Origin of the sequence: Paraburkholderia sp. RL17-380-BIE-A (assembly GCF_046028085.1) — a bacterium.
GTDB lineage: Bacteria > Pseudomonadota > Gammaproteobacteria > Burkholderiales > Burkholderiaceae > Paraburkholderia.
Genome location: NZ_JARESQ010000023.1, coordinates 57,672 through 115,342, shown reverse-complemented (window position 1 = coordinate 115,342; position 57,671 = coordinate 57,672). Strand labels below are relative to the sequence as shown.

Genomic DNA, 57,671 nt, shown 5'->3' with positions numbered 1-57,671 from the left:
CCAATCGTGCGGACGGAATTCGTACTTCGACGGTTTCGGATTGTCGAACAGGCCGAAGTTGCCTTTATGCACAAAGCTGAAATGCGAGTTGTCGAACGAGTTTTCCATCATGCGCAGCGGACTCGTTTCCCAACGCTCGTAAAACTGCAGGATGCGGCGATAGCCGGGCGCACCGTCTTCGGGAAACTCGGGGATGGGCTGCAACGGGTCCTCTAGCGCGACCCACGCGTAGCCGTAGCGTTCTTCGCAGCGATATGACGGCACCACGGCGCGCGACGGAATCGCGCCGCCGCCGTTCTGCGGAATTTTCACGCATTGGCCCGAGCAGTCGTAGGTCCAGCCGTGATAGCCGCAGGCGATATTGCCATCGCTATCGACGAATCCCTTCGACAGTTTCGCCGTGCGATGGCAGCAACGATCGCGCAACGCGTGCGGCTTGCCGCCCACGCCTTTCCATAACACGATCGGCTCGCCGAGCAAGGTGAAGGGCTGCGGTCCGGCGTCGAGTTGCGCCATCGGCATGATGGCGTACCAGAAGCGGCGCAGGACGTTTTGACGGGTGACCAGCATGTGATGCTCCTTCTTTCAGGCGTTCAGGCGTTGGGGCGAGCTTCGATGTCTGCGTGGAGGGCCGGCCTCAAGGCATCACCTTCGCGTTCTGAATGAATTGCAGCGTGTAGGCCGCGTGATAGTCGGTAGCGGGCTTGAGCAGTTTCGCGTCGACCATGTAATCGAAGGTCTTTTTCCAGCGCGCGTCGGTCATCGTGCCGATGCCTTGCGTGGCCGCATCGCCGCCGGTTACGAGCTTGAGTTTCTTCAGTTGCGCCACGCCGTAGGCGAGTTGGGCGTCGCTCATCTGCGGGTTGTCTTTCTTGATCAACGCATTGCCCGGTGCGGGATCGTTCAGATAGCTCTTCCACCCTTCCATCGACGCCTTCACGAAACGCGCCACGACGTCCGGCTTGTTTTTCATCGTGTCGCGCATCGTGACGATGGTCGAGTTGTACGGCGGATAGCCGTCATCGGCGAACAGGAAGAAGTGCGCGTTCGCATGAGCCTGCTCCGCCTGGAACGTTTCCGACGACGGATATGCCTGCATCGCCACGTTCGGATCGGCAAAGAACGGTTGCAGGTTGAAGGTGTACGGACGCGCTTGAGCCTCGGTGTAGCCGTACTTCGCCTTCAGCCACGGCCACCACGTCGTGCGGCCCGAACCGGCGACGAGGATCGTCTTGTTCTTCAGGCCGGCGAGACTGGTCACGTCGGCGTGGGTCATCATGCCTTGCGGGTCGTACTGGAACGCGGCGGCCACGGTGGTGACGGGAATGCCGGCTTCCACGCTGGAGAGCACCTGGAAGTCGTAGCCGAGCAGAAAGTCCGCCTGCCCGCCGGCCAGCAATTGCATGCCGTTGACCTGCGGACCGCCCATTTTGATCGTGACGTCGAGCCCGTATTTCTTGTAGATGCCGGTCGCGACGGCCTGATAGAAACCGCCGTGCTCGGCCTGCGCATACCAACTCGTCAACAGGCTGACGTGGTCGTCGGCGTGAGCCGGCGGCGCAACGAATACGCCGAGCGCAGCGCCGGCCAGGACGCCCGCGCCGGCAGCACGGGCCGCGATCGAACGAGCGGACACTGCAATGCGGGAGAGAAGATGCAACACGCGCATGACTGAACTCCGTGTGAATGTGGGAAGAGTTGGGATCGTGAGAAGGCAAGGCCGGATGCCGGACAAGGAACGGGCGATGTGACTGCCGCGCTGCGCGCATGCTCGATCGATACGAAGCATGGATGAACGCACGAGCGAACGCACAAGCGAACGCAGCTCGCCGCGTGTGATTGCGGTAATGCACAACAGTCGGGTGAACATTTGGGGCAACTGCATCGCACGCTCCTTGTTGGCGGAACCGGACAGTTCCGTTCAAACGCCGAATTGCTTCGACGTGGGCGCACGATGCGCCCCAAGAGCAATGCCCCACGGTGACCGGCATGGACATGCCGGCTCGCTAGCCGCTTCTACTCTGATTTCCCTCTAAGCGAATGTTGTGCCAGCTGCTGCGAAGCAGCATGCGATGCGTGCAGTCGGGCGTTCAGGCGCAATGCGTCGTCGGCGGCCGCGTCGCACTGGCGTACGGCTGCACTCGGGCGATGCGCGCCGGCACTGCGCAGGTGCAGATAAAGCGCGAATGCTTCGCTCGTGGCGCGCCGGATCGTGAGCCGGGCCTGCCGCTTGCTGCATGGAACATGTCATCCAATCAGGAGAGAAACATGAGCGAAACCAAAGTGCGTGGCGATCAGAAACCGGCTGACATGGAACATCCGCAGCCGGTCGTGCACAGCGACAACGAGAAAAGCAAGCTGCCGGAACGCGACGACGAGGGCCGCAATCAGTCGCCCGCAGACCGTCCGGGCAAAAAACCCGGCGAGGGAGAACCCTCGGTTAGTTGAAATCGTGCGTGTTGGAGGGCGAGCGGCTTTGCTGCTTTTTTTTCAGCGAAGCCGCATAAATATTCCCCTTCAGCGCGCTTTCATACGGCAAACATTTCTTCCTTATTTTTACCGATTATTTTTTTGGTGTGATGGACTATTTTTCTGCTTGCAGCGACGTGTGCGTCAAGCGGACCAGCTGCCGCCCCTCAACAGATAACAAAGGCGACGCTTATGTCCATCACTTCGACTCCCTCCACCCACCCCAAGGTTTCCATCTGTCTGCCCACTTGCGACCGCCCTGATCTGCTCGTGACGTGCATCGACTCGTGCCTGACGCAAAGCTACGGCAATCTGGAAATCCTGATCGGCGACGACTCGGCGGACAGGCGCACGGAGCGGTTGATCACAACGCGTTATGCACGCGAGCCACGCGTGCGCTATATGAGGAATCAGCCTTCACTCGGCCAGGCGCGCAATGTCGCGAACCTGTTCAGGCGCGCGAGTGGCGACAAGATTCTGCTGATCCACGACGACGACCTGCTCACCACGGACGGCGTCGAAAAACTCGTGTCGTTATGGACGCTGCATCCGCGACTCGAGGTGGCATTCGGCGACCAGTACGAAGCCGATCATGGCGGCGCCATCGATTTCGCGGCGAGCGCGAAGCTGAACGCCGCGTTTCGACGCTCGAAGGCTTCCGAGGGCCTGCAATCCCTGCCGGGTAGAACCGGGCTCATTCAGATGTTCCCGAACAACGGCTGGATGGCCAACGCCGAACTCGTGAAACGGATCGGCTACAAAGACACGTACGGCGTGTGCTGCGACTTCGTGTTTGGCACCGAGCTGTGTCTCGCGGCGCGCGAGGTCTTCTACCTGCACGACTACGTGTCCGTGTATCGCAAGACGGCAAGCTCGATCTCGCACAGCACGCGCGGCACGACGGCCGCGGCGACGCTCTGCGCGTATGCGTACGTCAAGGCATTGAAGCTGCCGGCGCAACTCGAGCCGTCGCGCAGATTGGCGTTGCGCCGTCTCGCGCCGATCGTGGTGTCGGCTCACGCGAAGAACCGTCAGGCGCTCGCCGGATTCAAGGTCGCCTTCGCCCATCTGTTCGCGTACCGCTATGGGCTGAACGCGCGGCTTTACTACCATCTTCTGATGCTTGCGCGTGGCGCGTTGAGCGCGCGCCAGCAGGCCGTGGCGGCGGCCGCGGTCGCTGCTGCGGCTACGGCGCCCGCGGTGGGCGTGGATCCGGCCGCCGTCGTGAAGGAGTTGGTCGCGGAGTTCGCGAGCGATCGATCGGAACCCGTGTGACGCGGCGCCGGTGCTGGACGCCGGTCAGCGCGGGGGCGATAAGCGGGTTTTCTGCTAAGCATCCGCTGCTAAGCAAACGCGTATTTGTTGCTTGGTCTCACGCAACACGCTGACTAGGATAGGTGTGATCCATCACCAGACCTGAGGCGATACGCCATGTCCGACAGTGCCTGTTTCAAGCCGCGTGTGATCGAACCGGTCGTCGTCAACCAGCCTGAAGGATTGGGGCTCGCAGTGGAGTTGTGGCTCGCGCAACCCGTCGACGGAATCACCGGGCGGGCGCTGCAGATTCACTTGCGCAGCGGCGCGAAAATGGCGCAGGCCGAAGCGCTGCGCGATCTGCTGCACGCGTTGGGGACCGAGATCATCGTGGCGTGAGCGTGCGCCGCGCGGTCGATACGCCTTCCGCTCAAAGCGTCGAGGCCGCTAAAACGGCGCTCCGGATCTCCCTGGAACGCCGCTCTCGACCCGCTTCGGTCGCGCCTAATGGTGCCTAACGGTGCGTTATGGTGCTTTGCAGATTCAAGGCTCGTGACGCAAATACCCTTCTTTCGACGGATCGCGCATACGCAGCGAGACGATGCCGGCAATCGCGCAGAGCGCAGTGACGTACCAGTAGAACGTGGACTCGCTGCCCGCCTGCTTCAACCACAGCGCGACATACTCCGCCGAGCCGCCGAAGATCGCATTGGCCACCGCATACGACAACCCCACGCCCAGCGCGCGCACTTCCGGCGGGAACATTTCCGCCTTGATCAGACCGCTGATCGACGTGTAGAAGCTCACAATGGCAAGCGCCAGCACCACCAGACCAAATGCCGCGTACGGGCTCGTCACGTCTTTCAGCGCATGCAGCAACGGCACCGTGCCGATGGTCGCGAAAAACCCGAAGAACAGCATGGAACGGCGGCGGCCGATGCGGTCGGACAACGCACCGAACGCCGGCTGCATCACCATATACACGAACAGCGCCGCGGTCATCACGTTGCTGGCCGTCTTGGCATGCATGCCTGCCGTGTTGACCAGGTACTTCTGCATGTACGTCGTGAACGTGTAGAAAATCAGCGAGCCGCCGGCCGTGAAGCCGAGCACGGTCATGAACGCGCCCTTGTGCACCCACAGACCGCGCAACGTGCCCGCTTCCTTGCGATGACGCGACTCGGCCGTGGTGGTTTCGTCGAGCGATTTACGCAGATACAGCGCGATCAAGGCCGCCAGCGCGCCGATCACGAACGGCACGCGCCAGCCCCACGCCTTCAGCTCTTCGGTGGAGAGCGTTTGTTGCAGCACCACCAGCACGAGCAGCGCGCACAACTGCCCGCCGATCAGCGTGACGTACTGGAACGACGCAAAAAAGCCGCGCCGCCCCTTGAGCGCGACTTCACTCATATAGGTCGCGCTGGTCCCATATTCGCCACCCACCGACAACCCCTGGAACAGCCGCGCAACCAGCAGCAGCGCCGGCGCGAGCGCGCCGATCTGTGCGTAGGTGGGCAAGAGCGCGATCACGAGCGACCCGCCGCACATCATGAACACCGACACCATCATGGCCATGCGGCGGCCGTGCTTGTCGGCGAGACGGCCGAAGAACCAGCCGCCGATCGGACGCATCAGGAAGCCTGCCGCGAACACGCCGGCGGTGTTGAGCAACTGCGTGGTCGGATTGCCACTCGGGAAGAACGCCGGCGCGAAGTACAGCGCGCAGAACGAATACACGTAAAAGTCGAACCACTCGACGAGATTGCCCGATGAAGCGCCAACGATCGCGAAGATGCGGCGCCGTGTGTCGTGAGCCGAAGCCACGGTTTGGTCGGTTAGGTCGGTCATGCTTGTTCTCTTTCCTTGTCTTTGAACGGAGGTAACGGTCGTGGCGCCGCCTTCACAACGCGCGAGCCGAGATGCCGTGGCGGCATGCTTCGCACGTGCGCGAATTTTACAGAAGTGCAAGGGAAAGATGGTGATTTGTCAGGCCGCGATAAAAAAGCCCCCGCCAGTCGCACGATTGGCAGGGGCTTCTCACAGATTCACGTTGATGTCCAAACGACCGCGGCTTCAGGAGGGCGTCACACCCTTACCGCCGGCGGTACATAGCGGCACTCGTAACGCTTGCGGACCGTGCCGTTCTCGTCGACGCTTTCCAGATAGACGTCGAACTGCCACAGGCGCGCCATATGCTTGAGCACTTCGTCACTGTCACCGGAAAGATGCCGGTTGTCGCTCATGAAATGCCGTAGCGTCAAACTCCGGTCGCCGCGCGTATTCACCGCCCACACCTGAATGTTCGGCTCGCGATGATGCATGTCGTACTGCCGCGACAACGCCTGGCGCACGTACTGATAACCGCTGTCGTCGTGAATCGCCGAGACTTCGAGCGCGTCGCGCATATCGTCGTCGAGCACCGAGAAGAGGCGCATTTCACGAATCAGATGCGGCGACAGATACTGCGCGACAAAACTCTCGTCCTTGAAGTTGCGCATTGCATAGTGCATGGCCGGTAGCCACGGGCTGCCCGCGAGTTCCGGGAACCACTTACGGTCCTCTTCCGTGGGCGCTTCGCAAATCCGGCGAATGTCGCTCATCATCGAAAAACCGAGCGCGTACGGATTGATGCCGCTGTAATACGGTTTGGTGACGGGCGGCTGGTAGACCACATTGCTGTGCGAATGGAGAAACTCCATCATGAAGCCGTCTTCCAGCTTGCCCTGGTTGTACATCGTGTTGAGCAACGTGTAGTGCCAGAACGTGGCCCAGCCTTCGTTCATTACCTGAGTTTGCCGTTGCGGATAAAAATACTGGCCGACCTTGCGCACGATGCGGATCACTTCCCGCTCCCACGGCTCCAGCAACGGCGCGTTCTTCTCCGCGAAATACAGCAGATTTTCCTGCGGCTCCGGCGGATAGCGCTCCTCGATTTCCTCCGGCAGCGGCGTATGCCGGGTCGGCAAGGTGCGCCACAGTTCATTGACCTGGGACTGCAAATAAGCCTCGCGTTCGCGGCGCGCCGCAAACTCCTTTTCGAGCGAGAGCTTTTGCGGACGCTTGTAACGGTCCACGCCGTAGTTCATCAACGCGTGGCACGAGTCGAGCAATTCTTCGACCCGGTCGAGCCCGAAGCGCTCCTCGCACTCGGCGATGTAATTCTTCGCGTAGACGAGGTAATCGATAATGGCATGCGCATCCGTCCACAACCGGAACAGATAGTTGCCCTTGAAAAACGAGTTGTGCCCGTAAGCCGCGTGGGCGATGACGAGCGCCTGCATCGTCATCGTGTTCTCTTCCATCAGATACGCGATGCAGGGATTGGAATTGATGACGATCTCGTACGCCAGCCCCATCTGCCCGCGACGGTAGCTCTTTTCGGTAGAGAGAAAGTGTTTGCCGAACGACCAGTGACGGTAGTTCACCGGCATACCGACGGACGCGTACGCATCCATCATCTGTTCGGCGCTGATGAGTTCGAGCTGGATCGGATACACGTCGAGTTCATATTGCTCTGCAACACGGGCAATATGCGAGTCGTACTCTTCGATCAATTCGAATGTCCAGTCGGACGGGCACGGCAGAGGCCGTCTATCGGCTACGTTCATACGGACTTCCCTTTGCCCCACGTTGGGCGTTCCGGTGTGTCCCCGTGCTGCAGCGGTGTCGACTGCTCCGGCCGTGGCGGCTCCCGTATCGTCCGCCTTTGCCTCGGCATGCCCCGACTGTTGCTGCTGCGGCACGCCTTTCCCGCGCTCCGGCGCGCCGTTCTCTGGCTCGCCGCGCGCTTCGTTGTGCGGGGGCTTGTTCGTCATGAATTAGCCGCCTGCTTTTCAAACAATTCACGAAACACCGGATAAATGTCAGCCGCGGTCTCGACCTTCTTCATCGCCATGTGCGGCTGGCTCAGGGCTAACTGCGCATATTCCAGCCACAAGTTCTGCTCTTCCGGCGTCACCTGAATATACGCAAAATAGCGCACCTTCTCCAGGATGTCATCAGAGAGAATCTTGCGGCACTTTGGCGAGTCGTCGGTCCAGTTGTCGCCGTCCGACGCCTGAGCGCCGTAAATATTCCATTCAGTCGGCGAATAGCGCTCGTCCATTACCTTCTGCATCAGCTCCAGCGCGCTCGACACGACCGTGCCGCCGCTTTCGGTCGAGTGGAAGAACGTGTCTTCGTCGACTTCCTCGGCGCGCGTATGGTGGCGAATGAACACCACTTCAATCTTCTCGTAGTTACGCTTGAGAAACAGATACAGCAGAATGAAGAAGCGCTTGGCGAGATCCTTGCGCTGCTCGTCCATGGAACCGGACACATCCATCAGACAGAACATCACCGCCTGACTGGAAGGCGTGGGCTGCTTCACGCGGTTCACATAGCGCAGATCGAACGGATCGATAAACGGAATCCGCCAGATGCGCCCACGCAAATGGTGAATTTCCTCTTCGAGCAGTTTGATCTCGTCACGACGATCGTCGGGATCGGCTTTCATCACCTCCAGTTGCCGTTCCATTTCGTGCAACTGGTTGACGAGCGGCGCACCGAGCGCAATGCGGCGGCCGAGCGCGCTGCGCAGCGAACGGACCACGTCGATATTGTTCGGCGTGCCTTCGGCGGCCCAGCCCGCGCGGATGCTTTTCCACGTGGGCACGGCCATCAGATGGGTTTTGACGAGACGCGGCAGTTCGAGGTCGTCGAAGAAATACTGCATGAATTCTTCGCGGCTCAGTTCGAACACGAAGTCGTCCTGACCCTCGCCTTCGTTGCTGGCCTGGTTGCCCCCGCCTCCACCGCCGCCGCCTTGCGGGCGCTGGATCTTGTCGCCGCGGATATAGTCGGCATTGCCCGGATGCACCATTTCCCGCTTGCCGCCGGGGCCATGCCGGAACGACGGTTCCGCAATGTCCTTGCGCGGGATCGTGATGCTCTGGGTGTTCTGAATATCCTTGATGCTGCGGTCGCGCACCGCTTCCGAAACGGCGCGACGAATATAGTTCTTTACGCGACGCAAAAAACGCTCGCGATTCGCAATGCTCTTGTTTTTGCCTGCCAACCTGCGGTCGATGATTTGATGAAGCACGCCCGGTCTCCGATCCCATGCAGCTGCACTAATTTCGGGTGCGCGAGACGCACGTTGCCTGAAGCAACGCTATGTCCATGCAATTTGCGCCTCGCAGGGTGCCCGCGCGGATGGACCGCGCGGGCGGCACGCAATGCGCATCATGACGACTTGCGCACGCGCAGATACCAGTCACACAGCAAGCGCACCTGCTTCGGCGTATAGCCCTTCGTCACCATGCGATTGACGAAGTCTTCGTGCTTGCGTTGCTCTTCCGCCGAACCCTTGGCGTTGAACGAGATCACCGGCAGCAACTCTTCCGTGTTCGAGAACATCTTCTTTTCGATCACGACGCGCAGCTTTTCGTAGCTGACCCATGCCGGATTCTTCCCGCCATTGGCCGCACGCGCACGCAGCACGAAATTCACGATCTCGTTGCGGAAGTCCTTCGGGTTGCTGATGCCCGCGGGTTTCTCGATCTTCTCCAGTTCGGCGTTCAGCGCCGCGCGGTCGAAACTCTCGCCGGTGTCGTGGTCGCGGAACTCCTGATCCTGGATCCAGAAGTCCGCGTACGTCACGTAACGATCGAAAATGTTCTGACCGTACTCGGAATACGACTCCAGATACGCGGTCTGAATCTCCTTGCCGATAAACTCCGCATAGCGCGAGGCGAGCACGTCCTTGATGAACGACAGATACTTCTGCTCGGTTTCCGGCGGGAACTGTTCGCGTTCGATCTGCTGTTCGAGCACGTACATGAGGTGCACCGGATTAGCCGCGACCTCGGTCGAATCGAAGTTGAACACGCGCGAAAGAATCTTGAACGCGAAACGGGTCGACACGCCGGTCATCCCTTCATCCACGCCCGCGAAATCGCGGTACTCCTGATAAGACTTGGCCTTCGGATCGGTGTCCTTCAGATTCTCGCCGTCGTACACCTGCATCTTCGAGAAGAGGCTTGAATTCTCCGGCTCCTGCAAACGCGTGAGCACGGACATCTGCGCCATCATCTTCAACGTGCCAGGTGCGCACACCGCGTTCGCCAGCGACGAATTGCGCAGCAGCTTCTCGTAGATCTTGATCTCTTCACCGTAGCGCAGGCAGTACGGCACCTTCACCACGAAGATCCGGTCGAGCAGTGCTTCGTTGTTGCGGTTGTTGCGGAACGCCTTCCATTCGGACTCGTTCGAGTGAGCCAGAATCACACCGTCGAACGGGATCGCGCCGAACCCTTCCGTGCCCTTGAAGTTACCTTCCTGGGTCGCCGTGAGCAGCGGGTGCAGCACCTTGATCGGCGCCTTGAACATTTCGACGAACTCGAGCAGGCCCTGATTCGCGAGACACAGGCCACCGGAGTAGCTGTACGCGTCCGCGTCGTCCTGAGCGTACTGTTCGAGTTTGCGGATGTCGACCTTACCGACCAGTGACGAAATGTCCTGATTGTTTTCGTCGCCCGGCTCGGTCTTGGCTATACCGATCTGGCGAAGGATCGACGGGTAGCGGCGCACCACGCGGAACTTGCGGATGTCGCCGTTGTATTCGTGCAGGCGTTTGACCGCCCACGGGCTGAGGATGCTTTTGAGGTAGCGGCGTGGAATGCCGTATTGTTCTTCGAGAATCGGGCCGTCTTCCTCGTAGTCGAACAGACCGAGCGGCGACTCGTTCACGGGCGAGCCCTTGATCGCGTAAAACGGCACACGCTCCATGAGCTGCTTGAGACGTTCCGCGATCGACGATTTACCGCCGCCGACCGGGCCCAACAGATACAGAATCTGCTTCTTTTCTTCGAGCCCCTGGGCAGAGTGCCGGAAGTAGGCGACCACCTGCTCGATCACCTCTTCCATTCCGTAGAACTCACGGAATGCGGGGTATACCTTGATGACCTTGTTCGCGAAGATGCGCGACATGCGCGGATCGTTACGAGTGTCGATCTGTTCCGGCTCCCCGATCGCCGTCAACATGCGTTCGCCAGCCGTGGCGTACGCGGCGGGATTGTCTTTGCAGAGCGCGAGATACTCCTCGAGCGAGAGCTCATCTTCTCGCGTTTTCTCGAAGCGGGTCGCGAAACTGCTGTAGATATCCATGCTACCTCCTCGCCGAAGTCTAGACCGATGTCGTGCGCGGCGCGCTATTCGGAAACGACATCGCTCGAATTCATCCTAAACCCTTTTAAATTTTTTTTCACGAACTACGTTGCGAAAATCGCGCCGCATTCGCCTCCCGACAATCCTCACTTGGAAACAAAGTTTCGACGACCTACAATCTTGCACTCGTATCTTGCACTCGTAACGCAGCGATTATGGTCACACGTCGCTGCCTTTGCACTCATGCCTTGCGGCCATATCAGCACTCTGCCTCAGTGCTGCTCAGTGATCCTGCAAACACGTCCCGCGCCAGCCGCTACGTTCATCGAACGATCCCACTGCTGTATCAGACGGCGTGTCTGCACACACACACTTTGTTGCTGAAAGCGCAGACGTGAGCCCGTTTTCTGTATCCGCCTCTTTTTTCATCAACGCGCGACACAAGCGTTCGGTCTACGCAAACAGTTGCCTGTTACATCTTCATGCATTGGTCATGCGTCATGCCAATCTCGATCATTTCACCTTGCAGCGTCAATCGCTTCGTCAACGCGCGAGCAATTTTGTTCCGCGCGTTTTCATCCGTTGTACCAGTCATGTCGTTTCGCCTTACCCGCGTCGGCGGCGTGGTTAGCCACCTGTATAACTGGATGACGGCGAGACCCTGCGTCGTTCCAATAGGTGTATACGGCACGGCGGCCATCACAGATGCGAAAAATGTAAAACGGCCGCCCATAGGCAGCCGTTTGAGTGGAGTTTGGTAATGCGCTGTTACAAGCGCGCAGCCTCTCAGGTCAGTTCAATTTCCACTTCTCCAAGTCCGTCGATGTGCCCACGCACGATGCCCGCTTTGTCCAGCCTGTGTGCGCCGACGTACGAACCGGTGGTGAGCGTCCATTCCGGCTCGATGGTGATGCCCATGGCGGCGCAGTGGTTGACGAACCACACCAGCAGTTCGCGCGGGTCGCCAGCCGGATTGCCCGTGGCCTCCGGTATCAGCGAGTCACCGTCGAAGCTCAGCTCCAGCTCCGGTGAAACGAAGTCGAAGCCACGCGCGAGCCCCGAATAAGCGACAGGATGACCGGTGATCAACGCGCCGTTGTTCTGGGCGTCGGCCAGTTGCGCAAGCGGCGCGACGTTCGGCCACTCGGTAAAGCGGCTGTCGACGATCTCGATGGCCGGCAGCACGACGCCGACCTTCGCCAGCACCTCGTCGCGCGCATAGGCCCGGCCGCGCGGCTCGATCGCCTCCGCGAAGCGGAAGGCGATTTCCAGTTCCACCAGCACCCGGAAGAAGCCGGCATGCGCGATGCGCGCCGGCGAAGGCAATACCAGCGAGGCCGGAATCGGCGCGCCAGAGGCGGCGCCGCCCGGCACTTTGGCGCCGATCTTCCAGCCACCGGTTGATTCGCCGAGACCGGCGATGACCGCCTGCTGGATCGCGTACGCGGTTGCCGCATCGGGCGGCAGGCTGTCGGGTGCGGGCACATCGATCGGGCGATGCTGCCGGCGTGCTTCGACGAGGCGGTGCGCGAGGTCGTGAGGCGTCATGTCGGTCCTTTGTGGCTGGCGCATTGAGCGGTTGAATGTGGCGTGTGGGTGGGTGGCCATGCGTCGCGGCGCTCGAAGGCGGCAAAACCGCGCCCGTTGAACTGACGAGCCGCGTCGGCGATTGCCGCTACATGTCTGGCAGCGACCCCCAAAGTGACTTTCTTCGGGGCGTCCGTCAATGTACCGGATCATTACGCTTGCCAGGGTACGGACTGCATACGCAAACGTTGGTTAATGCGCACACCATAAAAAAAGACCGCGAATGCGTACGCAATCGCGGTCTTTACGAGTGGCGCGGTCAGCTGAACGGCCGCGCTTACCCATCTAATGGGATCGGCCGACGCGTCGGGAACGAATGTTGCAACCTACGTCCCGTCAGAACGTCTCCCAATCTTGATCGCTGCCAGCTCCAGCGGACGCCATAGCTTTTGCGGGCGCGCGTGCCGTTGCGGCAGCGGGCTGTGCTGCTGCGGCAGGCGCTTTCGTCACGGCGGCGGATTGCGGCGCGGGTTGCATGGCAGGTGCGCGCGAAGCCTTGCGTGCGATCACCGGGCGCAGCGGCGCAGGCGCGCGCTTCGGCGCGGCGCTCATGGGCGGCGTGAGGCCGCCTTCTTCCAGGTGAAACACCGCTACGGCCTGACGCAACTTGCCGGCCTGATCTTCGAGCGACGAGGCCGCGGCCGCTGCTTCTTCGACCAGCGCGGCGTTTTGCTGCGTGACTTCGTCCATCTGCGTGACGGCGCGCGCCACCTGATCGATGCCGCTGCTCTGTTCTTCCGAAGCCGCGGCGATTTCTCCCATGATGTCGGTCACGCGCTGCACCGCACCGATGATGTCGGTCATGGTGCGGCCGGCTTCGTCGACCAGCGCCGAACCCGATTGAACGCGCTCGACCGAGGTATCGATCAGTTCCTTGATTTCCTTCGCCGCCGCCGACGAACGCTGGGCGAGACTGCGCACTTCGCCCGCCACCACCGCGAAACCGCGCCCTTCTTCGCCGGCGCGCGCGGCTTCCACGGCCGCATTCAGGGCCAGGATATTGGTCTGGAACGCGATCCCTTCAATGATCGAAATAATGTCGGCGATCTTCGCCGAGCTTTGATTGATGTCGCCCATCGTGCCGACCACCTTCTCGACCACGGCGCTGCCCTTGTTGGCGATCTCCGACGCATTCGCCGCAAGCGAGCTGGCCTGGCGGGCGTTGTCGGCGTTCTGCTTGACCGTGCCGGTGAGCTCTTCCATGCTCGACGCGGTTTCCTGCAGCGCCGAGGCCTGCTCTTCGGTGCGCGAGGACAGGTCGATATTGCCGGCGGCGATCTCGCGGGTTGCAGTCGCAATCGATTCGCTGCCGCTGCGCACGGTGCGCACCGTTTCGGTGAGGCTGCGCTGCATTCTGGCGATGCCTTCGAGCAGTTGCCCCATCTCGTCACGCGAAGTCACGACCACCGGGCGGCGCAGATCGCCTGCCGAGATCGCATCGAAATGACCGAGCGCGGCGTCGAGCGGCCGGGCGATCGCGCGGCTGAGCGTCAGATACGAGATCGCCGCGGCCAGCACGCCGATCAGCAATGCGCCCGCGCTCACCAGGCGGAACAGTTCGAAGCTGCTTTGCGCCGCGTCGTAGCCATCTTTGGCCGACGCGAACTGGAATTTGCGCAGCGCGTCGTCGGAATTGGCGAGTTCACTGTAGGCGGCTTGCAGCCGTTTGGCGCCGTCGACCAGCTTGCTCTGGTCGTTTGCGGCAACGATTGCCGCAAAAGCATCCAGTTGCTGATGCAGCGCGTCACGCTTGGCCACCACGTCCTGCGCGAGGCGCTCCTCATCCGGCCCGCGCGGCAGGTCCATATACTTTTTCCACCACATATCGGACGTGACGCGCATGGTGCGCGCGCGCTCGATTGTCGGCGCAACTTCCGGCGTGCCGATCAGGAACGCCGCCCGGTCGAGCGCCAACCGCTCGCGCGCCGCGTAGAGTTCGGCGTTGCCGATATCGACCGCGCTTGGCATGGCATTGGTGAACGTGTCCTTCAAGGCGTGGTTCGAATCGCTCATACCGAACAAACCGAAAACGCCGATGGCCACCAGCAACGCGGCGAGAAAAGCCATCGTGAGGCCTATGCGCGCCTTGATCGTAATGCCCTTGTTCAACATGTCTGGTTCCTGTGCTTTGAAAATGAGAGTTGCGTACGCAGCGGTTGGCGTGTGGTGGCTGCGTGTCGGCGCTCATTTGAGGCGGCGCTCTAATAACCCCGTTTACGGCACAGCAATTATTTCCTTGAAGGATTTATATGGTATGAGGAAAGGCGATGTAAGCAATTGGCAGGAATTACAAATCACTGACGGCGAGACGCTGATGCGAACCGACGATGCGAGATGCACCTAGGGTTGCTTGCGGAGGGGAAGTCAGAAAGACGGTGCGCCGTTTTGTAGAAATCGGGCGCAATGCAGCGTGCCAGCGGCACTAAATGACGCCTGCTCCGGGAAATCTATGTCCAGGTCGTCAGCAGCGGTCATGCACGGATGCACCGGGCGAGCGGGTGCGCACCATCGCGCGCATGCGGGTTCGACAATGCGCGCGGCGCGCAAAGTCTGGCCGCCAGATCAGGCCGCCAGATCGCGTTTGGCCGCGCCGCCCCAGGTCGCGGTGGACTCGCGCACGATCAGGCGCGGCGATACGACGCGCCGGCGGCCAGGCGGACGCGGACTATCGGGGGAGCCACCGGCAATGCGTTCGATCAGCGTTTGCGCGGCGATGTCGCCGAGCGCGCGAACCGACTGACCGACGGTCGAGAGCGCCGGGTAGGTGAAACGCCCCAGTTCGATATCGTCGAACCCGATGATCGAGCAATCACGCGGCACGCTGATATTGCGTTCCGCGGCTGCGCGCAGCGCGCCGATGCCCATCATGTCGTTGCAGGCGAAAATCGCCGACGGTTTGACCGTGTCGAACAGTTGGCCCGCCGCGCGGTAACCGCCGGTGCCCGAATAATCGCTTTCCACGATCGCGTCGGGCGCAATCTCGATGCCGCGCTCGCTCATCGCGCGGATGAAGCCATGCACGCGCATCGCGCTAACCGCTGTCTGCACCGTGCCGGTAATACAGCCAATCCGTACGTGCCCCAGTTCGAGCAGATGCCGGGTGGCGAGATACGCGCCCTTCTCGTGGTCGATCTGCACGAGATCCGCATTCAGCCCTTCGATGTTGCGGTCCAGAATCACCAGCGGCTCGCGCGAGTCGGCGAGCGTCTGCGCGAGCACGGCGTCGTCGCCGGCGGATGCGACGATCAGGCCGTCGATCCGTTTTTCCTGCAGCACGCGCAGATAGTTACGTTGCTTGGCCGGATCGTCGTCGGAATTGCAGAAGAACACGCAGTAGCCGTTGCGCGAGCAACCGTCCTCGATGCCGCGCGCCAGCTCCGCGAAATACGGGTTCGTGGTGTTCGGCACGACGAGCCCGATCGTCGCCGTCGACCGGGCCTTCAGCGAGCGGGCCACCGCCGACGGAACATAGTGAAGCTGACGGATCGCGTGCTCGACCTTCGCGCGCACGTCAGCCGACACGGGCCGCGAGTTGTTCACCACGTGCGATACCGTCGTGAACGACACGCCCGCCGCGGCCGCTACATCCTTGATCGTCGCCATAACCTGTTGCTCTCCTGCCTGTTTTACCCGCCGGCCGCACCACCTGGCGACCTACCGGCCGTTTTCTTCGAAAACTGACCAACCCCGTAAATACTGACGCTTTACCGCGCGTCTCGCTGCGACTGCCCGTGCCGTGCATGCGGCTTCCGGTTCCGCTACTTCTGCTACTTCTGCTACTTCTGCTACTTCTGCTGCCGGCGTGCCGCGAACTGCCGGCTTGCCGCGCCGACCCTCGATCAGGCGCGCTTGCGACGGCTGCGATACGTATCCAGCACCACCGCCACCACGATCACCGCGCCGGTGATCATGCGCTTGGTCGGCTCATTCGCACCGATCTGCGCGAGGCCGGCCGCCAGCACCGAAATGATCAACACGCCGAAAAAGGTGCTGATCACCGAGCCGCGCCCGCCCATCAGGCTCGTGCCGCCGATCACCACGGCCGCGATCACCTGCAGTTCGACGCCTTGGCCCGCATTGGGGTCGGCCGCTTCCAGACGCGAGATCTGGAACAGCGCGGCCAGCCCGGCGAGCGCGCCCATCAGTGCGAACACGATGACCTTGTACGGCCGCGGATTGACGCCTGCAAGCCGCACCGCCTCCTCGTTGGTGCCGATGCCGACCAGATAGCGGCCGAACACCGTGCGCGTGAGCACCAGTTGCGCGATCACCATCACCGCCACCGCGATCAGGAACGCCGGCGAGATGCCAACTGCGATCGGGTTCGACAGGAAGTCGAACGCGTCGCCGATATAGGCGGTGCGCGAATTCGTCATCTGATACGCCATGCCGCGCGCGGCTTCGAGCACACCGAGCGAGACGATGAACGACGGAATCCGCCAGCCCACCGTCACCGCGCCGGTAATGGTGCCGGTCAGCGCCGCCGCGGCGACCCCGAGCAGCGCCGACGGCAACGGCCCCCAGCCCCACTTCAGCGCGGCCACGCTCACCACCGACGCGCCCAGCGCCAGCACCGACCCCACCGACAGATCGATCCCGGCGATGATCAGCACGAACGTCATGCCCACCGACATCACCACCAGATCCGGAATCTGATTGGCGATCGTGCTGAAGGTGTCGTACGTCAAAAAGTGCGAACTCAGCAGCGAGAACAGCACGATCATCGCCAGCAACGCGCCGGCGAGCCCGAGGTAATTCGAAAAGCCCAGGCGCGTGCCGGCCGGCTTGCCGCTCGCGAGCGGCGCCGACGGGTCGGCGGGCGGCGCGACGGCGCCCGTGCTGCCCGCACCACTCACGCTCCCCACGCCGCCCACACCCGGCTTGTCGCCCGATGCTTCAGGCGCCGATTGATCGTTCATGACAGACTCCCTGCTTCGCTGGTGTCGGGGGCGGCGTGCAGCAACGCTTCGCGGCTGCGATAGCCGGCGAAAGCCGCGGCCAGCAGCGCGTCCTGCGACCAGTTGTCGCGCTCGAACACACCCGTCATGCTCCCCGCGGACATCACGCCGATCCGGTCGCAGATCAGCATGAGCTCCCGCAAGTCGCTCGACACCACGACGAGCGCGCGTCCTTCGCGAGCCAGCGCACCCATCAAGCCATAAATATCGAACTTCGCGCCGACGTCGATGCCGCGCGTCGGTTCGTCGAACAACAGCACGCGGCAGTCGCGCGCCAGCCAGCGGCCGATCACGACCTTCTGCTGGTTGCCGCCCGACAACTCGCCGACAATCTGCGCCGGCCCGGATGTGCGGATCCGCATCGCGGTGATCTGCTTCTGCGCCAGCGCGTTCTCCCGCTTCGCGTCGACGATACCGTGCCGCGCCACGCTGCCGATATTGCCGAGCGACACGTTGGCCGCGATCGGCTGCGGCAGCAGCAGGCCTTCACCTTTGCGGTCTTCGGTGATGAGCGCGATGCCGGCGCGCACCGCGTCCGAGGGCGAAGCGATCTGCACCGGCGTGGGCGGCGCGCCCGGCGTTGCAGCCAGCGCGACGCTACCGCTATCCTTCTGATCGGCACCGTAAATCAGCCGCATCAACTCCGTGCGGCCCGCGCCGATCAAGCCGCTAATGCCGAAAATCTCGCCCGCACGCACTTCGAACGACACCTCGCGCACCACCTTGCCGCGCGTAAGCCGCTCCACTTTCAGGAGCGGCGCGCCGATGTTGCGCACGCCCAGATCGATCCGCTCGCCGAGTTCACGGCCGACCATCCATGTGACGATTTCGTCGCTGGTCAGGTTGGCCATCGCGTCGACGTGCACCAGCCGGCCGTCGCGCAACACCGCGATCTGCTCGGCCACTCGCGCCAGTTCCTCGAGGCGGTGCGAGATGTAGACCAACGCCACGCCGCGCGCCTTCAGCCGGTCGATCTGTTCGAACAGCAGATCGACCTCGCGCGCGGTCAGCATCGCGGTCGGTTCGTCGAGGATCAGCACGCGGCAGTCGTCGATCAGATTGCGTGCGATTTCCACCATCTGCTGGTGACCGATACCGAGCTCGCCGACCAGCGTGTCCGGATCGATCGCGTCGAGGCCGACCTGCGCCATGGCCTGGCGCGCGTCTTCACGCAGCTTGCGCCGGTCGATCCAGCCGAAGCTGAACGCGCCGACCCGCGGCAGGCGGTTCAGGAACAGGTTCTCGGCCACCGATAACGTCGGCAGCAGATTCAGCTCCTGCATCACCATGCGCACGCCTAGCGCCTCGGCCTCGGTGCGGCTTGCCGGCGCATAAGGCTCGCCGCCGAGCCGCATCGTGCCGGCGGTCGGCTCGACCAGCCCTCCAATGATCTTGGACAGCGTACTCTTGCCTGCGCCATTCTCACCCGTCAACGCCAATACCTCGCCGGCGCGCAGCGACAGGGAGATGTCGGCGAGCACCGGTTCGGCGTAGGTCTTGCCGATGCCGCTGACCGACAGTACGGCAGGTACAGCGTCGTGGTCGGTTGAATCCATCGCAATCCTGGTTCCAAGGCGGCGGCGGTGGCCACACGCAATCCGTTTGCATGTGGCCGCCACCGGCCGTCTCGTGTCATGCGGGCCCAATGTGCGGAATGCACAGGCGCTAACAGCCACGCCCCCTCCCGTCGCGCGGCACCGTCATGACGCTTACCTCTGGAATTAACGGCGGCACGGCAGGTTTCTTGAGCGCTTATTGAATAGCCGCGGGTTCGTGAGCGCACGCCATGCATTGAGCATGAAACGTCGTTGCCCCGAACCTGCGTACGACTTAGCCCGGCGCTAACCGGGCCATGTTCACTTCGTGACCAGATCGCACGGCGTCTCCACCACGCCCGACAGATCCGACTGCTTCTTGTGCTCGCTGAGCGCCTTCAGCGCGGTGTCGATACCGAATACGGCCTGCTTGGCGGCGTACTGATCCGCGGTGGCGAGCACGCGTCCGTCCTTGAGCATCGGCTTGATCGCGTTGATGTTGTCATAGCCCACCACCAGCACCTTGCCCTGCTTGCCCGCCGCGCGCACGGCCGAGACCGCGCCGATCGCCATGTTGTCGTTGCCGGCGAGAAGCACCTTCAGATTCGGGTATTCGTTGAGCATGGCCGACGCCACCGCATTGCCCTTGTCGATCTCCCATTCACCCGATTGCACCGAGACGACCTTCGCGCCGACCTTCTGCATCGCGTCCTTGAAGCCGGCGGTGCGCTGCTGCGCGTTGGTGGTGGTCGACACGCCTTCGATGATGCCGACCTCGTCGCCCGCCTTGAGCTTTTTGGCCAGATAATCGCCGACCTTCTGCGCGCCCTTGCGGTTATCGGGACCGACGAACGGCACGTTCAGATCTTTCGACTTGAGCACGTCCGGGTCGAGCCGATTGTCGATATTCACGACGATGATGCCCGCATCAACCGCCTTCTTGACGACCGGCACCAGCGCCTTTGAATCAGCCGGCGCGAGCACGATCGCGTCGACCTTCGAGACGATCATCTGCTCGACGATGCGGATCTGGTTCGCGGTATCGGTCTCGTCCTTGATGCCGTTGGTGATCAGGTCGAATTGCGACGGGTTATGCTTCTGATAGTCCTTCGCGCCGGTTTCCATGGTCAGGAAGAACTCGTTGGCGAGCGACTTCATGACCAGCGCGACCTTCGGCTTGTGAGCGGGCGCGCTCTGCGCATACGCGGAGGAAAACGGCAAAGCGGCGCCGGCGGTGGCGAGGACGGCGGCCGCCAGGATGCGGCGGCGAATGCGTTGGTTCATGCCTATCTCCAGGGTCTGTCGGGCTCCAAAAAGAGCCTTATTTTTAATAGTGCGCAAACGTTTGCGTGGGCCATTCTCAGCGCAGTCCGCGCGACTTGTCAACGACGCGCGGTGGTGCGGCGCACCCGCTCGATTCGAACCGGCGCACCGGATCGGCGCGCCGGCAGGTGACGTGTGGCAAAGGGTCCCTCGCTTGGTCCGTGCTTGGCGAATTTGCCGCCGGCTGCAAGATCACAGCCCGGCGGGCCGCCTATGCTGGACTTTTATTGCGCACGATGCAAGCGGGGACAACGCGGGACGAGTTCGCAAAGCGCCGCCCTCTGCGTCGATCAAAGCCAGCCGGCTTTGCGGAATCGCCAGTACAGCACGAGGTCGACGGTCAGCATGACCGCCAGACAGATCGGATAGCCGTACTTGTAGTGCAACTCGGGAATGCTCTGGAAGTTCATCCCGTAGATGCCGGCAATCATGGTCGGCACCGCGAACAGCGCGGCGAACGAGCCGAGCCGTTTGGTCACCTCGCTCTCGGCGAGCGAAATCATGCCGAGATTGACCTGCACGGCGGTGACGACCATTTCGCGCCGTCCGTCGATGATTCTCACGATCCGCTCGAGGTGATCGTAGACGTCGCGGAAGTACGCCTGCATGCCCTCGCAGACGCTCGGAATGCGCCCGCCCGTGAGTTTGCTGATGGCTTCCTGCAGCGGTGCGATATGGTGCTGCAGGATCACGAGGCGGCGCTTGAGCGAGTACAGATCCTGGATGATCGCGCGCGACGCCGCGGAATTGTTGCGGTCGAAGATACGGTCTTCGAGTGCCTCGATCTCGCTGTTCATCGTCTCGATGATCGGAAAATATCGATCGACGATGTCGTCGGCAAGCGCATACAGCACGAACGCCGAGCCTTCCTTGAGCAATTGCGGTTCGCGCTCGCAGCGGGCGCGCACATTCTGAAAGCCGATGCGCGTACCGCGCCGCACCGACAGCACATAGTTGCGCCCCACGAACACGTCGACTTCGCCGATCAGCAATTCGTTGTCTTCGTCCATCTCCACCGTGTGCATCACCGCGAACAGCGATTCGCCGTACTCCTCGATCTTGGGGCGCTGGTGACCGTTCTGCGCGTCTTCGATCGCGAGTTCGTGCAGGCCGAATTCGTGTTTCATCACGGCCAGCTCTCCCGGGCCCGGGTCCTTCAGCGCCACCCAGACAAAGCACTCGGGCCGCGCCACGTAATCGCTGATGCTATCGATGTCGATGTCTGCCAGCTTCCGGCCGTCCTGATAGGCGGCGCAATTGATCAGCATGTTTGAATTACCTTGAAAACGGAACAGACCGGCCGGACCCTTACGACGCGTAAGCCATGCGTAGGGCCTAAACCGGCCGGATTTGCAATAGCCGTCATGTTAAGGGCTATGCGTGGGCGTCATGTATCGAATTGTTAAACCGCGTGGGCGCTTCAGGCTGCATGCTCGCGCGGCAGAGAACGCTATTGAGCGACCCGCTGCAGCGCAATGCGGTGGTCGTCGCCGAACGTGACCGAAGCGCGATTGGTGTAGCGCGTATCCGCCGTCACCATGAAGCGCATTTCGATGACAGGATCAAACTGCGTCGACACGGCGATGCGATGCACGCCCGGGCTCAGATAAAAGACCACGTGCTCGCCGTTCATTACGTCCGTGACCTGCTCGCCGTCGATATACACCAGCGCACTGCGAAAACGCACGATCACGTCGCGCGAGCGCTCACGCCGGACATCCACGGCGACGAGCCCCGCCCCCGGCTCCGTGTAGCCAGGCCGGACAATGCGCGCGGCCGGCACTGCCTTGAACGGAACGGGCTCGGCGGGTGTGGAAGCGCAGCCGGCGAGCACGCCAAGGCTCAACGCGGCCAGCGTGCCCAACGCGCCCAACGCGCCCAGCCGGGCCATGGCGACCAGCGCGGCTTTGCGATGGTGATCCAGACGCATCGGCATGCGGGTTCTCCCGTGTTGTTGATTGTGGTCCCGCTTTTCTGCTTCTTCTAACCAGCATGCCGGACGATGCCCGACCGTCCTGACCGCTGCTGCGCCCTTTCCATGCATGATAGCAACGCACGCCCGTTCTGCCAGCCTGGCCGAATGGACGACCCCTGGCCCCTTGCGTGGCGCCGCGTTCTTCTTCATGATCGCTGCAAAGGGCAGCTCGTAACCTGCCGATCACAAGGAGACAGCAATGTGGTATTTCACCTGGATTCTCGGCATCGGCGTGGCATTGGGCTTCGGCATCATCAACGTGATGTGGCTGGAGGCCGGCGGCAAGTTCGCCCGTGACCCACAGGTGGCCGGCGCCGTATCCGCCCCGCCGGAGGACACGCCTTCGTGACGCATCTGGTTTTCTTCTGCGGTCACGCAGGCACGGGCAAGACCACGCTCGCGAGGAAACTGCATGGCCCGCTGATGAAAGCGTGCGGCACGCCCTTCTGCCTGCTCGATAAAGATACGCTTTACGGTGGCTACAGCGCGGCCGCCATGGCCATGCTGACCGGCGACCCCAACGACCGCGACAGCCCGCTGTTCCTCGAGCATCTGCGCGATCCCGAGTACCGCGGCCTGCTCGACACCGCCCGCGACAATCTCGAACTCGGCGTTAGCGCGCTGGTGGTCGGGCCGCTTTCGCGCGAAGTGCGCGAGCGGCGCCTGTTCGATCGCGCGTGGCTGGGCGTGAGTGCCGAAGTAGCGTTGCGGGTCGTATGGGTTTATACGTCGGAAGAGACGGCGCATCAGCGGATCGTGGAGCGCGCGAATCCGAACGACGCCTACAAACTCGCGCATTGGGACGAGTACCGGCAGCGCCGCTTCGCGCCCAGCGGCGATCTCTGCGACGACCTGCTGATGTTCGACAATACCGCGCCTGCTTCGGCGGATTATGAAGCGCTGCTCGCACGCATTGTCGGCGCGCCGCGCGGGGCGGCGATCATGCCGCCGGTGCCGGTTTAGCCTGCGCGGCACGCCACAAAAAACGACGCCCCGCAGCGCGGGGCGTTTGAAAGACCCTCTACGGAGTCTTCATTGCTGTGTGCAGCAGGCTTTTCTCGCCTGCCGCCACGTTGTCGCACGGCCCTCCTGCCACGCCGTCAGACAGTCGCCATCGTCTCCAGCGACTGTCCCTCGTACAACTGGCCGAAGCGGTTCGCGAGGAAATCGCGCAGCGACACCTGCTCCTGACGCACAAAGCCCTTTTGCGGGAGCTTCTGTTCACGGAACAGATCGAGCACCGCGCACATCGCGCCGGCCGTGGTGATCTGGATCGCGCTCATCGGCACGCCGCACACCGTCTTCGCGAAGATCTTGCGGGTGAAGACTTCCTGCACCAGTTGACCGTCGCGCATGCCGCTCACCGTGATGAACACGAGCACCACGTCTTGCGCGGTGGAAGGCACCGAACGCCGCATGATGTTCTTGAGCGTGTCGCGGTCGCTGGCAAGACGCAGGTCTTCGAGCAGGAACTGCATCAGGTTGCGGTGGCCCGGATAGCGCACCGACTTGTAGTCGAGCGATTCCACCCGGCCCGACAAGGTTTCGCACAGCGTGCCAAGACCGCCGGAGGTATTGAAGGCTTCATACTCGGTGCCGTCGAGCGAGAAATGTTCGAGGCCTTCGAGCGGCTGCACCCATTGCGTGCGGCTGTCGCGGATCGCTTCGCACGGCTGGCAATACTCGTTGATCAGGCCGTCGACGCTCCACGTCAGGTTGTACTTCAGCGCGTTGGTCGGGAATTCCGGCAGCGCGCCCACGCGCATCTTGACGTCGCGGATTTCCGTGAAGCGGTTTGCGAGTTCGTGCGCGGCAATGCCGATAAAGCCCGGCGCCAGACCGCACTGCGGCATGAAGGCGTGCTCGGCGTCGTCGGCGATCGCGCGGATCGCGTGCGTGGCGCGCACGTCTTCCGTCAGATCGAAGTAATGCACGCCCGCGCCCTTGGCAGCCGCGGCCACGTTCACGGCGAGGTAATAAGGCAGCGCGTTGACGAGCGCGTCGAAGCCTTGCACGGCCGCGCGCAGCGCGGCGGCATCGGCGGAATCCACACGGCGGGTCGGAATGCCCTGAGCGGCGAGCTTGTCGAGCGCGTGCTGGTCGCGGTCGAACGCGACGACTTCGTAGTCGCCGGTTTCACGCAACATATGGGCGATGGTGTGACCGATCAAACCTGCGCCTACGATAGCTACTTTCATACGCTTCTCCTTGTTATCTGTGTGCTGTCTCCAGCTTGGGACGTGCGCTGCGCTCGTGGCGCCGCGCCCAGCGGGCTGAACCCTTGAGCAACAGTTTAGGGAGAAGCAAAAACACTTCATACGCGCAAAATGCTGCGCTATGACTATGAACTTCGACGTTATGACGAACACATCAGTCGATGTGTCGAAAAATTGTTAAAACCGCGTAAATGAATGGCGCCGTGCGCAGCCCACGGAGGCTGCTCGTCCGCTCACACCATGCCGCGGTCGATCTTGCGCGCGAGAATGATCGAGGTCGTGGTCCGCTCCACGCCCTCCAGACCGCCGATCTGGTCAAGCAGATCGTTGAGCCGGTCGGGCGAATCGGCGCGCAGCCACGCAACGTAATCGAACTCGCCACTCACCGCGCACAGCAACTGCACCTCGGGCATCTTGCCGAGACGTTTCTGCACGGCGGGCCCGTGTTTGGGCGCGATGATGATGCCGACGTAGGCCATGATGCTCGAGTCGAGCACGTCCTGGCCGAGCCGAACGCTGTAACCAGCGATCACGTTGCTGCGCTCGAGCCGCGCAATTCGCGCGATCACCGTGGTGCGCGCCACGCCCAGTTGGCGCGCGAGATTGGCGACGCTCTCGCGTGCGTTGGCTTGTAGCAGCGCAACCAGGTTGCGGTCGAGATCGTCGAGTTGGTCGAGGCGCGGAGGTCTCATCGAAGGTCAATGATGTGGTTCAGGTGAGGCGGATTATCGCGCGTCTGCGGCGGCGAATGGAGAAGTCGGCGGGCCGATCCACATGAACCGTCAAGCAGGCTGCGACAGACATCGCAAGCGTTGCCCACTTCATGACAACTGGCAGCGGCTGCCGGCGCTACGCCCCGAACCGTTCGATCACGAAATCGATGAAGCTGGTGAGCTTGGCCGTGGCGCGGCGATCGCGCGGATAAACCAGATGGACCGGCGCGCCCTCGGGCAGATAGTCCTCCAGCACGGACACCAGTTCGCCGCTGGCGATTTCCCTCGCGAGCAGCGCCTCCGGCTGCAACACGAGCCCGAAGCCGTGCAACGCGGCGACCTTGAGCGCCTGGCCGTTGTTCGCGCGAAACCGTCCGGCGCGCAGATGGTTCTCCTCCGCGCTCTCGCCGCCGAGGCGCCATAAACCTTCGCGGCCCCAGTGCAGAAACCCGAGGCATTCATGCTCCTTGAGATCCTCCGGCGTGCGCGGCGTGCCGGCGCGCGCCAGATACGCCGGAGAAGCGCATGCGCGCATCCGGTAGGGTTTCAGCGGCCGTGCGACCAGACTCGAATCCGGCAATTGGCCGATGCGTATCGACGCATCGAAACCCTCTTCCACCAGGTCGATCACGCGATTCGAAAGATCGAGTTCAAGCGTGATGTCTGGCCATGCGGTGAGGTATTCGGTCATTGCCGGGGCGAAAACTTCCACGCCATAGGTGAGCGGCACCGTCACCTTGAGCACGCCGCGCGGCGCGGCCGCCATTGCCTCGGCGAGCGACTCCGCGTCCTTGACGTCAGCGAGGATGCGCCGGCATTGCTCGTAATACTGCCGGCCGATCTCCGTCAGGCTTTGCCGGCGTGTCGTGCGCGTCAGGAGCCGCGTGGCGAGCCGGGTTTCCAGCGAACGGATATGCTTGCCCACCATCGCCGACGAAATGTCGAAGCGCTCGGCGGCCGCCGTCAAACTGCCCGCCTCGACCACGGCGACGAAGATTTCCATGCTGACGAATTTGTCCACCCGCTATTTCCTGTTCGTTTCGGTTGTAAGCGTTTGTCGCACAAGAGCCGCATTGTAGGGATATCGTGATACTAATAGCGGCGACGGCAAAGTGGGCAGCCGGCCGCCATGCGTCGCCATGACTGGCGCAAGGCGGGCCGCTCGCACACGAGCCTTGTCCCAATTCGAACAGACATCAGGAGTTTCGATGAAAAAAGCACTGGTAATGCTGGCCACCGCAGTCGCCATGAGCGGCGCATTCGCACAAACTTCCGCGCCGGCGTCGGCGCCGGTGAGCGCCGCTTCGGCACCCGCCGCCAAGGCCGGCCACGAGCGCAATGTCGAAGACCGCATCGCCTACCTGCATTCGCAACTGAAGATTACTTCGGCTCAGGAACCACAGTGGAAAGCGTTCGCCGACGTGATGCGCGGCAATGGCCAGACGATGGGCGAGTTGTTCCAGCAGCGCCGGGCCGCGACGAACGTGTCCGCGCTCGACGACATGAAGCAATACGCGACCATCGCGCAAGCACATGCTGACGGCATGAAGAAACTGGTCGATGCGTTCGACCCGCTGTATAACAGCTTCTCGCCGGAACAGAAGAAACTGGCTGACGTGACTTTCCATCAACCGGGCGGTGTGGAAGGCCATGGCCATCGTGGCAAGGGTAAAGGTGGCAAGGCCGCCGCTGCCCCGGCAAGCGACGCCACTGTGAAGCCGTAAATAACCCCCTGCGCGCCGCGCGGATATGCCGCGGCGCGCGCCGGACTTGTTGGCCGGACTTGTTGGCCGGACTAATTGCCGGGCTTATTGCATGACCGGCCGCGTAGACCGGCTCCGCCCCACCAATTCGCGCTTTCTCTGAATCCGCATGCCGATCCGGCAACCTTCCGTTTTGTCTTTTCACGTATATGCGACACACGGCCGTTCCGCGCCGCTGTTCATCGCAAAAGAAACCGGTCGTCAGATGCATCTGGCATGATGCGAGTCGTACGCGGCCCGAAGACCTGAAGTCCTGCGCCGCCGCCCCGCTCCCCATACCAGCTCGCTTTATGACCGAACTCAAAAATCTCGATCTGAATCAAGACGCTAACGCCTGCCGTGTCGTAAAAGACGAAACGGTCAGCGTGGAATTTGCCGCCGCCGAAGGCGAATTGATGAGCCTTGAAGGCCCGAACCGTTACGTCCGCGGCGACGCGCTGATCACCGGATCAACAGGTGACCGCTGGGTCGTCTCACGGGAACGCTTCAACGCCAAATACGTTCCCGCCGACGCAACGATCTCGCACGGCGAAGCGGGTGCGTACCGCAACCGCCCCGCTGTCGTGCTGGCCAAACAGATGCATGAAGCGTTCACGCTCGCGCGCTCGGCAAACGGTGGCGACGTGCTGCACGGCGCCGCCGGCGACTGGGTCATGCAGTACGCGCCGGGCGACTACGGTGTGGTACAGGCGGCACGCTTCGCGAAGGTTTATCGCGTGGCGAGTTAGGCGTGATTAGCGGCGCTGGCCGCGCGAGCGCCTGACCGGTCACGACCGCGCTCGCGCGACAAGCGCGTGGATTCGAGGCTTTGCTGGCAGCTCACGGCTCGTGCCGCAAATAGCCCTCTTTTGAAGGGTCACGCATCAGGAACGCCACGACACCGGCGATTGCGCACATCGCCGTCACATACCAATAGAACGTGGACTCGCTGCCCGCCTGCTTCAACCACAGCGCGACATACTCCGCCGAGCCGCCGAAGATCGCATTGGCCACCGCATACGACAACCCCACGCCCAGCGCGCGCACTTCCGGCGGGAACATTTCCGCCTTGATCAGACCGCTGATCGACGTGTAGAAGCTCACAATGGCAAGCGCCAGCACCACCAGGCCAAATGCCGCATACGGGCTCGTCACGTCTTTTAGCGCATGCAGCAACGGCACCGTGCCGATGGTCGCGAAAAACCCGAAGAACAGCATCGAACGGCGGCGGCCGATGCGGTCGGACAACGCACCGAACGCCGGCTGCATCACCATATACACGAACAGCGCCGCGGTCATCACGTTGCTGGCCGTCTTGGCATGCATGCCTGCCGTGTTGACCAGGTACTTCTGCATGTACGTCGTGAACGTGTAGAAAATCAGCGAGCCGCCGGCCGTGAAGCCGAGCACGGTCATGAACGCGCCCTTGTGCACCCACAGACCGCGCAACGTGCCCGCTTCCTTGCGATGACGCGTCTCGGCCGTGGTGGTTTCGTCGAGCGATTTACGCAGATACAGCGCGATCAAGGCCGCCAGCGCGCCGATCACGAACGGCACGCGCCAGCCCCACGCCTTCAGCTCTTCGGTGGAGAGCGTTTGTTGCAGCACCACCAGCACGAGCAGCGCGCACAACTGCCCACCGATCAGCGTGACGTACTGGAACGACGCAAAAAAGCCGCGCCGCCCCTTGAGCGCGACTTCACTCATATAGGTCGCGCTGGTCCCATATTCGCCACCCACCGACAACCCCTGGAATAGCCGCGCAACCAGCAGCAGCGCCGGCGCGAGCGCGCCGATCTGTGCGTAGGTCGGCAGCAGCGCGATCACGAGCGACCCGCCGCACATCATGAACACCGACACCATCATGGCCATGCGGCGGCCGTGCTTGTCGGCGAGACGGCCGAAGAACCAGCCGCCGATCGGACGCATCAGGAAGCCTGCCGCGAACACGCCGGCGGTGTTGAGCAACTGCGTGGTCGGATTTCCACTCGGGAAGAACGCCGGCGCGAAGTACAGCGCGCAGAACGAATACACGTAAAAGTCGAACCACTCGACGAGATTGCCCGATGAAGCGCCAACGATCGCGAAGATGCGGCGCCGTGTGTCTTGTGTGGATACTGCCGCCGGAATATTGAGATTTGTCATCGGTCTTTATGCTCCTGCATGTCCCCTGGTGATTGTATTGATAGTGCGCGGCTGGGCCACGCTTCGTTATTTTCTTGGTTCGGCATTCTAATTGAATGTTGTGCATCCCGGATCGAGATTCCGTATATCTAATTAATTTTTGCTTACCCGGACCAACGAAACTTATGTCACAAAAATGTTTATTCACCTCCGCCGGACGGTCAGGCGGCGCGAGCATGGGACACCGCTCAACGTGCGCCGGCGGCATGACGATGTGACTGTACGAGGCGCCTTCCTGCAGGAGTTTCAATGAAAGTCAATGCAGCCTCTTATCCGTTCCCGCCCGACGGTATGTCGGATCTTCAGGACAACGCACCCAACTCGCAGAATCGCGGCGCTCCAGCGCATGTCGGCAACCGGCAGAACCCGGCTCAACCATCCACGCCCATCGCAAAAGCCGACGCGTCGATAAAGGCCGCTCCGCAGTTGCCCTCCGGGGAGGTCGGCGCGGCGGCAGCCGCCAGCACGATCGATGTCGAGGCTAACGCCATGGCGACGCAGGCGGTCATCGGCAACGAGGTCGCTGCCGATATGGAGACGTTCAATGCGTCGCTCGCCGCGGTCGATCAGGATATCGACCAGGGCCGCGATACGACCGACCACCTGATCGCGGCCGCGTCGACGTATAACCGCGTGCGGCAATTGAACGCATCAGACAAACCGACGCCCGAACTGCAGTCGAAGATCGGCCGGCTCAAAACTGCCCTGCAGAACGCCAAAGGCGATGAGTCGCTGGACACCATCGGACAGAAGGCCAACGTCGACCTGTCCGCGCTCACTCATCATGCGGATGCCGCTTCAACCTACGGAAAATATGGCAAGGCGGCGAGCACCTATGCACGCGCGCTCATCTTCGACGAAGCGCGCTTCAACAATTCCGCCCTCCTGAAGAACACGCCTCTCGCGGCGTGGCAGCGGCCGAACCAGAGCGTGCTCGATCCTCTGGGACCGAATGGTCGCGTGGGCATTCTGACGGGTACTCGTCTGAATGCCGCCGCGAGTTATTTCACGAAAGGCGGGCTATCTTTTCTGTCCGGCGTGGAGAAATTGCATAAAGGTCAGGATCCGACGAAGGACTTCATCACGGCGGGCGCGACCACGGCACAGGGCATCAACGAGCTCACCATTGGCGTCGGCACCGATCTGGGCAATCACCTGGTCAAGCTGCAACAGGCGAAACGAACGCTGCAAACAGCTAGGCAACCAGGCACCGTGACTGGCGGATCCACGGGCGAGGCAGGGCGAGGCCCGGGCGGCGCGACGCAAGGTGCGCCGGAACCGGTCGCCGGACCCAGTGGCGCGACGCAAGGCGCTCCGCAACCGGTCGCCGGACCAAGCGGCTCGACGCAAGGCGCTCCGCAACCGGTCGCCGGACCGAGCGGCTCCGCGAACTTTGCCGACTTCGATCCGCACGGCAAGCTCGATGACGAAATCGACGCGCTCGACAAGCAAACCACCGGACACATCGACGACCAGCTCGCGCAGCAACAACAAAGCTTGCGCGACGACGTCATCGAAAAGCTCGCGAAGACGAATCCCGACGTGCAGCAACTCGAATTACAGGACGCGACGAACGATCTCGCCCCCCAGTATTTCGAAATGCAGAACCTCGCGACAAAACTGAAAAGCTCGACCACCGACACGGCCAGCGACGCCCACGAGAATATCAAGACCATCGACGCCAAGGCACGGGACGTCATCGCCCAACTCAAGAGCCAAGGCTTCGATACGGCAGACGCCGCACGCCAGTCGGGCAAGCCGCAGGCGCTCGAACTCGGCAAGCAGCTCGATCAGCTGGCGGGCCTGAAGCACGCGGCCTACGACCAGTTCAACAGCGCCATGCAGGAGCGGGAAAACGCGCTGACCGATTCAAGGACGGCTTTCGGCGACCTCGGCAAACTGCTGAGGGATACGCCCGCAAGCGAGCGTCCATCGAAGCTGAAGGAGTGGTCCGACAAATACACGGACTTCTTTGCGAAGCGCCAGGCCAACATACTCTCGAAAACCGACAGCTGGCCCGACTGGATGAAGATATCCAAGCCGCTGCGCATGCAGATGGTGCCGGCGGCGATCAATACCGCTCTTGGCGGCGCATCGTTTGGCGTCGCGCTGGACACGTATCTGCAAAAGCAGAAGGCAGGCAAGCTGACGCCACAGGACCGGATGGACTTCGGCGCCTCCGTGATCAATCTGACGAGCGGCATGATTGGATTCGTGCCGGTAGTCGGGCCGGCCCTGTCTTTCGCGCTTGCGACCACCGGGCTCATCCTCGGCGGAATCTCGGATCAGTACGACGCCCGCATGCGCGAAACCGACACGTACAACCTCAAGGAAAAGATACGCGAGGAATTCAACGCGAAGCACCCCGGCAATCAGATCGCCGAGCCCTACGACGGAGATTGAGCCGCGCCGGTTTGCGTGACGCCGACGTCACGCAAACTCGTCGCCGAGTTCGATCGTGACTTCGCGCGGCACCGCCTCGCCGTTCGCATACTGTTCCTCCAGCGAACCCAGCGAGGCCTCGACATACGCCCGCAGCACCGCGAAGCTGCGGCCACGCAGCCGCGCCGGCGAGGCGCGATAACGCGCCAGCGCCGCCGGCGTAATCACCACCGTCATTACGATACGGCGCGCCGTTGCGCCGAACCGCATCGCCACCCAGTGAATCGCCAGCGTCGGCGTGCCGTCTTCCGCGGCACGCTGGATGAACTGCGTCTGCTCGGGAAACAGATCGCTGATGACGCGCGCCAGTTCCTCGAACTCGGGATTGGCGCAGTCGTATTGGTAAGCTTCCATGGGGAGTGCCAAAAGGATAGGCGTGAAAGGAGGCCGATTGTAGAGAACGGCCAATGGTTCAACATGGCGCGCGCACCGAGCGCGCCATCAAGCGGTCATCAAACGGCCATTAAGCAACGATCAAGCGGCAGGCGTGCGGCCATCAAACGCGGCCATCGAGCCGCAGCCCTCATGCCGCCACCGCCGGACGCCTGAGCGCCCGCAACAGCAGCCCGGCGACGATCACCGCGCCGACCGCATACACGGCGTCCACTGCCGCGAGCGGCACGAGTTGCGCCTGGAACATCGCGGCAGGCACGTCCACCAGCGCATGCAATGCAATCGCGAGCGGCAGGATGCCGCGCCAGCCGGCCCGCAAGCCGCGCCACATCAACACCGACAAGCCGATCTGGAACACCAGCGCGGCAATGCGTTCGAGCGCGAAAATGCCGGCGGTCTGCGGCGTCAGGCTGGCGAGAATCAGATGGATGCGCATCACCGAGTCGGTCGGCAGATTGCTCAGATAGCCGTCCAGTTCACCGCGGTTTTCGAAGATCGCGAACAGAATCCATTGAATCTGCACCAGCACGCCAACGAGCCAGGCTTCGGCGCCGCCGTGGCCCAGGCCGTAGGTCAGCGCGGTGCCATCCGCGCCGCTATCGCCCTTGCCCGCCGTGAACGCCGTGGAGCCGGACTTCGCCGCCGCGCGTTTGAGCAGCAGCCGCATGCCGATGAACCGCCCCACTTCCTCGCAGATACCCGCGGCAAGCGCGCCATACACGACGAAGGCGACCGGATTCGACAGAAAGGTCGCGGTCGCTTCGTTCCGATGCAGCACGAAGTCGTTCAGCGCGCGCTCGATCACCATGGCGAAGAGCGCAAACACGGCCACGCCGGTGATGGCGTCACGCGGCTTGAGCGCGAGCGGCCGGCGCAGACGGCGGTAGATCAGGAAAGGTAAAGCGGCGACGAGCAGCGTCGCGAGGGCGAGACTCGAGAGGGTAAGCGGTGCAACAACCATGAGTTTCCTTGCGATGACCGGCGCGCACCCACTGCGCGCCGCAGCCCGAATGATCGCAGATCGGCGGGAATTCAGCGCAAAGTGGAGGCGCGGACGATCAGTTCGCCCGGCAGCAGGCAGTCGCGCGCGGTCGTCTGAACGCCTTCGATTCGCTCATGCAGGAACTCGACCGCGCGGTAGCCGATCTCGTAGGTCGGCTGGCGGATCGTCGTGACGCCGGTCAATTCCGCCCAGTCGGGGTCGTCGATGGAAAGCAGCGCGGCGCGGGCCTGCCAGTCGGCGCCGTAGCGCGCTTTCAGATGCAAGGCGAGACGCAACGCGACGGGCGCATTGGCCGCGAACAGCGCGACGCGCGCGGACTTGCCCGTGCCGCCGGCAGTTTCGCGCGCGCGGGCCGCCGCATCGATCGCACGGTCCAGTTCGGCGAGGCTGCGCTCGACTTCGGCTGCGTCCGCGAGATTCAGCACGAGCGTGTGACCGCGCGCGGCGCCCTTCCCTTCGCGCTGTCCAGGTTGCCCGCTCTGAGCGCTCATCGCCTCGCGAAACGCCGCTTCGCGCAGTTGCCGCGAGCTGACCTGCTCGAAAGGCTGAACGACGAACCAGATATCGTCGAAACCATTGTCCAGCAGATGCCGCGTGCCGAGTTCGGCCGCCGCCTGGTTGTCGAGACCGACCATATCCGCGACGAGCCCGTCCACCAGACGGTCGACCAGCACCACCGGAATCCCTCCGCCGCCCACGGGCCGCAGGGTTTCCTCACGCACGCCGATTGCGTTGACGATCACGCCTTCCACCCGGTACGTGGTGAGCAGTTGCAGATAGCGCCGCTCCATCTCCACTTCGTTCGCCGCATGGCAAATCAGCGGCATCAGGCCGAGCGCGTGGCACGCCGCTTCCACGCCTTGCAGCACTTCGACTGTGTAGGGATTCGTCAGGTCGGCCACCAGCATGCCGATCAGACGGTTGCGGCCACGCTTGAGGCCGCGCGCCATCTGGTTCGGCTGATAGTTCAGGCGCGCGATCGCGGCCTCGATGCGCGCGCGCAGTTCAGGCGACAGCACGCTCATCTCGCCGTTCAGATAGCGCGAAATGCTGGTCTTGCCGGTGCCGGCTTCGCGCGCGACGTCGGTGATCGTCGCGCGGCGCGGCGCGGCCTGCGGGGTCGTGCTCATCGGCGTCTCGTGGCTTGGCGCGTGGTTCGGCTCATTGAGAAAGCACTTCGCGATTGACGATGTTGCTGGTCAGTGTGCCGTCGAGCGCGGCGACGAGGTTTTCCGCCGCGTTCAGCGCCATCGCGTGACGGGTTTCGTGCGTCGCCGAACCGATATGCGGCAGCGCGACCACGTTCGCGAGCTTCAGGAGCGGCGAGTCGGCCGGCAGCGGTTCGGTGTCGAACACGTCGAGACCGGCGCCGTGGATCGTGCCGTTTTGCAGCGCCTCGATCAGCGCCGTTTCGTCGACGGTCGCGCCGCGCGAGGCGTTGATCAGAATTGCGCTCTTCTTCATCGATTTCAATTCAGCCGCGCCGATCAGATGCTTCGTCTCCGGCGTCAAAGGCACTTGCAGGCAGACAAAATCAGAAGTGGCGAGCAGTTCGGCCAACTCGACGCGGCGCGCGCCGTAAGCCGCTTCAGCTTGCGGGTTCGGCGAGCGGTTGGCGTACAGCACCTTCATGTTGAAGCCGAGCGCCGCGCGCCGCGCCACCGCGCCTCCAATCCGCCCGAGCCCGACGATGCCGAGCGTCTTGCCCTGCACGTCCACGCCGAACTGAGCGGGTCCGATGCTGTGCTGCCAGTGCCCGGCCTTCACCCACTCGGCGAGTTCGACCACCCGCCGCGCCGACGCGAGAATCAGCGAGAACACCGTGTCCGCGGTGGATTCGGTCAACACGTCCGGCGTGTGCGCGAGCACGATGCCGCGGCGCGTGAGATCGGCCACGTCGAACTGATCGAAGCCCACCGAGATAGTCGACAGCGCCTTGAGCCGCGTCGCGCCTTCGAGCATGGCCGGCGTGATCTTCACGCTCGAACCGATGCCGCCGTCCGCGTCTTTCAGCGCGGCCACGAACGTGTCGTGCTGCGCGGCATCGACCTGCACCACTTGCACATGCTGTTGCAGATACGCGAGCACATCTTCGGGCAACGACCTCCAGGCGACGATCTTCTTCATCAGCTTATTTTCCTTGCAACAGGGTGGCGAGCCGCGGACACGTTGTTCTGTTCCTGCGCCTGCGGTTTGACGATCAGCGTCAGAATCACGGCGGCGACGAGCGCCACGCTCATGAATGCATACGACGCGGCGGGCGACCCGGTCGCGCCATTCAGATAGCCGACCACATACGAGCCGACGAACGAACCGAGCGCGCCCATGCTGTTGATCAGCGCCATCGCGCCGCCCGCGACGTTCTTCGGCAACAGTTCCGGCACGATCGCGAAGAACGGGCCATAGGGCGCGTACATCGCGGCGCCGGCGATCACCAGCAGCGCATACGAGAGCCAGAAATGCGTGGAGCCGAGCGCGTAAGAAGCCGCGAACGCCACCGCGCCGACCAGCAGAAACGGCCACACGAATACCTTGCGGCGGTTGAGTTTATCCGAAGCCCACGAAGCTGCAAGCATCGCGATGGTCGCGGCGAGGTACGGCAGCGCCGAAAGCCAGCCGGTTTCGACCATACCGAGCGTCGAACTGTTCTTCAGGATCGACGGCAGCCACAGCACGAAACCGTACACGCCGATGCTCCAGCAGAAATATTGCGCGCACAGCTTGATCACCGCGGGCGTCCTGAACGCGTCGCTGTAGTTGCGCACCGGCTTGATCGCGGCCTGTTCCGCGCGCAGCGTTTCGGCGAGGTCGTCCTTTTGCTGCTGCGTGAGCCACGACACCTGCTGCGGCTTGTCCTGCACGATGAACCACCAGATCACCGCCCACAGGATCGCGGGCGCGCCTTCGGCGATGAACATGTGGCGCCAGCCGAACGAATGCACCAGATAGCCCGACACGACCGACATCCACAGCACCGTCACCGGATTGCCGAGAATCAGGAAGGTGTTGGCGCGCGAACGCTCGCTTTTGGTGAACCAGTTGCTGATGAAAATCAGCATGGCCGGCATCACCGCGGCTTCGACCACGCCGAGCACGAAGCGGATCACCATCAACGACGGAATATTGCTGACCATGCCGGTGAGCGCCGCGCAGCCGCCCCACAGCACCAGGCTCCAGAACACGAGCTTCTTGACGCTGCGGCGTTCCGCGTAGATCGCGCCGGGAATCTGGAAGAAGAAATAACCGAGGAAGAACAGCGCGCCGATCAGCGACGACAGTCCTTTGCTGATGCCGAGATCCTGGTTGATGCCGGCGGCCGACGCGAAACCGTAGTTCGCGCGATCCAGATAAGCGAGGCTGTAGGTGATGAATACGATCGGCATGATCGTCCACCAACGGCGAATCGCAAGCGATGAGGTCATGGGGTGTCTCCTTGGACGGCTTCCCGAAACAATGATGGACGGTCGTGGGGCGCTCTGTTCGAGCGCTCTTGCTGTTATCGAAGCAGCCCGGCGCGGCGCGCCGGATTGCGAAACTTGCGCCTCTTCAGGCTGCGGCGGCGATGGACGGCGCGTCGGCCGATTCCAGCGCGTCGAGTTCGGCGCGGCTCGGCAGCCCTTCCGAATCGCCGATCACCTGAATCGCCAGCGCGCCGATGCGGTTGCCGCGCGCCACGGCATGCGGCAGCGACTTGCCTTCGAGCAACGCGCTGACCACGCCGACGGCAAAACCATCGCCCGCGCCGACCGTGTCGACCACCTTCGCGACCGGCTGGCCGGCGATCACGGCGGCATCGTCCGCAGTGCGGAAATACGCGCCCTGCGCGCCGAGCTTGATGACCACGCCGCGCGCGCCGTGGTCCAGATAGAACTTCGCGATGTCGTCCGGTTGCGTGTAGCCGGTCAGAATCTCGCCCTCGCCGATGCCGGGCAGCACCCAGTCGGCCAGCGCGGCCAACGCATTCAACCCTTCGACCATCGCGGCGCGCGACGGCCACAGCGTCGGGCGCAGATTCGGGTCGAAGGAAACCGTCCTGCCGGCGGCACGCATTTCACGCGCCAGATGGAACGCGAGTTCGCGCGAGCTCGCCGAAATCGCGGGCGCCACGCCGGTCAGATGCAGATGACGCGCCGGCAGCACGTAATCCGCCGCGTAGTCAGCCAGCGACAGGTGGCTCGCCGCCGACCCTTTGCGGAAATACTCGACCGCCGGGTCGCTGCCGTCGTCGTTTTTCGACTTCAGCTGGAAGCCGGTCGGATAGCGCTCGTCGGTGCTCACGCAGCGCTGATCGATGCCTTCCTTCGACAACGTGTCGCGCACGTACTGGCCGAACGAATCGTTGCCGACGCGGCTCATCCAGCCCACCTTGAAGCCCAGGCGCGACAGACCGATCGCCACGTTCAGGTCGGCGCCGGCGATGCGCTTCGTGAACTGGCCGACGCCCGCGAGCGGGCCGGTTTCGGCGGCCACGAACATGGCCATCGCTTCGCCATAGGTGATGACATCGAGTGGTGTGCTGGTGTTGCTCATGCTTTGCTCCTGCTTGTTCCGCGTTGCTGCGTGTTTTGCTGCGGCATTTGCTGCGCCGTTTACTGCATGTTTCGCTGCATGTTTTACGTCGTGCCAGCTTCTTGCTTGCCGCGCACCATTCGCTGCGTGCGAGCCCTTCGCCGCGTGCTTCTTGCAGCGTGCTGTTTTCGGCTCCGCTGCTCTCTCAGGTCCTACCTGCCGCTCACGCGGCGGCCAGCCACGCGACGTAATGCGCCGCGTCCGTTTCGACACGGCTCGCATCGAACGGAAACTCGATGCCGCGCGGCACATGGCGCGGCAGATGGTCGAGCACCGCGGCGAATTGGGCGTCGTGGGCAGCCGGAGCCGCCGGAAAACGCCTTGCCCCTTCGCCCACCGCCGTCTTGCAGTGGATGTATTCCACATGCGCGGCCAACGGCAACGCGGCGTCGAGCGGCGCGACATCGCACCATGCCCAGTTACCCATGTCGAAGGTCATGCCGAGCACGTCGGCGTGACCTTCGCGCGTCAGCGCGTCGAACAGGCCGGTGAATTGCGCGAGCGAGCCGCCCTGCGCCAATTGCCCGTTTTCGACGACGAGCCGCAGCTCCGCACAGCGCATGTGATCGGCGATCACGGCGGCATTGGCGTCGGTGGCGAAACCGCCCAGCTGCAACTTGACGAAACGCGCGCCGAGCGCGATCGCTTCTTCGACCGAGAGGCGCAACGCGTCGGCGTCGAGCTTGCCGTGCGCCGTGTACAGCGAAGCCGGCGTGGAGTAGACCGACCACAAACCGAGTTCCGCAATCTGCCTGCCCAGCACGCGCAGGTTGTGCGGCGTGGCGTCGGCTTGGTCGGCGAACAGTTCGCGGCGCACTTCGAAACCCGCCGCCCCAGCCTGCCTGCTCACCCGCGCCCACTTCAGATGGCCGTCCGTGCGGACCGCATCCATTCCGAATGCGCTTGCGACGATCACCACGTCCGGTGCATCAACCATGTCGAATTTACTCAATCTGTTGCTGTCATCAGCATTTGGAACCGGTTCCAAATGCACTTCGAAAAAAAGCGCCGAGGCGCTTGCGATGCCCGAATAGTGCGCCGAGGTCGGCGTCATGCACCATAGTGGAAATCCCCAGGCGTGCCGGGCATGGGCAACGGCAGTTTCGCTTCAAGGGCCGTTGTCCAGACACAGTGCGAGAAATCGCTCCACCACCCGCGACGGCGCGCTCGCATGGGGTACCAGAATCGACAGCCGCCGCGTGAGCGGCTCCGGGCTGAGCGAAAGCAGACACAGCGCACGGTCCTCGTGCCGCATCGACATCGCCGAGACGAAGCCGATGCCCATGCCCGCCCGCACCGCCTCCTTCACGCCTTCCACGCCGGCAATCTCGAGCGCCACGCGCATCGGCACGCCGGCCCGCGCGAAGGCCCGCTCGACGATTTGCCGCACGCCCGAACCTGCCTCGCGCAGCACCAGCGGATGCTCGCCGAAGGCCGCCAGGTCGGCCGGGCCGCCGTCGCCCAACTGCGCCAACGGATGCGAGCGCGGCATGATCGCGACGATTTCGTCCTCGCGCCATGCATGCACGGCGGTGTCCGGCGGCAGGTCTTCGCCGACCGGTCCCTCGATCATTGCAATGTCCACCGAACCGAGCGCGGCGACGATTTCGGTGGTGTTGCCGTCGGCGGTATGCAGCGTCACGTCCGGATAACGGCGATGGAAATCGGCGATCAGATACGGCAGCAGATAACTCGCCGGCGTGGTGCTCGCGCCGATCCGCAAGGAGCCCTGCTCGAGACCGCGTAAAGCGTCGCGGTACGCATGGGCTTGCCGCCAGGTGTCGCGCAGCCGGGTGGCGTAGCTGGCGAGCTGCTCGCCCGCGGGCGTGAGGCGCACGCCGCGGCCGTCGCGCTGATACAGCGGCTCGCCGAACTCGTCCTGCAACTGCCGCAGTTGGCCCGACACGGCCGGTTGTGACAGATGCAACGCCACCGACGCCCGGCTGATGTTGCGATGCTCGGCGACGGCTGCAAACGTTATAAGTTGGTCCGGGGTCATGATGGTCCAAGTATCGGCTCAAGCGATACTTTACATTCTAAATCATGATTTTTCATATCGATATATCTACTTTAGGATTAGCCCCATCGAATCTTCGTCAGTCACAGAAAAGGGCTGCACCATGTCCACCGCTCAACTCACCGCCGCCAGTACATCGCCCGCCGGGTTGTCCACCCGCGGCCAGCTCAACGGCATTCTCTTCGTCGCGCTGTTCGCCGCCGCCGTGACGCGGATCGCCGCGATTCCGGCCGTCGCCGGCCTCGGCCTGAGCCCGCTGATCGTCGGCATCGTGGCCGGCGCCATTTACGGCAATGCGCTGCGCGACGGCATGCCCGCCAGCTGGGCGGCCGGCGTCAACTTTTCGGCGCGCAAGCTGTTGCGCATTGCCGTGGCGTTCTTCGGGCTGCGCGTGAGCCTGCAGGAAATCGCTCAGGTCGGCGTGCCCGGCCTCGCGGAATCCGTCCTGATCGTGGTCAGCACGCTCGTGATCGGCACGTGGGCCGGCATGAAAATCATGAAACTCGACCGCGACACCGCCTTGCTGACCGCAGCGGGCAGCGCGATCTGCGGCGCGGCTGCCGTGCTCGCCTTCGAATCGACTCTGCAATCGAAGCCGCACAAGAGCGCCATGGCCGTAGGCAGCGTAGTGCTGTTCGGCACGCTCTCGATGTTCATGTACCCGGTGCTGTTCAACGCAGGCTGGCTGCATCTGGATACGGTTGGCGCGGGTCTCTTTTTCGGCGGCACGATCCATGAAGTGGCGCAGGTGGTCGGCGCGGCCAGCAATGTGAGCCCGGAAGCAACGCACATTGCCACCATCGTCAAGATGACCCGCGTGATGTTGCTGGTGCCGGTGCTGCTGGTGGTCGGCCTGTGGGTGAACCGCTCCGCGCGCCGCAACGCCGCTTCGGCCGGCTCGGCAGACGGTGCCCACGCACCCCGCAAGCTGGCGATTCCGTGGTTCGCGCTCGGCTTTCTCGCCTTCGTCGTGATCAACTCGCTGCACGTGCTGCCCGAAGCCGCGACCAGCACGCTCAACATGCTGGACACCTTCGCGCTGACCATGGCCATGACCGCGCTCGGCATCGAAACACGCATCTCGCAGATCCGGCAGGCCGGCCCCCGCGCACTGACCACCGGCTTCATTCTGTATGTGTGGCTGATTGCCGGCGGACTGGGTATCACATGGACTGTCCAGCACCTGTTCGGCTAAGCCGCCCTCGCCTTCACACTCACCCCGCCGCGTGCGGGGTTTTGCGCATTCTGGGGACCCATGCGGCGCGCTCGCGCGGCATACTGGTTGCTGGCGTCGTCAGCTCATGCAGTCCGCTTATGCGCGCTGTCAATGCAACCGGAATGAGGATCGATCGATGAGCCTTGAACTCTACTATTGGGACGGCCTGCAGGGCCGCGGCGAATTCGTGCGGCTCGCGCTGGAAGAAGCCGGCGCCGACTACGTGGAAGTGGCGCGCGGCGAACCGTCGGAGGGCCTGGGCACGAAGGCGATGATGTCGGTGATGAAGAGCAAGGACGAGCCGTATCCGCCGTTCGCGCCGCCGTTCCTGAAAGACGGCGAACTGGTGATCGCGCAGACCGCCAATATCCTGTTCTATCTCGGCCCGCGGCTGAATCTCGCGCCCACGGTGGAAAGCCTGCGTTACGTGGCCAACGGCCTGCAACTGACGATCGCCGACATGGTCACCGAAGCGCACGACACGCACCACCCGCTCGCCAGTTCGCTTTACTACGAAGACCAGAAAGACGCCGCCAAAGTGCGCGCGCACGACTTCATCGACAACCGCATTCCGAAGTTCATGTCGTACTTCGAGCGCGTGCTGAAACAGAATCCGGCCGGCGACCGCTTCATGGTGGGCGACGCGCTCACTTACGTCGACCTGTCCATGTTCCAGTTGATCGACGGCCTGCTGTACGCGTTTCCGCGCGCGCTCAAACGCTTCGGCGAACACTATCCGCGGCTCGCCGCGTTGCACGATGCGGTGATCGAGCGGCCGAACATCGCCGCGTACCTGCAGTCCGACCGGCGTATCGAACACAACGAGGCCTGCATCTTCCGGCACTATCCGGAACTCGACCAGGCGGCCGCTTGAGCCGCGCCATTTTCCTTCGCTCACTGACTGTAGCGCGCCCGCCATCCGAAGCGGGCGCGCTGTTGTTGCCGTGCGCGCTTTTCAACCCACTCTCACGCCCCGTACCGTCGACGTGCTTTCATTCCTGCTGAAGCTGCGCACCCGCGCACAAGATCTGTTCCGCCTCTCCGACGCCCACACCATGCTGGTCTGGTCGGTGGTGGTCGGCGTCGCGGGCGCCTTCGCCACGATCGCCTTTCGCGAGGCCATCGCGCTGCTGCAATTCGCGGTGGTCGGCAAGGCCGGCAGTTTCGTCGAAATGGCGCGCAGCCTGCCGTGGACCGTGCGGATCTGGATGCCCGCCGCCGGCGGCCTGATCGCCGGCTTCTTTCTGCTGATCGCGCAGCGGCATGCGGACAAATGCAACCACATCGATTACATGGAAGCGGTCGCGATCGGCGACGGCGTGGTGCCGGTGAAGCTGAGCTTGTGGCGCAGCGTGTCGTCGCTGTTCACGATATCGAGCGGCGGGTCGATCGGCCGCGAAGGTCCGATGGTGCAACTGGCGGCGCTGGCCGCCTCGCTGATCGGACGCTGGGTGCATTTCGATCCGTCGCGGCTGCGTCTGCTGGTGGCATGCGGCGCGGCCGCCGGGATCACCTCCGCATATAGCGCGCCGATTGCGGGCGCGTTTTTCGTCACCGAAATCGTGCTCGGCTCGATTGCGATGGAAAGCTTTGGGCCCGTGGTGGTCTCGGCCGTGGTGGCCAACATCACGATGCGTGAATTCGCCGGCTACAAGCCGCCGTACGAAATGCCGGTGTTTCCGCCGGTAGCCGGTCTCGAAGTGCTGTTGTTCGTCGCGCTCGGCTTGTTGTGCGGCGCGGCGGCTCCACAGTTTCTGCGCCTGCTCGACGTGTCGAAGAAAAGCTTTCGCAAGCTGCCGGTGCCGCTGCCCGTGAGACTCGCGCTCGGCGGCCTCGTGGTCGGCATTCTGTCGGTGTGGACGCCCGAGGTGTGGGGCAACGGCTACAGCGTCGTCAACTCGATCCTGCATTCGCCGTGGACGTGGACCGCGCTCGTTCTCGTGCTGGTGTTCAAGCTCGTCGCCACGGCGGCCACGGCGGGCTCCGGCGCGATCGGCGGGGTGTTCACGCCGACGCTGTTCGTCGGCGCGGTGGTCGGCTCGCTGTTCGGCCAGGGCATGCATGCGCTGTGGCCGCACGGCACGTCGGCCCCGTTCGCGTATGCGATGGTCGGCATGGGCGCGTTTCTGGCGGGCGCAACCCAGGCGCCGCTGATGGCGATCCTGATGATCTTCGAGATGACGCTCAGCTACCAGGTGGTGCTGCCGCTCATGCTCTCGTGCGTGGTCGCCTATTTCGTGTCGCGCGCGATCGGCAAGACATCCATGTACGAAATCACCTTGCGGCGCAACAACGAGGAACAGGAGCGCTCGCGGCTGCGCGCCACGCAGATGCGCGAGCTGATCCGCCCAGCCGAAACCGTCGTGCCGCCCAACGCGACCGTGCAGGACATGACGCGCGTGTTTCTCGAATATCCGGTGAAATATCTTTACGTGGCCAACGAGTCGGGCGCGTTTCTCGGCGTGGTCGCGCTCAAGGACATCACCTCCGACCTGCTCGACGGGCGCGACACCACCGCGAAGACCGCGGCGGATTATCTGCAGCCGCATTTCGACGTGCTCACGCCCGATATGCCGCTCGGCGTCGCGTTGCAGCACTTCCTCGCGTTTCAGGGCGAGCGACTGCCGGTAATCGAAAGCGCCGCGCATCCCACGCTGGCCGGGGTGGTCTATAAAACCTCGCTGCTCGATGCGTACTTCCGCATGAATCCGACGCGTTAGCGGAGGCGTTAGCGGAGGCGTTAGTGGCCGCGCGCCAAGCCCCCCAGGATCGCGCCCGCGGTCGCTTTGCGTGCCGTGCAAAGCGCGGCAAATTCTCTACAATGGACAGACTGCTGCGGCGAATGCCCGCAGCGCGCGTTACGCCAGAACGGGCGCACCGAGACGCCCGCCCTTCGATCGGAGCGAAGATGAGCGAACCGTCCCTCGATGCCGTGCGCCGCGACCAGGCGGGCTGGATTTTCGTGCATATCGAAGGCGAGCCCTACGACCGCGGCGAGCAGCACGGCCAGTTGCTCGCCACGGAAATCCGCAACGCGATCCACACCGCCCGCTATCTCGCGAAGTGGGACACCGGCGAAGACTTCGACACGTTCGTCGACGCCGCGGTCTCGCAGTTCGCCAACAAACTCGACACCGAATTCGCCGACGAAATCCAGGGTATCGCCGACGGCGCCAAGCTGCCGTTCGCCGAAGTACTGGCGTGGAACGGCTACATGGATCTGCTGCAAAGCTGGTGGCCCGCCCACGCGGCGCAGCAGCAGCCGAACCTCGGCATGAAACCGTGGCGCGGACGGCGCGGGCACCACTGCAGCGCGTTCATCGCCACCGGCCGCGCGACCCGCGACGGCCGCATCGTGATGGCGCACAACTCGTGGGACCGCTACGCGGCCGGCGACGCGTTCAATGTCGTATTCGACATCGTGCCCGATCAGGGCCACCGCATCCTCATGCAAGGCTTGCCCGGCTGCATCTCCAGCCTCACGGATTTCTGGGTGACCGCGGCCGGCCTGATGGTGACGGAAACCACCATCTCCAACTTCGCCGGCTACAACGCGGCGGGCGCGCCCGAGTTCTACCGCTCGCGGCGCGCGTCGCAGTACGCGAACAGCATCGGCGAATGGTGTGAAATGTTCGCGATCGCCAATAACGGCGGCTATGCGAATAGCTGGCTGCTGGGCGACACCAAGACCGGCGAGATCGCGCGTTACGAACTGGGTTTGCACTTCTCCGGCTTCGAGAGCACGAGAGACGGCTTCTACAGCGGCTACAACACCGCAACCGATCTGAAGATCCGCAATCAGGAATGCCTGGGCGAAGGCGAAGACTATACGGATGTGCGCAAGAACGGCGCGCGGCGCCTGCGTTTCATGCAACTGGAAGAGATGCATCGCGGCAAGATCGACGTGGAGCTGGCCAAGGAAATGATCGCCGATCATCACGACGTCTATCTCGACCGCAACGACAACCCGTGCTCGCGCACCATCTGCGGGCATCTGGAACTGGACGACGCGCGCTTCGGCGGCACCGATCACGGACCGTTCAACCCATGGGGCGCCAACGACGGCAAAGTGGCCGACAGCGAAATGGCGCGCGAGATGGCGTTCAGCGCGCGCTGGGGCCATCCGTGCGGGCGGCCGTTCGACGCGCAGGCGTTCATGAAGCGGCATCCGCAGTGGAACTGGCTGAACGGCTACATGCGCGACCGGCCGTCGTGGCCGTGGACGCGCTTCGAAGCGTTGCGTTAGGGGCCGAGCTTGCGGCAGCGCAACATAAGCAGCGTATGACCGTTCGCGACGGCGCTGCTGCGAAGTCGCCGCGTTTCTGCCATCATCTGGAATCGGCAATACCGCTTTGTCGTGAACGTGCGTGCGCTGCAAAATCCGCCATTCAGCATGGATTAGCGCGCAAGGTCACGTTTAGCATGGGCCGTCCTTTCGACGCGGGGACGGCACAGCGCTTGCTCCATTGTCAGCGCCGCATGAGCTTAGGAGGTCGGGTGATGAAAACCTCGACGCTGTTGACCATGGTGACGCTGTCAGCCTCTTGTTTTGCCGCGCCGGTTCATACCGCGCCGGACAGCATGACCGCCAATAGTCTTGCCGAACGCGCCAACGCCGCACCCGTTGCCCCCGCGGCGCCGGATGTCGCCGCCGCGGACAGCAATCGTCCGCAACATTGGGAACATATCGCGCTGCCCAAATCGCGACATCTCGACCGGAGCTTTACTGGGCAGAACGAGCACTTGCAGACCTGACGCGACCTGTCACATAGAGACGTGCGCGGCGCTGCATGCTTTACACTGCCTGGCGTTCACGGCCGCAATGCGGTCGAGGGCGCGCATGTGCTACAGCACCGGCATGCGCGGGCCGGTATCCATTGCGTTACGTCAGCCGCGCGCTTTCAACCAGCGGCAAGCGCCACGCCCAACCGTCTTACGAGGAGCGTTTGCATGACCGCATCGGCTATTCCCGGCGAATCGATTGACCTCCAGATCACCGATATTCTGGGCGCCGTCCAGTTTCCAACCAACAAAGACGCACTCGTGGACGCCGCGCGCGAAGCCGGCGCGAGCAACGAGGTCCTCTCGATGCTCGACGGCTTGCCGGAACAGGACTATGTCGACGTGAATTCGATCACGCGCCTGATCAGCGGCAATTACAGCCCGGGACTCGGGGCATGAGCGAGGAGCCGGGTTCGTCGCAGCCTCGTTCCCGCCCGCTGTCCCTTTGGCTCGCGCCTGGCCAGAAACGCGAATCCGACTGGATCTACCGCTCGCCGCAGACGGCCGGTGCAAACGGCATCGAACGGATCGAGGCTTTCTTTCATCAGGCCGGCTACGCGATGCACCGGCACGATACCTATGCGATCGGCCGCACGCTGGCCGGCGTTCAGAGTTTTCGCTATCGCGGCAGCATCCGTAACAGCCTGCCGGGCGGCACGATGGTGCTGCATCCCGACGAACCGCACGACGGCCAGGCCGGCACCGGCGACGGCTTCCACTACCGCATGGTCTATGTCGATCCGGCGTTGTTCCAGCAGGCGCTCGGCGGCAGGCCGCTGCCGTTTCTGGAAGGTGGCCTGTCGAATGATCCGCGCCTCTTTGCCGCCACCGAGAGCCTGTTGCAGGCGATGGATAGCGCCATCGACCCGCTCGAACAGGACAGCGCGCTCCACGATCTGGCCGTCGCCCTCGCCGCGGTGGCCGGCGCGCCGGACGCGCCCCGCTCGGTGGATTACCGCGCGGCGACCCTGGCACGCGATTACCTGCTTGCGTCGCTCGATCGCGCGGTCACGCTCGACGAACTTGCCGCCGCGGCGGGTCGAGACCGCTGGAGTCTATCGCGGGATTTTCGCGCGCTGTTCGGCACCAGTCCGCATCGCTATCTGACCATGCGGCGTCTCGATCTCGTGCGGCAACTGGTGCTCAAAGGCGTGTCGCTGGCCGACGCCTCCGCCGCAAGCGGCTTTGCCGATCAGAGTCACATGACGCGGCATTTCAAGCACGCATGGGGCGTCGCGCCCGCGCAATGGCTGAAGATGGTCGGCTCGCCGGCGCGCGTTGAGCCGTTGAGCCGTTGAGCCGTTGAGCCGTTGAGCCGTTGAGCCGTTGAGCCGTTGAGTCGTCGAGCGGCTGCATACCTGATCGCGCGGCGCCGAACGGCCGCGCGCACAAACGTTCAAGACCCGCCTGCCCGTTACGCCGTACGCTTCCAGCCTGACATAACCGCTCAGGAGGAGCACGACGATGTCCGACGCTCAAACCATTCAACGGCCGTACCAAGCCATCAATTTCACGGAAAAACTGGCGCTTTTCAACGACCAGTGGCAAGCGCGCGTGGTCGCCGAAATGAACGACTATCAGTTCAAGCTGGTGCGAATCGAAGGGGATTTCATCTGGCACGAGCACGCCGACACCGATGAGACCTTCATCGTGCTCGACGGGCAACTGCGCATCGACATGCGCGATGGTTTCGTGCTGATTTCCGCCGGGGAAATGTTCGTGGTGCCGAAGGGCACCGAGCACAAGCCGTACGCCGAGCGCGAAGTCAAGCTGCTGCTAATCGAGCCGCGCGGCGTGAAGAATACTGGCGAGGAAGTCAGCGAACGGACCGCGGCGAACGACGTGTGGATTTAGGCAATCTCGTCGTTCGCCATGGCTCTGGCGGCCAGGTGGCTCAACCACGATGAACCATCTGCCCGGCAAGCGCACGGCTGGCCGGAAACCTTGGCGGCCCCCTTCAAACGCCAACGCCCCTCGCGCTCGACATCAAAACGGCGATGACGCCGCAATCCGCGAGCGCGCGGCGTTGGCCATGGGACGCGCTGCGTCGGCGGACAGTTCCGGCTCCCGCAGATCGCCCATGTCCGTCATCACCTCCGCGGCCTCCGCTACCGAACGCGCCGGCGTCACGGTGCGCGGATCGCGCGCGTGCTGCCCCTGCTGCTGGAAATGCTCGACGAGATGGTCGATGAAAGTCCGCACCTTCGCCGGCAAATGCAGGCGGCTCGGATAGGCAATCGTGATTTCGATCTGCGGCAAACGGTAGTTGGCGAGCAGCGGCACGAGCCGCCCGGACGCCAGATCGCGGCCGATCAGATAGCTCGGCAGAATCGCCACGCCCATGCCCAGCAGCGCGAACTGCCGGAGCATTTCCGTATTGTTCGCAACGATCGCATTCGTGGGGCGCACGCGGACTTCGCCGTCCGGCCCGGTAAAGACGCGTTCTTCGCCGCCCTGCTCGGACGGCCGGCTCAAACACGGATGCGTGAGCAGATGCTCGGGCCGCGTCGGCGTGCCGTGCTGCGCCAGGTACGCGGGCGTCGCGCAGACGGTCATATAGCCGGTGGTCAGACGCCGCGTGACGATACTCGCGCTGCGCATGTACCGCGTGACGAGAATGCCGACATCGAAGCCCTCCTCCACCAGATCGACGTGGCGATCCGCGAGCGTGACATCGGGCACGACGTCGGGATAGCGCGCGGCATAGGACTGCACCACCGGTGCGAGGCTATGCAACCCGAACACCACCGGTGCGACGATGCGCAAGGTGCCGACCGGCTCGTGATTGCGCGCCACCACCATCTGCTCCACGCCTTCGAGGTCGTCGAGAATGTGCCGCACGCGCTCCAGGTAAGTCGTGCCGGACTCCGTCAGCGAGAGGCGTCGCGTGGTGCGATTGAGCAGGCGGGTGCCGAGGCGCGCTTCCAGATCGGCGACATGACGCGTGACAACCGCCGTGGAAAGATCCAGCGCGCCAGCCGCACGGACGAAACTACCGAGGTCGGCCACTCTGACGAAAACGCGCATCGACTGCAATTGGTTCATGGGACGACTCCTGCCGCGGTAAAGCCGGGCCGGCGCAACCCTCACGCCTGTATCGACCCGCGCGGCAAGGCGCGCGCGGGTTTGCCCAACGATCCGATTGTATCGACCCGATCATGTCCCAACCCTGACCTGAACATGACATTCCGGACAGGTTTGCCAGAACGCCCGCGTCAACTCCGGGCGGTTTCTTGCAAGGTTTATTGCGGATTTGGAGTAGGTATAAACCCTAGGATGCTGGTATCATAGCCCCCGAAAGGGAAATCAATCGTTAATTGCTATGACACATCGTTTTCAGCTGTTCGAAAAAATCGCATTTTCACTGGTCTGCTGGTCCGCCGCGGCGTGTTCGGCTTTCATCGCGTACGAACGTTGCCCGGACATCAAGGTGGTGCTGCATGTGGGCGAAGAGGTTCTGCGCTACAGCGGCCAGTATTCGTTCGTCTGCGCAACGCCGGTTGCCGACGCTTGCGCGCAGTTGCCGGCAGATTGACGCCGCGCTTTACGGCTTTACTGCTTTACGTCTTACGGTTCGCGCCCGAACACCACGCGCGCAAAAAACCCCGCCAGCACCGTTTCAGCCATCTCCGCCGGCACGTTCTGCGGGTCGACCGTGTAGAAAAACTGCACACCGTCGCACAAACCCATCAAGCCGATCGCCAGCGTCTCCGGCGGCATCAGCATCGGCGTGCCCACACGCGCCGAAAACTCCCGGATATACGCGCTCAACTGCTCGAGCTTCTCGTGCATGAAAGCGTTAAAGCGAATCCGGAAACGGCCGTCTCGCACCGCGAGCAACTTCGCCTCGACCCACAGCAGGAAACACTTGTTCTCGCGATGCAGATTGCTGTAGTAGCGCAGCACGCGTGCTTCCATTTCTTCACGCGAAGCCGCATCCGCGAAGATCGCCTGCAACCCCGCCTGCATGACTTCGTGGTCGCGCCGCAGTAGTTCGAGAAACAACTCGCTCTTGCTGCGGAAGTTCGAATAGAACGCCCCGCGCGTATAACCCGCCGCCGCCGCGATGTCTTCGACACTCGCCGCAACGAAACCCTTCTTCATAAAAATGGCTTGCGCAGCGTCGAGCAATCGCTCGCGCGTCTGGTCTTTGCTCTGCTCGCGTGTCAGTCGTTGCCGTTTCATGGCCGCCAGTCTAGCACTGAAAAGAATCCGAATTCACTCCAACATTCAAATACAGGTGTGTATTAGAATGCAAACCGTCATTCGAAGTCAGATGCGCATGCCAATTGCATAATGGCCCACGCGTCTTCGCTGGCGGGCCGCTGCGGCTTGCCGTGTTCGTTCGCTGTCTCCAGTTGGGGTAATTGTGAAGCGTCCCGGTTTTCCCGCATCGCCCGCGATGCGCCCGCAGTCGCGTCGGCGTGGCCGTCCCGTAAGCCCGCGCCACGCAGCATTCGCTCTGGTTCTTGCCGGCGTCGTCACGCTGGCCGCGTGTTCGAAGAAAGAAGCCGCCGCGCCCGAGCCGCGTCCGGTGGTCGCTGTCGCCGTGCATGCGGACGGCAGCGAGACGCAGGCAGCCTCGTTACCCGGCGAAGTGCAGGCCCGTTACTCGACGCCGCTGTCGTTTCGCGTCGGCGGGAAGATCGTCGAACGGCGCGTGCGCCTCGGCGATGTGGTGAAGAACGGGCAGATCGTCGCCCGGCTCGATCCGGCCGACCAGCAAAAGAACGCTGCCAGCGCGCAGGCGCAGCTTGCCGCCGCAGAGCACAGTCTTGTGTATGCGAAGCAGCAACTCGATCGCGATCAGGCGCAGGCGAAAGAGAACCTGATTGCGCCTGCCCAGCTCGAACAGACCACGAACGCATACGCATCCGCCGTCGCGCAGCGCGATCAGGCCGCGCAGCAGGCGGCGTTGTCGAAAGACCAGTTGCAATACACCACGCTCGCCGCCGATCACGCCGGCGTGATTACCGCCGAGCAGGCCGACACCGGTCAGAACGTCTCGGCGGGCCAGGCCGTCTACAACCTCGCCTGGAGCGGCGACATCGACGTGGTGTGCGACGTGCCGGAAAGCGCGCTCGCCGCGCTCTCCGTCGGGCAAACCGCCAACGTCACGCTTGCCGCGCTGCCGGGACGCAAGTTCGCCGCGCGCGTGCGCGAACTCTCGCCCGCCGCCGATCCGCAAAGCCGCACCTATCGCGCCAAACTCACGCTCGAGAACCCCGGCCCGGATGTGCGTCTGGGCATGACCGCGGATATCGAACTCGCCGCGTCGGCGAACACTTCGGCCAATCAGAACGGCTCGTTTACGGTGCCCGCCACCGCGTTGTTCCACGACGGCACGCAGCCCGCCGTGTGGATCGTGCGCGCCGCGGACAACGCGCTGGAACTGCGCCGAGTAACGGTCACGCGCTACAACGAGCGCACCGTGGTGATCAGCCAGGGCATCAAGGAGGGCGAGCGCGTCGTGCTGCAAGGCGTGCATACGGTGACCGCCGGCGAGAAGGTCCGTGCGATCGCGCCGCTGCATCCCGAGGACTTCGCTTCATGAGCACCACGCCTGAAGAGGGACGCTTCAACCTGTCCGCATGGGCGCTGCGCCACCAGGCGCTGGTCGTTTTCCTGATCGCGCTCGCCACCGCTTTCGGCATCCTCGCCTATACGCGGCTCGCGCAATCCGAAGACCCGCCCTTCACGTTCCGCGTGATGGTGATCCGCACCTTCTGGCCCGGCGCGACCGCGCGCCAGGTGCAGGAACAGGTCACGGACCGCATCGGCCGGAAATTGCAGGAGACGCCCGCGATCGACTTCGTGCGCAGCTACTCGCGCCCCGGCGAATCGCTGATGTTCTTCTCCATGAAAGACTCGGCGCCAGTCAAGGACGTGCCCGAAACCTGGTATCAGGTGCGCAAGAAAGTCGGCGACATTGCGGCCACGCTGCCGCAAGGCATTCAAGGCCCGTTTTTCAACGACGAATTCGGCGACGTCTATACCAACATCTACACGCTCGAAGGCGACGGCTTTTCCGCCGCGCAACTGCACGACTACGCGGACCAGCTGCGCACGGTGCTGCTGCGCGTGCCGGGCGTCGGCAAGGTCGATTATTTCGGCGATCCCGATCAACACATCTATATCGAGATCGCCAATACGCAGCTCACGCGTCTGGGCATCTCGCCGCAACAACTCGGCCAGGCCATCAATTCGCAGAACAGCGTCTCGCAAGCCGGCACGCTGACCACCACCGATGACCGCGTATTCGTGCGTCCCACCGGCCAGTTCAAGGACGTCAACGCGCTCGCCGACACGCTGATCCGCATCAACAACCGCTCGTTCCGTCTCGGCGATATCGCCACGATCAAACGCGGCTACGACGATCCCGTCGTCACGCAAATGCGCTCCGGCGGCAAGGCTGTGCTCGGCATCGGTGTGACCATGCAGCCGGGCGGCGACGTGATCCGTCTCGGCAAGGCGCTCGATCAGCAGATGGTCCAGTTGCGCCGCGCGCTGCCCGCCGGCTTGCAACTGGTCGAAGTGTCGAGCATGCCGAACGCGGTCGCGCATTCGGTCGACGACTTTCTCGAAGCCGTCGCCGAAGCCGTGGCGATCGTGCTGGTGGTGAGCCTGGTGTCGCTCGGCGTGCGCACCGGCATGGTGGTCGTGATCTCGATTCCCGTGGTGCTCGCCGTCACCGCGCTGTGCATGTACCTGTTCGATATCGGCCTGCACAAGGTGTCGCTCGGCACGCTCGTGCTTGCGTTGGGACTACTCGTCGACGACGCGATCATCGCCGTCGAAATGATGTCGGTGAAGCTGGAGCAAGGCTGGAACCGCACGCGCGCGGCAGCCTATGCGTACACCAGCACCGCGTTTCCGATGCTCACCGGCACCCTCGTCACCGTCTCCGGTTTTTTGCCGATCGCATTGGCCAAGTCGAGCACCGGCGAATACACGCGTTCGATCTTCGAAGTGTCGGCGATCGCGCTGATCGCCTCGTGGCTTGCCGCCGTGGTACTGATTCCGCTGCTCGGCTATCACCTGTTGCCCGAGCGCAAACGCGAGGCGCACGAGACACATCTGCCCGACGATCACGAGCACGACATCTACGACACGCGTTTCTACCGGCGCCTGCGCGGCTGGATCGGCTGGTGCATCGAGCGGCGCTTCGTCGTGCTGGCGATCACAGTCGTACTATTCGTGCTGGCCATGGCGGGTTTCACGCTGGTGCCGCAGCAGTTCTTCCCGAGTTCGGACCGCCCCGAGTTGCTGGTGGATGTGCGCCTGCCCGAAGGCGCCTCATTCGAAGCCACATTGCGTGAGGCCACGCGGCTCGAAAAAGCACTAGTGGGCCGCCCGGAAATCGATCATACGGTCGACTTCGTCGGCACCGGCGCGCCGCGTTTCTATTTGCCGCTCGATCAGCAATTGCCGCAACCCAATTTCGCGCAATTCGTGATCACGGCGAAGTCGGTAAAGGATCGCGAAAAGCTTGCGCAATGGCTCGAACCTGAATTGCGCGACCATTTTCCGGCCATTCGCACGCGCCTGTCGCGGCTCGAGAATGGACCGCCCGTCGGCTATCCGGTGCAGTTCCGCGTAAGCGGCGACGACATCGCCACGGTGCGCTCGATCGCCGAGCGCGTGGCCGCGACGCTGCGTGCGGACCACGGCACCCGCAACGTGCAGTTCGATTGGGACGAACCCGCCGAGCGCTCGGTGCGCTTCGAGGTCGATCAGAAAAAAGCGCGCGAACTCGGCGTGAGCTCAGAAGACATTTCGAGCTTCCTCGCGATGACGCTCTCGGGCTACACCGTCACGCAGTACCGCGAACGCGACAAGCTGATCAGCGTCGATCTGCGCGCGCCCAAGGCGGAGCGCGTCGATCCCGCGCAACTCGTCACGCTGGCCATGCCTACGCCGAACGGTCCCGTGCCGCTCGGCACGCTCGGCCATTTGCGCAACGACCTCGAATACGGCGTGATCTGGGAGCGCGACCGTCAGCCGACCATCACCGTGCAATCCGACGTCGCGCCCGGCGCGCAAGGTATCGACGTCACGCATGCCGTCGACAAAGCGCTGGGCCAGATTCGCGGCAGCCTGCCGGTGGGCTACCGGATCGAAATCGGCGGCTCGGTCGAGGAAAGCGGCAAGGGCCAGACGTCGATCAATGCGCAGATGCCGATCATGATCATCGCCGTGCTCACGCTGCTGATGATTCAGTTGCAAAGCTTCGCACGCGTGCTGATGGTCGTGCTGACCGCGCCGCTCGGGCTGATCGGCGTGGTGCTCACGCTGCTGCTGTTCGGCCAGCCGTTCGGCTTTGTCGCCATGCTCGGCGTGATCGCGATGTTCGGCATCATCATGCGCAACTCGGTGATTCTGGTAGATCAGATCGAGCAGGACATCGCCTCCGGGCATAAGCGGTTCGATGCGATCGTCGGCGCGACCGTGCGGCGTTTCCGTCCGATCACGCTGACGGCCGCCGCCGCCGTGCTCGCGTTGATTCCATTGTTGCGCTCGAACTTCTTCGGCCCGATGGCGACTGCGCTGATGGGCGGCATTACGAGCGCAACCATCCTCACGCTGTTCTATCTGCCCGCGCTGTACGCCACGTCGTTCCGCGTGCGTGCCGATGAACGCGAGCCGCAGACGCCCTCCGCGTCCGGCACGACGCATACGGGGAATTGAGTATGACCACGCCCACGTTCTTCCGATATTCGCGCCTCGCCGCGCTCACTGGCGTGGCATGCGCGCTCGCCGCCTGCTCGTTCGGGCCGAGCGGCGAGCCGCCCGCGATGCCGCAGCCGGCGCACTACGGGGCCGCAGCGCAGCCGACGCAAACCGTGCCCGCGCAAGGCGTCACGCAGCAGTTCGTGGTCGGCGCAAAGCCGGTGCCCGAATGGTGGAAGCTTTATCAATCGGACGCGCTCAACGCTTTGGTCGACGAAGGCCTGCGCAACAGTCCGACGCTCGCCGCGACCGACAAAAGCCTCGCCGCCGCGCGCGAGCAGTTGCGCGCGCAGATCGGCAGCTCGATGCTGCCGACCATCGACGCCAGCGGCCAGGCGACCCGCAATCGCGCGCTGGCAATTCCCGAGATCGGACCCAACACGTTTCTGTATAACGTCTTCGTCGGTCAATTGCAGGCGCATTACACCTTCGACCTGTTCGGCGCCGCGCGCCTCGCCGATGCCGCGCTCGCCGCGCGCGTCAACGTTCAGGCCTATCAGTTCGACGCCGCGCGCCGCGCGCTGGCCGCCAATATCGTGACGGCCGCGATCACCAGCGCCGCGCTTCATGCTCAGATCGAGACGACCGAACGGCTCGTGACGATCGCCAACGACCAGGCGCGCGACACGCAGCGGCGGTACGTGCTGGGAGCGGTCTCGCATGCCGATCAGTTGAGCGCGCAACAGAGCGCGGCGAGTCTGTCGGCGAGCTTGCCGGGTCTGAAGCAACAATGGCTGAGCACGCGCCACGCGTTGGCGGTGCTGCTCGGCAGAACACCTGATGCGGCGCCGGACGATCTCGAGCTTGCGCAATTGCATGTGCCTGAGCAGGTACCGGTGGTGGTGCCTTCGGAGCTGCTGCGCTCGCGGCCCGACATTCAGGCTGCCGACGCCGCGCTGAAGGCCGCGGCGGCCGACGTCGGGGTCGCCACGGCGCAGATGTTCCCGAGTCTGTCGTTGAGCGCGTCGATGGGACAAGGCGGTTTTAGCTGGCCGGTCGCGCTCTCGGGCGCGGGCGCGATCTGGAGCATCGGAGCGTCGCTGTCGCAGCCGCTGTTTCATGGCGGCGCCCTGTTCGCGCAACGACGTGCGGCGGTCGATACCTACGACGCCACGGTCTCGCAGTACAAGCAAACGGTGCTGGCCGCGTTCCAGAACGTCGCCGACACGTTGGCCGCGCTCGAACACGACTCGCAAGCGCTGGATGCCGCGAATATTGCGGCGCGCTCGGCGCAAGGCGTCTTCGACGAAACCTCCGGACGCTACCGGCTAGGCGCGCTGCCTGTCGCGTCGACCCGCTCGAGTGAGCAGCAGTTTCGCAACGCGCAGCTCGACGAGATCCGCTATACGAGCGCGCGGCTGACAGACACGGCGGCGTTGTTCCAGGCCATGGGGAATCCGCCGGTTGAGACGGGGGTGGGTGGGGCTTCGGCGGCGGCGGCTTCGGCATCAGCGGCGAGCGCGGGAGTCGCTGAGTAGCTAAACCTGGGATTCCGTACGGACGGCCAAGAAGTTATCCCCGTTTTTGTGCACACAAGTCCGTGGATAAGTCTTCGCCAATCGCGCCAAATCCCAAGCCAAAAAGGTTCGCGGGCCACCTGAGGGGAAATTAGGCATTCCCCACGGCCCGACAAACACCGTAGTATGCGATGCCTGTTAATGGTATGTGCAGTTCATCGCGTCACGCGGACTTGTGCTCGGGACGAAGAACCAGTTCCACAGGTCCCGCGCCCCGGTGCTCTTTCAGATACCGGTAAAGCCCATCCGTGATAAAGGCGCACGCGCTCATGCCTGGCCGAAAACTCAACGTCATACATCACACCCCCATGATCTTTTTGAGGGTCACGCCGCCGCTTCTGCGGGTGCGCTGTGAAGAGAAGACCGCTTGGATGCTGACCTGGACTCATAGGACCAGCCGGCTACCCGGCGCTGCGATCAGAATTGCGATGGTCGCAGCGCCGGGCACTTGGTCAGTTACTCCTCCGGTGACGCGTCAAGGGGGTGTTGCGTGACGTTTAAACGCTTTTTGACTTCAGGCCGCCCCTCCGCGATCACGTTAAGCATTGCTACGCCGAGCTGCCGCGCTAACTCGTCGTCAAATTCGAACTCATCGTCGTCCACAAAGAATGGTACTTCCATACACTCGGCCAGAAGCGGAGCCACCCTAGTTGACTCAACCATTTGCATGATCAACTGCTGTGGATTTTCGACGTAGGTCACAACCATTGAATACGGCGGACGTTTAAGCATTAATACCCCCTGCATTGTTGATATCTATCAAAAGCGTTCGCCAAGCATAGGGCCCAGTTTCGCTTCCCTCTTGGTCCGGCCAAAAGACGGCATTCGTCTCTGTCGTTTTCATACTGAGCATAGCATTCGGCTTCATGAGTTTCCCTACCGCCGCATTTAACGAATCCACCATCACCCCCCTTGAATAGGCTGCTGTAAAGCGTTGACCGCTTCGCAGAGCTCGTCAAATCCGGCACGAGCGAAGGATAGGGAACCTGCGCCTGATCGCTCAGCATCAACTCGCTGGTTTCGCGCCATGCCGGCAGTCAGGCGGGGTTTCGGTTGAGTTGCACCACTGATCAATTAGTGCGAGGTCGTTAATACACGCGTAGTTGCCCATACCACCCGGCGTGTTGCTCGTCACGTCGAGCTTGCAGGTCTTGGAACCCGGCGTGGCGCCGGACTTCGCGTACAGTGAGAAGCAGTCGTCTGCATTTGCGCTGAACGCAAGTATCAGCAACACGAACGCAGCCATCAGGCGGCCCGAAAATCCGGCCGCCTCCCCGTACAGTCTTTGTCTTTTCATTTTTATCCCTATTGGCTTGCTTTGTATTTGTTTGACGCACAAGCAACCTATAGGGACCAAGATGACCGGAAAATCCGACAACTCTTAAAATTACGCGCGACTTGCGTTCACACAAACCCCGACCAGGGAATGCCAACGCGAGATGTAGGAACCCATAACAAAAATTGTCAGATATCGTTGAGCCAAAGCAAAAGAATGGCGAACCCAAGGCATCCGATTCAGCCATATTCCCCGAGGCAACGAAGAAAAAATTTTTGGAGCACCGAGGACGATTACGACGTTTTGATAGATGCAGAACTGGCGCGCCGCCTTCACTTCAGCAAATAAGCTCGGCATTCTCGCCGTAGAGATCAAGCGCAGATATCAGACTCTAGTGCTGCGCCCGCAGAAAGCGGGCTATAGGAGTGTGTTCGTGCTGTGGTCGAGCGTTCCCGCTGCGAGGGCCGCGCACGGCTCGGTTGATCTTGCGACGAGCGCCACGCGCGATCATGCACCAAGTGGCATTTCGCGCGACTCGCCATCGAAACGGTAGCGGGAGTGGACACTGGTTCCCTTCGCACCAGTATGAACGTGGCCGGGGAAGCGGGTGCCGTCGTCCGAGTG

At 63.1% G+C, this 57,671-nt stretch carries 50 protein-coding genes (1 of these 50 only partly in view); 20 read left to right on the top strand and 30 right to left on the bottom strand.

Going from position 1 to position 57,671, the window contains the following annotated elements; translation table 11 throughout:
* Positions 1-570, bottom strand: partial view of a Rieske 2Fe-2S domain-containing protein gene (locus P0D68_RS30860; RefSeq protein WP_408298173.1) — the 5' portion only. It extends 477 nt beyond the left edge of the window; only the first 570 of its 1,047 coding nucleotides appear in the window; it begins with the start codon at positions 568-570; its stop codon lies off the left edge, out of view.
* Positions 571-637: 67 nt separating this feature from the next.
* Positions 638-1,669, bottom strand: coding sequence for an ABC transporter substrate-binding protein (locus P0D68_RS30855; protein ID WP_408298175.1), 1,032 nt, complete (start codon positions 1,667-1,669; stop codon positions 638-640).
* Between the two features lie 599 nt (positions 1,670-2,268).
* On the opposite strand from P0D68_RS30855, the gene P0D68_RS30850 reads away from it, so the two are divergent.
* The 3 genes from P0D68_RS30850 to P0D68_RS30840 all read left to right on the top strand — a co-directional run bounded on the left by P0D68_RS30850 (position 2,269) and on the right by P0D68_RS30840 (position 4,122).
* Positions 2,269-2,448 (top strand): hypothetical protein, encoded by a 180-nt coding sequence (locus P0D68_RS30850; protein ID WP_177204973.1) that lies wholly within the window; start codon positions 2,269-2,271, stop codon positions 2,446-2,448.
* Between the two features lie 213 nt (positions 2,449-2,661).
* Positions 2,662-3,744, top strand: coding sequence for a glycosyltransferase family 2 protein (locus P0D68_RS30845; protein ID WP_408298177.1), 1,083 nt, complete (start codon positions 2,662-2,664; stop codon positions 3,742-3,744).
* 156 nt (positions 3,745-3,900) lie between these two features.
* Complete coding sequence (locus tag P0D68_RS30840; protein WP_095419203.1) at positions 3,901-4,122, top strand: hypothetical protein; 222 nt, start codon at positions 3,901-3,903, stop codon at positions 4,120-4,122.
* 144 nt (positions 4,123-4,266) lie between these two features.
* Here P0D68_RS30840 and P0D68_RS30835 read toward each other — a convergent pair whose 3' ends face one another.
* The 12 genes from P0D68_RS30835 to P0D68_RS30780 all read right to left on the bottom strand — a co-directional run bounded on the left by P0D68_RS30835 (position 4,267) and on the right by P0D68_RS30780 (position 22,208).
* Positions 4,267-5,571, bottom strand: a complete 1,305-nt coding sequence (locus P0D68_RS30835) for an MFS family transporter (RefSeq protein WP_408298179.1) — start codon at positions 5,569-5,571, stop codon at positions 4,267-4,269.
* A 236-nt stretch (positions 5,572-5,807) separates the two neighbouring features.
* The gene (locus P0D68_RS30830) at positions 5,808-7,538 is read right to left on the bottom strand and encodes a SpoVR family protein (RefSeq protein WP_091793776.1); all 1,731 of its coding nucleotides are present in this window, start codon (positions 7,536-7,538) and stop codon (positions 5,808-5,810) included.
* Positions 7,535-8,806 carry a YeaH/YhbH family protein gene (locus P0D68_RS30825; protein ID WP_091793773.1) on the bottom strand — a complete coding sequence of 424 codons (1,272 nt, stop codon included), beginning with the start codon at positions 8,804-8,806 and terminating at the stop codon, positions 7,535-7,537. Before P0D68_RS30825 ends, P0D68_RS30830 begins: the two co-directional genes overlap by 4 nt.
* Positions 8,807-8,946: 140 nt before the next feature.
* On the bottom strand, positions 8,947-10,869 hold the full coding sequence (locus tag P0D68_RS30820) for a PrkA family serine protein kinase (protein WP_007181736.1): 1,923 nt from the start codon (positions 10,867-10,869) through the stop codon (positions 8,947-8,949).
* A gap of 786 nt (positions 10,870-11,655) precedes the next feature.
* Positions 11,656-12,417, bottom strand: coding sequence for a 2-keto-4-pentenoate hydratase (locus P0D68_RS30815; RefSeq protein ID WP_091793769.1), 762 nt, complete (start codon positions 12,415-12,417; stop codon positions 11,656-11,658).
* Positions 12,418-12,792: 375 nt separating this feature from the next.
* Complete coding sequence (locus tag P0D68_RS30810; RefSeq protein ID WP_408298182.1) at positions 12,793-14,568, bottom strand: methyl-accepting chemotaxis protein; 1,776 nt, start codon at positions 14,566-14,568, stop codon at positions 12,793-12,795.
* Positions 14,569-15,018: 450 nt separating this feature from the next.
* Positions 15,019-16,059 carry a LacI family DNA-binding transcriptional regulator gene (locus P0D68_RS30805; protein WP_408187546.1) on the bottom strand — a complete coding sequence of 347 codons (1,041 nt, stop codon included), beginning with the start codon at positions 16,057-16,059 and terminating at the stop codon, positions 15,019-15,021.
* Between the two features lie 236 nt (positions 16,060-16,295).
* Positions 16,296-17,375 (bottom strand): ABC transporter permease, encoded by a 1,080-nt coding sequence (locus P0D68_RS30800; RefSeq protein WP_091793763.1) that lies wholly within the window; start codon positions 17,373-17,375, stop codon positions 16,296-16,298.
* On the bottom strand, positions 17,372-18,970 hold the full coding sequence (locus tag P0D68_RS30795; protein ID WP_408298185.1) for a sugar ABC transporter ATP-binding protein: 1,599 nt from the start codon (positions 18,968-18,970) through the stop codon (positions 17,372-17,374). Before P0D68_RS30795 ends, P0D68_RS30800 begins: the two co-directional genes overlap by 4 nt.
* Before the next feature lie 300 nt (positions 18,971-19,270).
* Positions 19,271-20,233 (bottom strand): sugar ABC transporter substrate-binding protein, encoded by a 963-nt coding sequence (locus P0D68_RS30790; protein ID WP_408298187.1) that lies wholly within the window; start codon positions 20,231-20,233, stop codon positions 19,271-19,273.
* A 329-nt stretch (positions 20,234-20,562) separates the two neighbouring features.
* Positions 20,563-21,540, bottom strand: coding sequence for a magnesium/cobalt transporter CorA (gene corA / locus P0D68_RS30785; protein WP_091793757.1), 978 nt, complete (start codon positions 21,538-21,540; stop codon positions 20,563-20,565).
* A 182-nt stretch (positions 21,541-21,722) separates the two neighbouring features.
* Positions 21,723-22,208: a hypothetical protein gene (locus tag P0D68_RS30780; protein WP_408298189.1), complete on the bottom strand. Its 486-nt coding sequence runs from the start codon at positions 22,206-22,208 to the stop codon at positions 21,723-21,725.
* Between the two features lie 238 nt (positions 22,209-22,446).
* Between P0D68_RS30780 and cydX the strand changes: the two genes are divergently transcribed.
* The gene (cydX, locus tag P0D68_RS30775; RefSeq protein ID WP_091793752.1) at positions 22,447-22,596 is read left to right on the top strand and encodes a cytochrome bd-I oxidase subunit CydX; all 150 of its coding nucleotides are present in this window, start codon (positions 22,447-22,449) and stop codon (positions 22,594-22,596) included.
* Positions 22,593-23,210, top strand: a complete 618-nt coding sequence (locus P0D68_RS30770; protein WP_408298191.1) for a P-loop nucleotide/nucleoside kinase family protein — start codon at positions 22,593-22,595, stop codon at positions 23,208-23,210. The genes cydX and P0D68_RS30770 overlap by 4 nt, the downstream gene beginning before the upstream one ends.
* A gap of 137 nt (positions 23,211-23,347) precedes the next feature.
* Here the strand turns inward: P0D68_RS30770 and P0D68_RS30765 are convergent, their stop codons facing one another.
* The 3 genes from P0D68_RS30765 to P0D68_RS30755 form a co-directional block, all read right to left on the bottom strand.
* Entirely contained in the window at positions 23,348-24,445 is a 1,098-nt protein-coding gene (locus P0D68_RS30765; RefSeq protein WP_408298193.1) for a saccharopine dehydrogenase family protein, read from the bottom strand.
* Between the two features lie 251 nt (positions 24,446-24,696).
* The gene (locus P0D68_RS30760; RefSeq protein ID WP_007181725.1) at positions 24,697-25,155 is read right to left on the bottom strand and encodes an Lrp/AsnC family transcriptional regulator; all 459 of its coding nucleotides are present in this window, start codon (positions 25,153-25,155) and stop codon (positions 24,697-24,699) included.
* Positions 25,156-25,312: 157 nt separating this feature from the next.
* Positions 25,313-26,197 carry a LysR family transcriptional regulator gene (locus P0D68_RS30755; protein ID WP_091793747.1) on the bottom strand — a complete coding sequence of 295 codons (885 nt, stop codon included), beginning with the start codon at positions 26,195-26,197 and terminating at the stop codon, positions 25,313-25,315.
* 187 nt (positions 26,198-26,384) lie between these two features.
* Between P0D68_RS30755 and P0D68_RS30750 the strand changes: the two genes are divergently transcribed.
* Positions 26,385-26,900, top strand: coding sequence for a Spy/CpxP family protein refolding chaperone (locus tag P0D68_RS30750; RefSeq protein ID WP_091793745.1), 516 nt, complete (start codon positions 26,385-26,387; stop codon positions 26,898-26,900).
* 329 nt (positions 26,901-27,229) lie between these two features.
* The gene (locus tag P0D68_RS30745) at positions 27,230-27,667 is read left to right on the top strand and encodes a PGDYG domain-containing protein (protein WP_408187537.1); all 438 of its coding nucleotides are present in this window, start codon (positions 27,230-27,232) and stop codon (positions 27,665-27,667) included.
* A gap of 91 nt (positions 27,668-27,758) precedes the next feature.
* On the opposite strand, the gene P0D68_RS30740 is transcribed toward P0D68_RS30745, so the two are convergent.
* Positions 27,759-29,063 carry an MFS family transporter gene (locus P0D68_RS30740; RefSeq protein ID WP_091793740.1) on the bottom strand — a complete coding sequence of 435 codons (1,305 nt, stop codon included), beginning with the start codon at positions 29,061-29,063 and terminating at the stop codon, positions 27,759-27,761.
* A 288-nt stretch (positions 29,064-29,351) separates the two neighbouring features.
* On the opposite strand from P0D68_RS30740, the gene P0D68_RS30735 reads away from it, so the two are divergent.
* Positions 29,352-31,505 (top strand): hypothetical protein, encoded by a 2,154-nt coding sequence (locus P0D68_RS30735; RefSeq protein WP_408468792.1) that lies wholly within the window; start codon positions 29,352-29,354, stop codon positions 31,503-31,505.
* Positions 31,506-31,532: 27 nt separating this feature from the next.
* Here the strand turns inward: P0D68_RS30735 and P0D68_RS30730 are convergent, their stop codons facing one another.
* The 8 genes from P0D68_RS30730 to P0D68_RS30695 form a co-directional block, all read right to left on the bottom strand.
* Positions 31,533-31,898, bottom strand: a complete 366-nt coding sequence (locus P0D68_RS30730; RefSeq protein WP_408298199.1) for a DUF3022 domain-containing protein — start codon at positions 31,896-31,898, stop codon at positions 31,533-31,535.
* Between the two features lie 169 nt (positions 31,899-32,067).
* Positions 32,068-32,898, bottom strand: a complete 831-nt coding sequence (locus tag P0D68_RS30725) for a YhfC family intramembrane metalloprotease (RefSeq protein ID WP_408298201.1) — start codon at positions 32,896-32,898, stop codon at positions 32,068-32,070.
* 71 nt (positions 32,899-32,969) lie between these two features.
* Positions 32,970-34,070, bottom strand: coding sequence for a LacI family DNA-binding transcriptional regulator (locus P0D68_RS30720; RefSeq protein WP_091793730.1), 1,101 nt, complete (start codon positions 34,068-34,070; stop codon positions 32,970-32,972).
* Positions 34,071-34,101: 31 nt separating this feature from the next.
* Complete coding sequence (locus P0D68_RS30715) at positions 34,102-35,067, bottom strand: 2-hydroxyacid dehydrogenase (RefSeq protein ID WP_408298203.1); 966 nt, start codon at positions 35,065-35,067, stop codon at positions 34,102-34,104.
* Positions 35,067-36,362 (bottom strand): MFS transporter, encoded by a 1,296-nt coding sequence (locus P0D68_RS30710; protein ID WP_408298205.1) that lies wholly within the window; start codon positions 36,360-36,362, stop codon positions 35,067-35,069. The genes P0D68_RS30715 and P0D68_RS30710 overlap by 1 nt, the downstream gene beginning before the upstream one ends.
* 124 nt (positions 36,363-36,486) lie before the next feature.
* Positions 36,487-37,470 carry a sugar kinase gene (locus P0D68_RS30705; protein WP_408298207.1) on the bottom strand — a complete coding sequence of 328 codons (984 nt, stop codon included), beginning with the start codon at positions 37,468-37,470 and terminating at the stop codon, positions 36,487-36,489.
* A gap of 202 nt (positions 37,471-37,672) precedes the next feature.
* Positions 37,673-38,446, bottom strand: a complete 774-nt coding sequence (locus P0D68_RS30700; protein WP_091800432.1) for a sugar phosphate isomerase/epimerase family protein — start codon at positions 38,444-38,446, stop codon at positions 37,673-37,675.
* A gap of 171 nt (positions 38,447-38,617) precedes the next feature.
* Entirely contained in the window at positions 38,618-39,508 is an 891-nt protein-coding gene (locus P0D68_RS30695; RefSeq protein WP_408298209.1) for a LysR family transcriptional regulator, read from the bottom strand.
* A 121-nt stretch (positions 39,509-39,629) separates the two neighbouring features.
* Here P0D68_RS30695 and P0D68_RS30690 point away from each other — a divergent pair, with 121 nt between their 5' ends.
* The 8 genes from P0D68_RS30690 (at position 39,630) to P0D68_RS30655 (ending at position 47,378) form a co-directional block, all read left to right on the top strand.
* Positions 39,630-40,721: a YeiH family protein gene (locus P0D68_RS30690; RefSeq protein WP_408298211.1), complete on the top strand. Its 1,092-nt coding sequence runs from the start codon at positions 39,630-39,632 to the stop codon at positions 40,719-40,721.
* A 157-nt stretch (positions 40,722-40,878) separates the two neighbouring features.
* Positions 40,879-41,616, top strand: a complete 738-nt coding sequence (locus P0D68_RS30685) for a glutathione S-transferase (RefSeq protein ID WP_408468791.1) — start codon at positions 40,879-40,881, stop codon at positions 41,614-41,616.
* Between the two features lie 112 nt (positions 41,617-41,728).
* Entirely contained in the window at positions 41,729-43,462 is a 1,734-nt protein-coding gene (locus P0D68_RS30680) for a ClcB-like voltage-gated chloride channel protein (RefSeq protein ID WP_408298307.1), read from the top strand.
* 188 nt (positions 43,463-43,650) lie between these two features.
* Positions 43,651-44,988: a C45 family autoproteolytic acyltransferase/hydrolase gene (locus tag P0D68_RS30675; protein WP_091793711.1), complete on the top strand. Its 1,338-nt coding sequence runs from the start codon at positions 43,651-43,653 to the stop codon at positions 44,986-44,988.
* A gap of 254 nt (positions 44,989-45,242) precedes the next feature.
* Positions 45,243-45,497, top strand: coding sequence for a hypothetical protein (locus P0D68_RS30670; protein WP_091793709.1), 255 nt, complete (start codon positions 45,243-45,245; stop codon positions 45,495-45,497).
* Between the two features lie 195 nt (positions 45,498-45,692).
* Positions 45,693-45,923, top strand: coding sequence for a DUF2795 domain-containing protein (locus P0D68_RS30665; protein WP_408298215.1), 231 nt, complete (start codon positions 45,693-45,695; stop codon positions 45,921-45,923).
* Positions 45,920-46,822, top strand: a complete 903-nt coding sequence (locus P0D68_RS30660; protein WP_408298217.1) for an AraC family transcriptional regulator — start codon at positions 45,920-45,922, stop codon at positions 46,820-46,822. The genes P0D68_RS30665 and P0D68_RS30660 overlap by 4 nt, the downstream gene beginning before the upstream one ends.
* Before the next feature lie 166 nt (positions 46,823-46,988).
* Positions 46,989-47,378: a cupin domain-containing protein gene (locus tag P0D68_RS30655; RefSeq protein WP_091793705.1), complete on the top strand. Its 390-nt coding sequence runs from the start codon at positions 46,989-46,991 to the stop codon at positions 47,376-47,378.
* Between the two features lie 132 nt (positions 47,379-47,510).
* On the opposite strand, the gene P0D68_RS30650 is transcribed toward P0D68_RS30655, so the two are convergent.
* The gene (locus P0D68_RS30650; RefSeq protein WP_408298219.1) at positions 47,511-48,569 is read right to left on the bottom strand and encodes a LysR family transcriptional regulator; all 1,059 of its coding nucleotides are present in this window, start codon (positions 48,567-48,569) and stop codon (positions 47,511-47,513) included.
* Between the two features lie 277 nt (positions 48,570-48,846).
* Between P0D68_RS30650 and P0D68_RS30645 the strand changes: the two genes are divergently transcribed.
* On the top strand, positions 48,847-49,059 hold the full coding sequence (locus P0D68_RS30645) for a hypothetical protein (protein ID WP_091793701.1): 213 nt from the start codon (positions 48,847-48,849) through the stop codon (positions 49,057-49,059).
* 32 nt (positions 49,060-49,091) lie between these two features.
* On the opposite strand, the gene P0D68_RS30640 is transcribed toward P0D68_RS30645, so the two are convergent.
* The gene (locus tag P0D68_RS30640; RefSeq protein ID WP_408298221.1) at positions 49,092-49,709 is read right to left on the bottom strand and encodes a TetR/AcrR family transcriptional regulator; all 618 of its coding nucleotides are present in this window, start codon (positions 49,707-49,709) and stop codon (positions 49,092-49,094) included.
* A gap of 217 nt (positions 49,710-49,926) precedes the next feature.
* On the opposite strand from P0D68_RS30640, the gene P0D68_RS30635 reads away from it, so the two are divergent.
* From P0D68_RS30635 to P0D68_RS30625, 3 genes are read left to right on the top strand one after another with little or no spacing between them, the layout of a single operon-like run.
* Entirely contained in the window at positions 49,927-51,078 is a 1,152-nt protein-coding gene (locus P0D68_RS30635; RefSeq protein ID WP_408298309.1) for an efflux RND transporter periplasmic adaptor subunit, read from the top strand.
* Positions 51,075-54,212: an efflux RND transporter permease subunit gene (locus P0D68_RS30630; RefSeq protein ID WP_091793694.1), complete on the top strand. Its 3,138-nt coding sequence runs from the start codon at positions 51,075-51,077 to the stop codon at positions 54,210-54,212. Before P0D68_RS30635 ends, P0D68_RS30630 begins: the two co-directional genes overlap by 4 nt.
* A 2-nt stretch (positions 54,213-54,214) precedes the next feature.
* Positions 54,215-55,732, top strand: coding sequence for an efflux transporter outer membrane subunit (locus P0D68_RS30625; protein ID WP_408298223.1), 1,518 nt, complete (start codon positions 54,215-54,217; stop codon positions 55,730-55,732).
* A 495-nt stretch (positions 55,733-56,227) separates the two neighbouring features.
* Here the strand turns inward: P0D68_RS30625 and P0D68_RS30620 are convergent, their stop codons facing one another.
* Together P0D68_RS30620 and P0D68_RS30615 are read right to left on the bottom strand one after the other, a co-directional pair.
* The gene (locus P0D68_RS30620) at positions 56,228-56,503 is read right to left on the bottom strand and encodes a hypothetical protein (RefSeq protein ID WP_408298225.1); all 276 of its coding nucleotides are present in this window, start codon (positions 56,501-56,503) and stop codon (positions 56,228-56,230) included.
* Between the two features lie 274 nt (positions 56,504-56,777).
* Positions 56,778-57,068 carry a hypothetical protein gene (locus P0D68_RS30615; RefSeq protein WP_408298227.1) on the bottom strand — a complete coding sequence of 97 codons (291 nt, stop codon included), beginning with the start codon at positions 57,066-57,068 and terminating at the stop codon, positions 56,778-56,780.
* Between the last annotated feature and the right edge of the window lie 603 nt (positions 57,069-57,671).

Coding starts and splice junctions, on each gene's coding strand:
- P0D68_RS30625 (WP_408298223.1), top strand. CDS start 54,215: ATGACCACGCCCACGTTCTTCCGATATTCGCGCCTCGCCGCGCTCACT.
- P0D68_RS30810 (WP_408298182.1), bottom strand. CDS start 14,568: ATGTTGAACAAGGGCATTACGATCAAGGCGCGCATAGGCCTCACGATG.
- P0D68_RS30820 (WP_007181736.1), bottom strand. CDS start 10,869: ATGGATATCTACAGCAGTTTCGCGACCCGCTTCGAGAAAACGCGAGAA.
- P0D68_RS30710 (WP_408298205.1), bottom strand. CDS start 36,362: ATGACCTCATCGCTTGCGATTCGCCGTTGGTGGACGATCATGCCGATC.
- P0D68_RS30800 (WP_091793763.1), bottom strand. CDS start 17,375: ATGAACGATCAATCGGCGCCTGAAGCATCGGGCGACAAGCCGGGTGTG.
- P0D68_RS30660 (WP_408298217.1), top strand. CDS start 45,920: ATGAGCGAGGAGCCGGGTTCGTCGCAGCCTCGTTCCCGCCCGCTGTCC.
- P0D68_RS30805 (WP_408187546.1), bottom strand. CDS start 16,059: ATGGCGACGATCAAGGATGTAGCGGCCGCGGCGGGCGTGTCGTTCACG.
- P0D68_RS30845 (WP_408298177.1), top strand. CDS start 2,662: ATGTCCATCACTTCGACTCCCTCCACCCACCCCAAGGTTTCCATCTGT.
- P0D68_RS30715 (WP_408298203.1), bottom strand. CDS start 35,067: ATGAAGAAGATCGTCGCCTGGAGGTCGTTGCCCGAAGATGTGCTCGCG.
- P0D68_RS30840 (WP_095419203.1), top strand. CDS start 3,901: ATGTCCGACAGTGCCTGTTTCAAGCCGCGTGTGATCGAACCGGTCGTC.
- P0D68_RS30630 (WP_091793694.1), top strand. CDS start 51,075: ATGAGCACCACGCCTGAAGAGGGACGCTTCAACCTGTCCGCATGGGCG.
- P0D68_RS30760 (WP_007181725.1), bottom strand. CDS start 25,155: ATGAGACCTCCGCGCCTCGACCAACTCGACGATCTCGACCGCAACCTG.
- P0D68_RS30855 (WP_408298175.1), bottom strand. CDS start 1,669: ATGCGCGTGTTGCATCTTCTCTCCCGCATTGCAGTGTCCGCTCGTTCG.
- P0D68_RS30675 (WP_091793711.1), top strand. CDS start 43,651: ATGAGCGAACCGTCCCTCGATGCCGTGCGCCGCGACCAGGCGGGCTGG.
- P0D68_RS30750 (WP_091793745.1), top strand. CDS start 26,385: ATGAAAAAAGCACTGGTAATGCTGGCCACCGCAGTCGCCATGAGCGGC.
- P0D68_RS30670 (WP_091793709.1), top strand. CDS start 45,243: ATGAAAACCTCGACGCTGTTGACCATGGTGACGCTGTCAGCCTCTTGT.
- P0D68_RS30780 (WP_408298189.1), bottom strand. CDS start 22,208: ATGCCGATGCGTCTGGATCACCATCGCAAAGCCGCGCTGGTCGCCATG.
- P0D68_RS30835 (WP_408298179.1), bottom strand. CDS start 5,571: ATGACCGACCTAACCGACCAAACCGTGGCTTCGGCTCACGACACACGG.
- P0D68_RS30735 (WP_408468792.1), top strand. CDS start 29,352: ATGAAAGTCAATGCAGCCTCTTATCCGTTCCCGCCCGACGGTATGTCG.
- P0D68_RS30615 (WP_408298227.1), bottom strand. CDS start 57,068: ATGAAAAGACAAAGACTGTACGGGGAGGCGGCCGGATTTTCGGGCCGC.
- P0D68_RS30705 (WP_408298207.1), bottom strand. CDS start 37,470: ATGAGCAACACCAGCACACCACTCGATGTCATCACCTATGGCGAAGCG.
- P0D68_RS30635 (WP_408298309.1), top strand. CDS start 49,927: ATGCGCCCGCAGTCGCGTCGGCGTGGCCGTCCCGTAAGCCCGCGCCAC.
- P0D68_RS30685 (WP_408468791.1), top strand. CDS start 40,879: ATGAGCCTTGAACTCTACTATTGGGACGGCCTGCAGGGCCGCGGCGAA.
- P0D68_RS30655 (WP_091793705.1), top strand. CDS start 46,989: ATGTCCGACGCTCAAACCATTCAACGGCCGTACCAAGCCATCAATTTC.
- P0D68_RS30620 (WP_408298225.1), bottom strand. CDS start 56,503: ATGCTTAAACGTCCGCCGTATTCAATGGTTGTGACCTACGTCGAAAAT.
- P0D68_RS30790 (WP_408298187.1), bottom strand. CDS start 20,233: ATGAACCAACGCATTCGCCGCCGCATCCTGGCGGCCGCCGTCCTCGCC.
- P0D68_RS30665 (WP_408298215.1), top strand. CDS start 45,693: ATGACCGCATCGGCTATTCCCGGCGAATCGATTGACCTCCAGATCACC.
- cydX (WP_091793752.1), top strand. CDS start 22,447: ATGTGGTATTTCACCTGGATTCTCGGCATCGGCGTGGCATTGGGCTTC.
- P0D68_RS30850 (WP_177204973.1), top strand. CDS start 2,269: ATGAGCGAAACCAAAGTGCGTGGCGATCAGAAACCGGCTGACATGGAA.
- P0D68_RS30730 (WP_408298199.1), bottom strand. CDS start 31,898: ATGGAAGCTTACCAATACGACTGCGCCAATCCCGAGTTCGAGGAACTG.
- P0D68_RS30830 (WP_091793776.1), bottom strand. CDS start 7,538: ATGACGAACAAGCCCCCGCACAACGAAGCGCGCGGCGAGCCAGAGAAC.
- P0D68_RS30765 (WP_408298193.1), bottom strand. CDS start 24,445: ATGAAAGTAGCTATCGTAGGCGCAGGTTTGATCGGTCACACCATCGCC.
- P0D68_RS30745 (WP_408187537.1), top strand. CDS start 27,230: ATGACCGAACTCAAAAATCTCGATCTGAATCAAGACGCTAACGCCTGC.
- P0D68_RS30650 (WP_408298219.1), bottom strand. CDS start 48,569: ATGAACCAATTGCAGTCGATGCGCGTTTTCGTCAGAGTGGCCGACCTC.
- P0D68_RS30645 (WP_091793701.1), top strand. CDS start 48,847: ATGACACATCGTTTTCAGCTGTTCGAAAAAATCGCATTTTCACTGGTC.
- P0D68_RS30695 (WP_408298209.1), bottom strand. CDS start 39,508: ATGACCCCGGACCAACTTATAACGTTTGCAGCCGTCGCCGAGCATCGC.
- P0D68_RS30815 (WP_091793769.1), bottom strand. CDS start 12,417: ATGACGCCTCACGACCTCGCGCACCGCCTCGTCGAAGCACGCCGGCAG.
- P0D68_RS30720 (WP_091793730.1), bottom strand. CDS start 34,070: ATGAGCACGACCCCGCAGGCCGCGCCGCGCCGCGCGACGATCACCGAC.
- P0D68_RS30690 (WP_408298211.1), top strand. CDS start 39,630: ATGTCCACCGCTCAACTCACCGCCGCCAGTACATCGCCCGCCGGGTTG.
- P0D68_RS30740 (WP_091793740.1), bottom strand. CDS start 29,063: ATGACAAATCTCAATATTCCGGCGGCAGTATCCACACAAGACACACGG.
- P0D68_RS30700 (WP_091800432.1), bottom strand. CDS start 38,446: ATGGTTGATGCACCGGACGTGGTGATCGTCGCAAGCGCATTCGGAATG.
- P0D68_RS30795 (WP_408298185.1), bottom strand. CDS start 18,970: ATGGATTCAACCGACCACGACGCTGTACCTGCCGTACTGTCGGTCAGC.
- P0D68_RS30640 (WP_408298221.1), bottom strand. CDS start 49,709: ATGAAACGGCAACGACTGACACGCGAGCAGAGCAAAGACCAGACGCGC.
- P0D68_RS30725 (WP_408298201.1), bottom strand. CDS start 32,898: ATGGTTGTTGCACCGCTTACCCTCTCGAGTCTCGCCCTCGCGACGCTG.
- corA (WP_091793757.1), bottom strand. CDS start 21,540: ATGCTGATCAATTGCGCCGCCTATCAGGACGGCCGGAAGCTGGCAGAC.